General features: G+C 59.0%; 53 protein-coding genes (1 of these 53 only partly in view). 26 read left to right on the top strand and 27 right to left on the bottom strand.

The window, feature by feature from the left end; genetic code table 11:
- Positions 1 to 364, bottom strand: the 5' portion of a protein-coding gene (gene hemE / locus V6R85_RS13085) for a uroporphyrinogen decarboxylase (protein ID WP_031233715.1). The gene continues 671 nt to the left of window position 1, outside the view; 364 of the gene's 1,035 nt are visible here — the first part of the coding sequence; its start codon is at positions 362 to 364; the stop codon falls past the left edge of the window.
- 409 nt (positions 365 to 773) lie between these two features.
- On the opposite strand from hemE, the gene V6R85_RS13080 reads away from it, so the two are divergent.
- From V6R85_RS13080 to dnaQ, 5 genes are read left to right on the top strand one after another with little or no spacing between them, the layout of a single operon-like run.
- Positions 774 to 1,595 carry a pyruvate, water dikinase regulatory protein gene (locus tag V6R85_RS13080; RefSeq protein ID WP_111784284.1) on the top strand — a complete coding sequence of 274 codons (822 nt, stop codon included), beginning with the start codon at positions 774 to 776 and terminating at the stop codon, positions 1,593 to 1,595.
- 31 nt (positions 1,596 to 1,626) lie between these two features.
- On the top strand, positions 1,627 to 2,226 hold the full coding sequence (locus tag V6R85_RS13075; protein ID WP_003505332.1) for a Maf-like protein: 600 nt from the start codon (positions 1,627 to 1,629) through the stop codon (positions 2,224 to 2,226).
- Positions 2,219 to 3,079: a shikimate dehydrogenase gene (locus tag V6R85_RS13070; protein WP_111834598.1), complete on the top strand. Its 861-nt coding sequence runs from the start codon at positions 2,219 to 2,221 to the stop codon at positions 3,077 to 3,079. Before V6R85_RS13075 ends, V6R85_RS13070 begins: the two co-directional genes overlap by 8 nt.
- Positions 3,079 to 3,687 (top strand): dephospho-CoA kinase, encoded by a 609-nt coding sequence (gene coaE, locus V6R85_RS13065; RefSeq protein ID WP_060725295.1) that lies wholly within the window; start codon positions 3,079 to 3,081, stop codon positions 3,685 to 3,687. Before V6R85_RS13070 ends, coaE begins: the two co-directional genes overlap by 1 nt.
- On the top strand, positions 3,680 to 4,378 hold the full coding sequence (gene dnaQ, locus V6R85_RS13060; protein ID WP_099085783.1) for a DNA polymerase III subunit epsilon: 699 nt from the start codon (positions 3,680 to 3,682) through the stop codon (positions 4,376 to 4,378). The genes coaE and dnaQ overlap by 8 nt, the downstream gene beginning before the upstream one ends.
- Positions 4,379 to 4,476: 98 nt before the next feature.
- Here the strand turns inward: dnaQ and secB are convergent, their stop codons facing one another.
- Positions 4,477 to 4,959, bottom strand: coding sequence for a protein-export chaperone SecB (secB, locus tag V6R85_RS13055; RefSeq protein WP_004444254.1), 483 nt, complete (start codon positions 4,957 to 4,959; stop codon positions 4,477 to 4,479).
- 102 nt (positions 4,960 to 5,061) lie between these two features.
- On the bottom strand, positions 5,062 to 5,610 hold the full coding sequence (locus V6R85_RS13050; RefSeq protein ID WP_003505340.1) for an FxsA family protein: 549 nt from the start codon (positions 5,608 to 5,610) through the stop codon (positions 5,062 to 5,064).
- Between the two features lie 140 nt (positions 5,611 to 5,750).
- Here V6R85_RS13050 and V6R85_RS13045 point away from each other — a divergent pair, with 140 nt between their 5' ends.
- From V6R85_RS13045 to gyrB, 5 genes are all read left to right on the top strand, one after another.
- Positions 5,751 to 6,449 carry a Tim44/TimA family putative adaptor protein gene (locus V6R85_RS13045; protein ID WP_003505341.1) on the top strand — a complete coding sequence of 233 codons (699 nt, stop codon included), beginning with the start codon at positions 5,751 to 5,753 and terminating at the stop codon, positions 6,447 to 6,449.
- Positions 6,446 to 7,555 carry a murein transglycosylase A gene (mltA, locus tag V6R85_RS13040; protein ID WP_111792795.1) on the top strand — a complete coding sequence of 370 codons (1,110 nt, stop codon included), beginning with the start codon at positions 6,446 to 6,448 and terminating at the stop codon, positions 7,553 to 7,555. The genes V6R85_RS13045 and mltA overlap by 4 nt, the downstream gene beginning before the upstream one ends.
- Positions 7,555 to 8,124 (top strand): Smr/MutS family protein, encoded by a 570-nt coding sequence (locus tag V6R85_RS13035; RefSeq protein WP_003505344.1) that lies wholly within the window; start codon positions 7,555 to 7,557, stop codon positions 8,122 to 8,124. The genes mltA and V6R85_RS13035 overlap by 1 nt, the downstream gene beginning before the upstream one ends.
- Complete coding sequence (locus V6R85_RS13030; protein ID WP_060725292.1) at positions 8,121 to 8,486, top strand: helix-turn-helix domain-containing protein; 366 nt, start codon at positions 8,121 to 8,123, stop codon at positions 8,484 to 8,486. Before V6R85_RS13035 ends, V6R85_RS13030 begins: the two co-directional genes overlap by 4 nt.
- A 156-nt stretch (positions 8,487 to 8,642) precedes the next feature.
- Complete coding sequence (gene gyrB / locus V6R85_RS13025) at positions 8,643 to 11,078, top strand: DNA topoisomerase (ATP-hydrolyzing) subunit B (RefSeq protein WP_003505346.1); 2,436 nt, start codon at positions 8,643 to 8,645, stop codon at positions 11,076 to 11,078.
- A 105-nt stretch (positions 11,079 to 11,183) separates the two neighbouring features.
- Here the strand turns inward: gyrB and V6R85_RS13020 are convergent, their stop codons facing one another.
- The gene (locus V6R85_RS13020; RefSeq protein WP_060725291.1) at positions 11,184 to 11,786 is read right to left on the bottom strand and encodes a nitroreductase family protein; all 603 of its coding nucleotides are present in this window, start codon (positions 11,784 to 11,786) and stop codon (positions 11,184 to 11,186) included.
- A 128-nt stretch (positions 11,787 to 11,914) separates the two neighbouring features.
- On the opposite strand from V6R85_RS13020, the gene V6R85_RS13015 reads away from it, so the two are divergent.
- The 8 genes from V6R85_RS13015 (at position 11,915) to V6R85_RS12980 (ending at position 20,171) form a co-directional block, all read left to right on the top strand.
- A complete protein-coding gene (locus V6R85_RS13015; RefSeq protein ID WP_060725290.1) occupies positions 11,915 to 12,757 on the top strand; it encodes a fumarylacetoacetate hydrolase family protein in 843 nt (280 codons plus the stop codon).
- A gap of 124 nt (positions 12,758 to 12,881) precedes the next feature.
- Complete coding sequence (locus V6R85_RS13010; RefSeq protein WP_336377070.1) at positions 12,882 to 14,114, top strand: polyhydroxyalkanoate depolymerase; 1,233 nt, start codon at positions 12,882 to 12,884, stop codon at positions 14,112 to 14,114.
- A gap of 68 nt (positions 14,115 to 14,182) precedes the next feature.
- Positions 14,183 to 14,950, top strand: coding sequence for a M48 family metallopeptidase (locus V6R85_RS13005; protein ID WP_111834596.1), 768 nt, complete (start codon positions 14,183 to 14,185; stop codon positions 14,948 to 14,950).
- A gap of 102 nt (positions 14,951 to 15,052) precedes the next feature.
- Positions 15,053 to 15,715: a phosphoribosylanthranilate isomerase gene (locus tag V6R85_RS13000; protein ID WP_003505352.1), complete on the top strand. Its 663-nt coding sequence runs from the start codon at positions 15,053 to 15,055 to the stop codon at positions 15,713 to 15,715.
- 1 nt (position 15,716) lies between these two features.
- Entirely contained in the window at positions 15,717 to 16,937 is a 1,221-nt protein-coding gene (gene trpB, locus V6R85_RS12995) for a tryptophan synthase subunit beta (protein WP_003521170.1), read from the top strand.
- Between the two features lie 4 nt (positions 16,938 to 16,941).
- A complete protein-coding gene (gene trpA, locus V6R85_RS12990) occupies positions 16,942 to 17,781 on the top strand; it encodes a tryptophan synthase subunit alpha (RefSeq protein ID WP_003505355.1) in 840 nt (279 codons plus the stop codon).
- A gap of 27 nt (positions 17,782 to 17,808) precedes the next feature.
- Positions 17,809 to 18,705 carry an acetyl-CoA carboxylase, carboxyltransferase subunit beta gene (gene accD / locus V6R85_RS12985; RefSeq protein ID WP_003505356.1) on the top strand — a complete coding sequence of 299 codons (897 nt, stop codon included), beginning with the start codon at positions 17,809 to 17,811 and terminating at the stop codon, positions 18,703 to 18,705.
- A gap of 86 nt (positions 18,706 to 18,791) precedes the next feature.
- Complete coding sequence (locus V6R85_RS12980; RefSeq protein ID WP_423753516.1) at positions 18,792 to 20,171, top strand: bifunctional folylpolyglutamate synthase/dihydrofolate synthase; 1,380 nt, start codon at positions 18,792 to 18,794, stop codon at positions 20,169 to 20,171.
- A gap of 47 nt (positions 20,172 to 20,218) precedes the next feature.
- Here the strand turns inward: V6R85_RS12980 and trxA are convergent, their stop codons facing one another.
- The 12 genes from trxA to chvI all read right to left on the bottom strand — a co-directional run bounded on the left by trxA (position 20,219) and on the right by chvI (position 37,766).
- Positions 20,219 to 20,539, bottom strand: coding sequence for a thioredoxin (gene trxA, locus V6R85_RS12975; RefSeq protein WP_003505361.1), 321 nt, complete (start codon positions 20,537 to 20,539; stop codon positions 20,219 to 20,221).
- Between the two features lie 77 nt (positions 20,540 to 20,616).
- A complete protein-coding gene (addA, locus tag V6R85_RS12970) occupies positions 20,617 to 24,174 on the bottom strand; it encodes a double-strand break repair helicase AddA (protein ID WP_111834595.1) in 3,558 nt (1,185 codons plus the stop codon).
- On the bottom strand, positions 24,164 to 27,349 hold the full coding sequence (gene addB / locus V6R85_RS12965; protein WP_111834594.1) for a double-strand break repair protein AddB: 3,186 nt from the start codon (positions 27,347 to 27,349) through the stop codon (positions 24,164 to 24,166). Before addB ends, addA begins: the two co-directional genes overlap by 11 nt.
- Positions 27,346 to 28,083: a nucleotidyltransferase family protein gene (locus tag V6R85_RS12960; RefSeq protein ID WP_060725460.1), complete on the bottom strand. Its 738-nt coding sequence runs from the start codon at positions 28,081 to 28,083 to the stop codon at positions 27,346 to 27,348. Before V6R85_RS12960 ends, addB begins: the two co-directional genes overlap by 4 nt.
- Before the next feature lie 16 nt (positions 28,084 to 28,099).
- Entirely contained in the window at positions 28,100 to 29,608 is a 1,509-nt protein-coding gene (gene tsaE / locus V6R85_RS12955) for a tRNA (adenosine(37)-N6)-threonylcarbamoyltransferase complex ATPase subunit type 1 TsaE (protein ID WP_111834593.1), read from the bottom strand.
- Positions 29,605 to 32,187, bottom strand: a complete 2,583-nt coding sequence (locus tag V6R85_RS12950) for a sensor histidine kinase (protein WP_003505368.1) — start codon at positions 32,185 to 32,187, stop codon at positions 29,605 to 29,607. The genes tsaE and V6R85_RS12950 overlap by 4 nt, the downstream gene beginning before the upstream one ends.
- Positions 32,188 to 32,395: 208 nt before the next feature.
- Positions 32,396 to 33,796 (bottom strand): adenosylhomocysteinase, encoded by a 1,401-nt coding sequence (ahcY, locus tag V6R85_RS12945; RefSeq protein WP_020010684.1) that lies wholly within the window; start codon positions 33,794 to 33,796, stop codon positions 32,396 to 32,398.
- Positions 33,797 to 33,924: 128 nt separating this feature from the next.
- Complete coding sequence (locus V6R85_RS12940; RefSeq protein ID WP_003505372.1) at positions 33,925 to 34,200, bottom strand: HPr family phosphocarrier protein; 276 nt, start codon at positions 34,198 to 34,200, stop codon at positions 33,925 to 33,927.
- Positions 34,201 to 34,211: 11 nt separating this feature from the next.
- Positions 34,212 to 34,613: a PTS sugar transporter subunit IIA gene (locus V6R85_RS12935; protein ID WP_003505374.1), complete on the bottom strand. Its 402-nt coding sequence runs from the start codon at positions 34,611 to 34,613 to the stop codon at positions 34,212 to 34,214.
- 125 nt (positions 34,614 to 34,738) lie between these two features.
- A complete protein-coding gene (locus V6R85_RS12930; protein ID WP_003505375.1) occupies positions 34,739 to 35,203 on the bottom strand; it encodes an HPr kinase/phosphorylase in 465 nt (154 codons plus the stop codon).
- Positions 35,193 to 36,983 (bottom strand): two-component system sensor histidine kinase ChvG, encoded by a 1,791-nt coding sequence (chvG, locus tag V6R85_RS12925; protein WP_060725280.1) that lies wholly within the window; start codon positions 36,981 to 36,983, stop codon positions 35,193 to 35,195. The genes V6R85_RS12930 and chvG overlap by 11 nt, the downstream gene beginning before the upstream one ends.
- 57 nt (positions 36,984 to 37,040) lie before the next feature.
- The gene (chvI, locus tag V6R85_RS12920; RefSeq protein WP_003505377.1) at positions 37,041 to 37,766 is read right to left on the bottom strand and encodes a two-component system response regulator ChvI; all 726 of its coding nucleotides are present in this window, start codon (positions 37,764 to 37,766) and stop codon (positions 37,041 to 37,043) included.
- A 338-nt stretch (positions 37,767 to 38,104) separates the two neighbouring features.
- On the opposite strand from chvI, the gene V6R85_RS12915 reads away from it, so the two are divergent.
- The 3 genes from V6R85_RS12915 (at position 38,105) to lysM (ending at position 40,787) form a co-directional block, all read left to right on the top strand.
- Positions 38,105 to 39,715 carry a phosphoenolpyruvate carboxykinase gene (locus V6R85_RS12915; RefSeq protein WP_107677715.1) on the top strand — a complete coding sequence of 537 codons (1,611 nt, stop codon included), beginning with the start codon at positions 38,105 to 38,107 and terminating at the stop codon, positions 39,713 to 39,715.
- A 112-nt stretch (positions 39,716 to 39,827) separates the two neighbouring features.
- Positions 39,828 to 40,262, top strand: a complete 435-nt coding sequence (gene arfB, locus V6R85_RS12910; protein ID WP_003505379.1) for an alternative ribosome rescue aminoacyl-tRNA hydrolase ArfB — start codon at positions 39,828 to 39,830, stop codon at positions 40,260 to 40,262.
- Between the two features lie 75 nt (positions 40,263 to 40,337).
- Positions 40,338 to 40,787 (top strand): peptidoglycan-binding protein LysM, encoded by a 450-nt coding sequence (gene lysM / locus V6R85_RS12905; protein WP_020010677.1) that lies wholly within the window; start codon positions 40,338 to 40,340, stop codon positions 40,785 to 40,787.
- A 49-nt stretch (positions 40,788 to 40,836) separates the two neighbouring features.
- Here the strand turns inward: lysM and coaA are convergent, their stop codons facing one another.
- The 7 genes from coaA to hisB are packed head-to-tail and all read right to left on the bottom strand — an operon-like array spanning position 40,837 to position 45,457.
- On the bottom strand, positions 40,837 to 41,838 hold the full coding sequence (gene coaA / locus V6R85_RS12900; protein ID WP_020010676.1) for a type I pantothenate kinase: 1,002 nt from the start codon (positions 41,836 to 41,838) through the stop codon (positions 40,837 to 40,839).
- The gene (locus V6R85_RS12895) at positions 41,835 to 42,158 is read right to left on the bottom strand and encodes a phosphoribosyl-ATP diphosphatase (protein WP_003505383.1); all 324 of its coding nucleotides are present in this window, start codon (positions 42,156 to 42,158) and stop codon (positions 41,835 to 41,837) included. The genes coaA and V6R85_RS12895 overlap by 4 nt, the downstream gene beginning before the upstream one ends.
- 15 nt (positions 42,159 to 42,173) lie before the next feature.
- Positions 42,174 to 42,950 carry an imidazole glycerol phosphate synthase subunit HisF gene (gene hisF / locus V6R85_RS12890; RefSeq protein ID WP_003505384.1) on the bottom strand — a complete coding sequence of 259 codons (777 nt, stop codon included), beginning with the start codon at positions 42,948 to 42,950 and terminating at the stop codon, positions 42,174 to 42,176.
- A complete protein-coding gene (gene hisA / locus V6R85_RS12885; protein ID WP_111792803.1) occupies positions 42,947 to 43,690 on the bottom strand; it encodes a 1-(5-phosphoribosyl)-5-[(5-phosphoribosylamino)methylideneamino]imidazole-4-carboxamide isomerase in 744 nt (247 codons plus the stop codon). The genes hisF and hisA overlap by 4 nt, the downstream gene beginning before the upstream one ends.
- A 1-nt stretch (position 43,691) precedes the next feature.
- The gene (gene hisH / locus V6R85_RS12880; RefSeq protein WP_003505386.1) at positions 43,692 to 44,342 is read right to left on the bottom strand and encodes an imidazole glycerol phosphate synthase subunit HisH; all 651 of its coding nucleotides are present in this window, start codon (positions 44,340 to 44,342) and stop codon (positions 43,692 to 43,694) included.
- Between the two features lies 1 nt (position 44,343).
- On the bottom strand, positions 44,344 to 44,838 hold the full coding sequence (locus V6R85_RS12875; protein WP_020808748.1) for a DUF2628 domain-containing protein: 495 nt from the start codon (positions 44,836 to 44,838) through the stop codon (positions 44,344 to 44,346).
- Positions 44,839 to 44,860: 22 nt separating this feature from the next.
- Positions 44,861 to 45,457 (bottom strand): imidazoleglycerol-phosphate dehydratase HisB, encoded by a 597-nt coding sequence (gene hisB / locus V6R85_RS12870; RefSeq protein WP_020010670.1) that lies wholly within the window; start codon positions 45,455 to 45,457, stop codon positions 44,861 to 44,863.
- 200 nt (positions 45,458 to 45,657) lie between these two features.
- Here hisB and hslV point away from each other — a divergent pair, with 200 nt between their 5' ends.
- The 4 genes from hslV to V6R85_RS12850 all read left to right on the top strand — a co-directional run bounded on the left by hslV (position 45,658) and on the right by V6R85_RS12850 (position 51,018).
- A complete protein-coding gene (gene hslV, locus V6R85_RS12865; protein WP_003505389.1) occupies positions 45,658 to 46,182 on the top strand; it encodes an ATP-dependent protease subunit HslV in 525 nt (174 codons plus the stop codon).
- A 75-nt stretch (positions 46,183 to 46,257) separates the two neighbouring features.
- Positions 46,258 to 47,565 carry an ATP-dependent protease ATPase subunit HslU gene (hslU, locus tag V6R85_RS12860; protein ID WP_020010668.1) on the top strand — a complete coding sequence of 436 codons (1,308 nt, stop codon included), beginning with the start codon at positions 46,258 to 46,260 and terminating at the stop codon, positions 47,563 to 47,565.
- A gap of 199 nt (positions 47,566 to 47,764) precedes the next feature.
- Complete coding sequence (locus V6R85_RS12855) at positions 47,765 to 48,730, top strand: DUF1402 family protein (RefSeq protein ID WP_003505391.1); 966 nt, start codon at positions 47,765 to 47,767, stop codon at positions 48,728 to 48,730.
- Positions 48,731 to 48,849: 119 nt separating this feature from the next.
- Entirely contained in the window at positions 48,850 to 51,018 is a 2,169-nt protein-coding gene (locus tag V6R85_RS12850; RefSeq protein ID WP_162695545.1) for a malate synthase G, read from the top strand.
- A 78-nt stretch (positions 51,019 to 51,096) separates the two neighbouring features.
- Here V6R85_RS12850 and V6R85_RS12845 read toward each other — a convergent pair whose 3' ends face one another.
- Positions 51,097 to 51,810 (bottom strand): L,D-transpeptidase, encoded by a 714-nt coding sequence (locus V6R85_RS12845; RefSeq protein WP_003505393.1) that lies wholly within the window; start codon positions 51,808 to 51,810, stop codon positions 51,097 to 51,099.
- A 183-nt stretch (positions 51,811 to 51,993) separates the two neighbouring features.
- Between V6R85_RS12845 and V6R85_RS12840 the strand changes: the two genes are divergently transcribed.
- On the top strand, positions 51,994 to 52,479 hold the full coding sequence (locus V6R85_RS12840; RefSeq protein ID WP_004444350.1) for an MmcB family DNA repair protein: 486 nt from the start codon (positions 51,994 to 51,996) through the stop codon (positions 52,477 to 52,479).
- A gap of 6 nt (positions 52,480 to 52,485) precedes the next feature.
- Here the strand turns inward: V6R85_RS12840 and V6R85_RS12835 are convergent, their stop codons facing one another.
- The 3 genes from V6R85_RS12835 to hrpB form a co-directional block, all read right to left on the bottom strand.
- A complete protein-coding gene (locus tag V6R85_RS12835; RefSeq protein WP_111792806.1) occupies positions 52,486 to 53,073 on the bottom strand; it encodes an ActR/PrrA/RegA family redox response regulator transcription factor in 588 nt (195 codons plus the stop codon).
- 73 nt (positions 53,074 to 53,146) lie between these two features.
- Positions 53,147 to 54,454, bottom strand: a complete 1,308-nt coding sequence (gene actS / locus V6R85_RS12830; RefSeq protein ID WP_112958694.1) for a two-component system sensor histidine kinase ActS — start codon at positions 54,452 to 54,454, stop codon at positions 53,147 to 53,149.
- 29 nt (positions 54,455 to 54,483) lie between these two features.
- The gene (hrpB, locus tag V6R85_RS12825) at positions 54,484 to 56,949 is read right to left on the bottom strand and encodes an ATP-dependent helicase HrpB (RefSeq protein WP_162695611.1); all 2,466 of its coding nucleotides are present in this window, start codon (positions 56,947 to 56,949) and stop codon (positions 54,484 to 54,486) included.
- Positions 56,950 to 57,174: the final 225 nt, after the last annotated feature.

The raw sequence follows: 57,174 nt of genomic DNA, 5'->3' as shown, positions 1-57,174 counted from the left end.
TTTCGAAAACGGGCGAAAGATGCGCCATGACATTTGCGGCATCCAGCTTCTCGATACCACTGACATCGATCGGGTCCATGGCAGGACCCTTGCCTTCGCTGAAGGAGACGTTGCGGTGAAGCGCGTCGGGTATCACCAGAATATCGGAAAAGAGAATTGCGGCATCCAGCCCGAACCGGCGAATGGGCTGGAGAGTGACCTCCGTTGCCAGCTCGGGGTTATAACAGAGATCGAGGAAACTTCCGGCACTCTTCCGCGTTTCCCGATACTCGGGAAGATAGCGCCCAGCCTGTCGCATCAGCCAAATGGGCGGCGGCGCGACCGTCTGCCCGTTCAACACCGTCATAACCTTGCGTTCGCTCATGGCACCTAGCTTCTAAAAAATAAAATCAAAGAGATTTAAAAGATTTTCTATTTCTTAGAGTCTGTGAGTAGCAAGGATTAAAATCATTCCAGTCGAAATGCCGCAGTTGCAAGGCCCATCAGGTACCTGAGGATATTGTCGATGTGCTTACTCGTAGATAATTCGGAAAACGACAATTTACTAAATTATTTCATTTAGTTACCGCCGAACCAGAAAACCGCATATCTGTGGATAATCTGGGGAGAATTTTTGAACAACTCCACATTCTTCAAATAATTCACAGGCGCGCCGGCGATGATTGAAGCCACTTGCGGATTGTGGAAAAACACCACTTTATTCACGGCGCGGTTCGACCCGCAGGGCAATTCGGGGATTTGTCCCGGTTTATCAACAGCGGGAGAAAAACAGCGTGGAGAACAAAAAAAGCTTCTTCCATCTGCACCTGATTTCGGACTCAACCGGCGAGACTCTGATGTCGGCCGGTCGTGCCGTCTCGGCCCAGTTCCACGCCTCAATGCCGGTGGAACATGTCTATCCGATGATCCGAAACCAGAAACAGCTCGCGCAGGTGGTCGACCTCATCGACAAGGAGCCGGGTATCGTCCTCTATACCATCGTCGATCAGCAGCTGGCCGAGTTCCTGGATCTGCGGTGCCATGCGATCGGGGTGCCCTGCGTCAATGTCCTCGAACCGATCATTGGTATTTTCCAGACTTATCTCGGTGCGCCGTCCCGACGGCGGGTGGGCGCGCAGCACGCGTTGAATGCGGATTATTTTGCCCGGATCGAGGCGCTCAATTTCGCCATGGATCATGATGATGGGCAAATGCCGGAAACCTATGACGAGGCTGATATTGTTATCATCGGCATCAGCCGCACATCAAAAACACCAACCAGCATCTATCTCGCCAACAGGGGAATAAAGACTGCCAATATTCCGGTTGTTCCCAATGTGCCTTTGCCCGAAAGCCTCTATGCCGCCACCCGGCCGCTGATTGTGGGTCTGGTCGCGACATCGGATCGCATATCGCAGGTGCGTGAAAACCGGGAGCTGGGCACGACGGGCGGATTTGACAGCGGGCGTTACACGGATCGCGCCACCATCATGGAAGAGCTGAAATATGCGCGCTCGCTCTGCGCCCGCAATAATTGGCCACTGATTGATGTCACACGCCGCTCCATCGAGGAAACGGCCGCAGCCATCCTTGCCCTCCGCTCGAGGACGCGATAATCCGGATCGCACCATTCGGAGCAGACAGTCGATGAAACAAGAGTTGATCCTCGCCTCGTCCAGCGCATCCCGCCAGATGCTGATGCGCAATGCGGGGCTGACATTTTCGGCAATCCCGGCGGATATTGATGAGCGTGCGCTCGATGAGCAGCTGGAACGAGACGGCGCCAGCCCGGAAGAGGTCGCACTGGAACTTGCCAGGGCCAAGGCTCTTGCGGTCGGCGCGCTCCATCCGGAAGCACTGGTTCTTGGCTGCGACCAGACCATGGCGCTTGGTGCCCGTGTCTATCACAAGCCAAAAACGATAGTGGAGGCCGAAGCGCATCTGCTCTCATTGTCCGGCAAGGTCCATCGTCTGAACAGCGCTGCCGTTCTCGTCCGGCATGGAGAGGTGGTGTGGCAGACCGTTTCCAGCGCCGAGCTAGGCGTTCGAACATTAAGTGCAGAATTTGTCTCCCGTCACCTGAAACGGGTGGGCGAAAAGGCCTTGAGCAGTGTCGGCGCTTACCAGCTTGAGGGAGAGGGAATCCAGCTATTCACCTCAATCGAGGGCGATTATTTCACCATTCTAGGTCTGCCGCTTCTGCCGCTTTTATCGAAACTGCGCGACATGGATGTCATCGATGGCTGATTCACGTGAAACATTAACCATAAATGCCTTCGTTGTCGGTTACCCGATCAAGCATTCGCGGTCGCCTATTATCCATTCTTACTGGTTGAAGAAATTCGGGATTGCCGGTTCGTATAAGGCCGTTGAAGTCTCTCCTGATGATTTCACGAATTTCATTGCAGTGCTGAAGGAAGGCAAGCCGGGCACACCCGTCGGCGGCAATGTCACTATTCCCCATAAGGAAGCGGCCTATCGGCTGGCAGATAAACCCGATGCTCTGGCGGAAGAACTCGGTGCCGCCAACACTGTCTGGATGGAGGAGGGCAGTCTTCGCGCCACCAATACGGATGGTTACGGTTTCGTCGCCAATCTCGATGAACGTCATCCGGGCTGGGACAAGGCCGAGCGGGCCGTGGTTTTGGGTGCCGGCGGCGCAAGCCGGGCAGTCATTCAGTCCCTGCGTGATCGCGGTATTGCCGAAATCCACGTCCTCAATCGTACCGTCGAACGTGCGCGTGAACTGGCCGACCGTTTTGGACCGCGGGTCTTTTCCCATCCCCAGGCAGCGCTTCATGAGGTTATGCAGGGCGCTGGGCTTTTCGTGAACACGACATCGCTCGGCATGGATGGAACGGAAGCGCCGCATCTTGATTTTTCGCCGCTGGCCGCCCAGGCCGTCGTGACCGATATCGTCTATGTGCCTTTGAAGACCCCGATCCTGAAGATGGCGGAAGAGCAAGGCATTGCGACGGTCGACGGATTGGGCATGCTGCTTCATCAGGCAAAACCCGGTTTCATGCGATGGTTCGGCAAAATGCCTGAGGTGGATGAAACCCTGCGTTCTCTCATCATCGAGGACATGGAGAAACATTGATGATCGTCATCGGTCTCACCGGCTCGATTGGAATGGGAAAAACGACGACCGCCAAGCTGTTTGCGGGGGAAGGGGTTCCGGTTCTCGATTCGGATGAGGTCGTGCATGGGCTATACCGGAGCGAAGCCGTTCCGCTGATTGAGGCAGCATTTCCGGGTACCACCGTTTCCGGTGTGGTGGACAGGCAGAAACTCGGCGATGTCTTGCGGGAGAATCCGGCTAATTTTGGCAGACTGGAGGAGATCGTGCATCCGCTGGTACGCAAGAGGCAGGAAGCCTTTCTGGCGGCGGCAAGGAAAGACGATCGGCAATTCGCCCTCCTCGATATCCCCCTGCTGTTCGAAACCGGGGCGGAAAGTCGCGTCGATAAAGTCGTGGTGGTAAGTTGTGCGCCGGAGATTCAGCGAGAGCGGGTTTTGTCCCGACCCGGCATGACGGAAGAGAAATTCGAAATGATCCTCGCCCGACAGACGCCCGATGCGGAAAAGCGCCGGCGTGCCGATTTTATCGTCGATTCCGGAAGTGGTGTCGAAGCAGCACGGGATCAGGTAAGAGAGATATTGCAGAAACTGGCCGCTGAGTCGCGCCGCGGAGAGATGAATGCGTGAGATCATTTTCGATACGGAAACCACAGGCCTTGAATCGAAGCTGGACCGCGTGATTGAAATCGGCGGTATCGAGCTGATCAACCACTTTCCCACCGGCCGCACGCTGCATCTCTATATCAGCCCTGAAGATCGCAAGGTTCATCCCGACGCGCTTGCCGTTCACGGCATTACCGACGAGTTTCTGAAAGACAAACCGAAATTCGCCGAGGTCGTCGACCAGATTCGTGACTTCTTCGATGGTGCGCGCTGGGTGGCGCATAATGCCACATTCGACATGGGCTTCATCAATGCCGAATTCGCTCGCCTCGGCATCGAACCGGTGTCCGCCGATCTGGTGACGGACACGCTTTCGCTTGCCCGCCGCAAGCACCCCATGGGGCCGAATTCGCTGGATGCGCTTTGCCGGCGTTACGGCATCGATAATTCCCACCGTACCAAGCACGGCGCACTTCTCGACTCCGAACTGCTGGCCGAAGTCTATATTGAAATGATCGGCGGGCGGCAGACGGCGCTCGGCTTCGGTTCCGCCGCCAAGCAGGAAACCATTGTCATCGAGGATGATGTGCCGCTTGCGCCGCTGCAACGGCCGAGCCCTTTGCCCTCAAGACTGGATGCGGAGACGGTGGCGACCCATGGCAAGCTCGTTCTTGGCATGGGCGACAAGGCAATTTGGAACCGCTACCAGAATTGACGCCTGCTGAGGCGTTGAAATGGAACTCTGGCCAAAGAAAAACCCGGGCGAAGAACCCGGGTTTTGTTTTATCTGCAATGTAGGGCCTTGGGCGCCGCTTAGTTCGGTACAGCCTGAACCTGGGCCTTGGCCTGTTCTTCGGCAACGCGCTGCGCAAACATCTGCGCGAAATCGATCGGGTCGATCATCAGCGGCGGGAAGCCGCCATTGCGGGTGACGTCGGCGATGATCTGGCGGGCGAAGGGGAAGAGCAGGCGCGGGCACTCGATGAACAGCACCGGCAGCATATGCTCCTGCGGGAAACCGGCAATGCGGAACACGCCGCCATAAACTAGCTCGGCCGCAAACAGGACCTTGTCGCCATCCTTGGCTTCCGCATTCAGCGTCAGGACAACGTCGAAATCCGAGCCGGAGATCGGGTTTGCATTGACGTTGACATTGATGTTGATCGAAGGCGCATTCTCACGGGCCTGAAGCGAACGAGGAGCACCCGGATTTTCGAAGGAAAGATCCTTGATGTACTGGGCAAGAATGTTGAGGGAAGGACTTACTGCGCCCTGTGCACCATTTTCAGCGGTCATTACGTTTCCTCACGGCGTGAATTCGTGGAAGGCGGTCTATCATTTCGACCCGGGGCTTACAACCCTTCGTGATCGGGTCATCGCGATCCATTCCGCCCGAGATCAGGGTTTGGGCAGGTCGCGATCATCAGGTTTGCGCGACCATGGGGAACCCTTTGGCTCCTCGCGGTGAAACTCCTCCTCGTCGAGATCCACCACCTTCGAATTGCCGGCATGTCCCGGACCGTTGCGAAAGCCGGAAAAATCACCGGGCTGAGGACCGGATTGCTGGCCGGATTGCCGAAACGAACCCGCAACGACGACCCGCGGTCCGAAGGCTTTCCAGAAAAACCGCCGTACGATCGGAGACAGAAGCAGAAGGCCGAGAATGTCGGTAATGAAGCCGGGAATGATAAGCAGGATCCCGGCAACGACGCGCATAGCGCCATTCACCAGTTCATCCGCCGGCTGCGCGCCGGTGCGGCCCGCATCCTGAAGGTTTCTCACCATGCCGATGCCGCCGAGACGTAGGATCAGGAGCCCCAGAAACGACGTGAACAGGACAAGCGCCAATGTCAGCCACAAGCCGATCGCTTTGCCGACGATAATGAAGCCGGCAATTTCGAGAATGGGCATCATCAGGATGACGATGGGGAGAAAGGAAAAACGCATCTTCTAGCCTTGCGTGTGCATCTCTGGCAGATTGCCGGTTCCCGGGACACCGATGATTGAATCTGCACATTTGAATGATGATAAGATGCAGACTATATGATGGTGAGGTTTTCGAATTTAAATGGCGGTTTTGGTAAAACATGGGCTTTAGCGACTTTATCACATTGTTTTTTCTCGTTGCAGCGGTGCTGATCTTCTTTCAGCTGCGCAGCGTCCTTGGCCGCCGTACGGGCAATGAGAAGCCGCCATTCGACCCCTATAGCCCGCGAGATGTGGCAAAGGGCCCCGTTGCAGATGATAACAAGGTCGTGACCTTGCCGAAACGCAGCGAAGCAGAGGATGAGAACCGCTTTGCTGAGGCGGATGCGCTAGCGCCCGTCGATAGTCCACTCAATGCATCGCTGCGTGAGGTGATGACCAGGGACCCGTCCTTCGGTCCCAAGGAATTCCTGAACGGCGCTCGCATGGCTTATGAAATGATCGTCATGGGTTTTGCCGATGGGGATCGCAAGACGCTCAAGAACCTTCTGTCGAAGGAGGTTTTCGATGGTTTCGAAGCGGCGATTTCGGAGCGTGAAGGTCGTGGCGAGGTGGTGAAGTCCACCTTCGTGGGCATTGAGAAAGCAGATATTACCCAGGCCGGTGTGCGCGATTCCGAAGTGCAGATCACCTTGAGGATCATCAGCCAGCTGATTTCGGCGACCTATGACAAGGACGGCAAGCTGGTGGATGGCGATCCGGATACGGTTGCGGAGGTGGATGATATCTGGACCTTCTCGCGCGATATCCGCTCGCGTGATCCGAACTGGAAGCTGATCGCTACCGAATCCGAGCAATGACCGCGCCCTTTTCGATCGAGGAAGTTTCTTTCAGCGACCTGCCCGGATGGCGGCAAGACGATCCGGGCAAGCTTTTTCCCGCGATGGCGACAATCCTGTCGCATCTTCGGAACGCAAAACCCTACAGGACCGGCGCGCTCGGGGTCACGGCGGCGGAACTTGTTTCGCTTCTGGAAAGTGCTGAGAAAAACCTAGCAAACAGTCCGGAACAGGCGCGCCGGTTTTTCGAAACCAATTGCGTGCCTTTCAGGATTTCTTCGGCTCCGGGAAAAAGCGGTTTCGTAACCGCTTTTTACGAACCCGAACTGGAAGTGTCATCTGAACCCGACGACATCTGGCGTTATCCGATTTACCGCCGGCCGCCCGAACTGGTGGATATCGACGATACCAATCGGCCCGCTGGCTTCGATCCGTCCTATGCTTTCGGCGGGGCGGACGAGGACGGTATTTCCTATTTTCCCGACCGCCAGGCGATCGATGAAGGGCATCTGAAGGGCAGGGGCCTTGAGATCGCTTGGGCGAGATCGAAGGTGGACCTGTTTTTTGTCCATGTGCAGGGTGCGGCGCGTCTGGTTTTTCCTGATGGCGCGGTAAAGCGCATCACCTATGCGGCCAAGGCCGGGCATCCTTTTTCGCCGATTGGCCGCCTGCTTCTTGATCGCGGGGAACTTGATCCGAAAACCGTATCGATGCAGACGATCCGCAAATGGCTCGCTGACCATCCCGACGAGGTGGATGGGGTGTTATGGCATAACCGCTCCTACATTTTTTTCCGGGAGGCGGATGTCGCAGATCTGGATATGGGGCCGATTGCCGCCGCAAAAGTGCCGCTCGTTGCGGGGCGGGCGCTTGCGGTGGACAGGCTCATCCACACGTTCGGGCTTCCCTTCTTCATCCATTCACCGTCGCTTACCCATCTCGATGGTGGAAAACCTTTCGCGCGGCTGATGCTGGCGCTCGATACGGGTTCAGCCATTGTCGGCCCGGCCCGTGGCGATATCTTCACGGGCTCCGGTTTCGAAGCAGGAGAGCTTGCCGGTACGGTGCGCAATGAGGCCGAGTTTTATATACTGATACCGCGGGTTGCTGCGGAGAGGTATCGGTGATGAAGAGCAGTCGCAAGCTCGGCAAGGAAGAGCGCATTCTGTGGGGAAAGGTCGCAAAAACCACGCGGCCGATCTCCGGCAGACTGGAAGACTTGCTGGCTTTCGAGGACATGGAGGAGCCTTTGGTTGAACCCGAGGTTTCCCAGACCGGCAAGAGCAGCTTCCCCCGCATGCTTGCCGAGCCGGCCGAGCCGCCGTCAGCGGCTCCGGACAAAAAGCCGAAAATTCATCAGCCGATGGAAAAACCGGTCAAGCGCAAGCTCACGCGTGGCCGACTGCCGCTGGAAGGGCGGATCGATCTGCACGGCATGTTCCAGAGCGAAGCCCATGCGGTGCTGCTTGATTTTCTGTTGCGCGCGCATGAACGGGGTCTCAGGCATGTGCTCGTCATAACGGGCAAGGGGCGTTCCATTGGCAGCGATGGCGCGTTGAAAAGGGCGGTGCCCATGTGGTTTTCCAAACCGGAATATCGCCACCTGATTTCATCCTATGAGGATGCATCCGCCAATCACGGCGGCGACGGCGCGCTTTATGTGCGGCTGGCGCGTCGGCGGGGTGAAAAGTCATGACGCCCTTTGCGGAGGCCGTGCGGCAGCTTCGTGAACGCAAGGGCGTGACGCAGAAACAGATGGCCGCCGCCATCGGCGTGTCGCCGGCTTATCTTTCGGCGCTCGAGCATGGCAAGCGTGGAAAGCCGAGCTTCGATCTGCTGCAGCGCATCGCCGGATATTTCAACATCATCTGGGATGAGGCGGAGGAATTGTTCTTTCTGGCCGGCTCGTCCGACCCGAAAGTGGTGATCGACACCATCGGCCTGCCGCCGCAATATACGGCTTTCGCCAACCGTCTCGCACGGGATATTCGCAAGCTGCCGCCGAGTGTGGTAGAGGAACTGTCAGCCTTGCTGCAAAAAAGCCGTTCTTGCGATTGAAACCCCTCTATCCCCTGCTTTATTCAGCATCCTGAAGCATGCGGCCTTTGGGATTGGGTATAGAATTTCTATAGTCGCATGTCGGATTTGAGTGATTCGCTGGCTTCAGGCCTTCTCACTGGAAACCTGGCCAGGAAAACTTTGGAAAGAGTACTTATGACCGAAACATCGTCAAGCGAAGTCGGCGCGAATGCGGAATATGGAGCCGATTCGATCAAGGTTCTCAAGGGCCTTGATGCCGTGCGCAAACGGCCCGGCATGTATATCGGTGACACCGATGACGGTTCCGGCCTGCATCACATGGTCTATGAAGTCGTCGACAACGCCATCGACGAGGCTCTCGCCGGTCATGCCGATCTGGTGACGGTGACGCTGAACGCCGATGGCTCCGTAACGGTGACGGATAACGGACGCGGCATTCCGACCGACATCCATTCTTCCGAAGGCGTTTCCGCCGCCGAAGTCATCATGACCCAGCTGCATGCTGGCGGTAAATTCGACCAGAATTCCTACAAGGTGTCCGGCGGCCTGCATGGCGTGGGCGTGTCGGTGGTCAATGCGCTCTCGGTCTGGCTGAAGCTCAGAATCCGCCGCAATGGCAAGCTGCATGAAATCGGCTTCACCCATGGCGTTGCCGATGCGCCGCTTTCCGTCATCGGCGAATATGAAGGCCGTTCGGGCACGGAAGTCACCTTCCTCGCAAGCCCGCAAACCTTCACCATGACGGACTATGATTATGGAACGCTGGAGCATCGCCTGCGCGAGCTCGCATTCCTGAATTCCGGCGTGCGCATCCTGCTCACCGACAAGCGCCATTCTGATATCAAGCAGGAAGAGCTGCTGTATGATGGCGGCCTCGAAGCCTTCGTCCGTTATCTCGACCGTGCCAAGAAGCCGCTGGTGGACAAGCCTGTCGCCATCAAGGGCGAAAAGGACGGCATTACGGTTGAGGTCGCGCTCTGGTGGAACGACAGCTACCACGAGAACGTGCTCTGCTTTACCAACAACATTCCCCAACGCGACGGCGGCACCCATATGGCCGGTTTCCGCGCGGCGCTGACCCGTCAGGTAACCTCCTATGCCGAAACTTCCGGCATCCTGAAAAAGGAAAAGGTAAGCCTGCAGGGTGAGGACTGCCGCGAAGGTCTGACGGCCATTCTTTCCGTCAAGGTTCCCGACCCCAAGTTTTCCTCGCAGACGAAGGACAAGCTCGTTTCGTCCGAAGTGCGTCCGGTCGTGGAAAGCCTCGTCAACGAAGCGCTCTCCACCTGGCTGGAAGAACATCCGTCCGACGCGAGAATCCTCGTCGGCAAGGTGGTGGAAGCGGCGGTTGCCCGCGAAGCTGCCCGCAAGGCGCGCGAACTGACGCGCCGCAAGGGTGCGCTCGATATCGCCTCTCTGCCCGGCAAGCTTGCCGACTGCTCCGAGCGCGATCCGGCGAAATCCGAACTTTTCCTCGTTGAGGGTGACTCCGCTGGCGGTTCGGCCAAGCAGGGCCGCTCGCGCGAAACGCAGGCGATCCTGCCGCTGCGCGGCAAGATCCTCAATGTCGAACGCGCCCGTTTCGACAAGATGCTGTCCAGCCAGGAAATCGGTACGCTGATCACGGCACTTGGCACGTCCATCGGCAAGGACGAGTTCAACGCCGACAAGCTGCGTTACCACAAGATCATCATCATGACGGATGCTGACGTCGACGGCGCTCACATCCGTACCCTGCTGTTGACCTTCTTCTTCCGCCAGATGCCGGAACTGATCGAGCGCGGCCATCTCTATATCGCCCAGCCGCCGCTTTATAAGGTCACGCGTGGCAAATCCGTGCAGTACCTCAAGGATGAAAAGGCGCTGGAAGAGTACCTGATCTCCATGGGTATCGAGGAAGCATCGCTGACGCTCGGCTCTGGCGAAGTGCGCGTCGGCGCCGATCTTCGTGAAGTCATTCTGGATGCGTTGCGCATGCGCTCGCTGATCGACGGGCTGCATTCCCGTTACAGCCGCTCGATCGTGGAACAGGCTGCCATTGCCGGCGCGCTGAACCCCGAGCTTTCGGCCGATGCCGCCCGCGCCGAAGAAACCGTTGCCGAAGTGGCGCGGCGTCTCGACATGATTGCGGAAGAAACCGAACGCGGCTGGTCCGGCACCGTGCTGCAGGATGGCGGTTTGCGCTTCGAGCGCATGGTGCGCGGCGTCAAGGAAGTCTCGACGCTGGATATGGGCCTGCTCGGTTCGGCCGATGCCCGCCATATCGATCAGCTCGCGGCCCGCACACGCGATATCTACGTCACGCCGCCGGTCCTGCAACGCAAGGATGGCACGATGGAACTGGCCGGTCCGCGCGCGCTGCTGGACGCGATTTTCGCGGCCGGGCGCAAGGGTCTTTCCATGCAGCGCTACAAGGGTCTTGGCGAAATGAATGCCGAGCAGCTGTGGGAAACGACGCTTGACGCCAATGTTCGCTCGCTTCTGCAGGTCAAGGTCAACGACGCCACCGATGCCGACGGCCTGTTTGCCCGCCTGATGGGTGACGAAGTGGAGCCGCGCCGCGACTTTATCCAGGAAAATGCGCTGAGCGTTGCAAACCTCGACATTTAATCTTGTGGAGCGTTTCGCGTAACGATTCACGTGAAACGAAACTTTAACAAAGGGCCCGGCGGAAATTGACCGCCGGGCCTTTTGTTCTGTGCGGACAAGCTGAAATCAGTCGGTCTTGCCCGTGAAGCGTCCTTCAAAAGCCACGTCTGAAAGCGGCAGACGCTTGCTCGGTACTTCCCGTTCCGCCAGATCGTCAGGAAGAACGGACTTGTCGGTCAACGTGCCGATGGCAACCCCGGCCTCCACATTGTAGCCTTCTGGAATATTCAGCCTCTCAACGATCTGGTCTTTCAAGATGCCAGCCATGCCGTGGGCGTGGTAACCGAGCAGATGCGCCTGCATGGCAAGCGAAAACCAGGCCGCACCGGCATCGAAGGAATGGGTCGCGGATGGTTTTTTCTCACCGTCGCGCGAGATGTTATGGTCGCGGGAAATGACGAAGAGCAGCACAGAGGCGTTTTTAGCCCAGCGCTGGTTTCCCTCCACAAGCAGTTCCACGAAAAGCGGCCAGTCTTCGCTGTCCTTGTGCGCATAGACAAAGCGCCATGGCTGATAGTTGGAGGCGGAAGGCGCCCAGTGCGCCGCATCCAGAATGGTCATCAGATGTTGTGGCGGCATGGCGTTGCCGTCGAAGGCGCGCGGAGACCAGCGATCAAGGAAGAGGGGATCAACGGGATATTCGGATTGCCTGTTATTGCTGTTCGTCACGGGCCATGTCCTTTTGATTGACGGGAAGGAAAAGGTATTTTTCGAAACTTGGCGCAGTCAAGGGGTGACAAGTATGAATGCATCGTTCATATATGCATCACCTTGTCTGACAACCGGGAGAGAGTTCCATGAAATTGATGCGTGTTGGCCAGCCCGGCCAGGAAAAACCTGCAATCCTCGATGCGGAAGGAAAAATCCGCGACCTGTCCGCCCATGTGAAAGATATCGGCGGCGACGCCATTTCTCCCGAGGGCCTCAAAAAGATCGCCGCGATCGATCTGAGCACGCTTCCGGTCCTGAACGAAGACCGCATCGGCGCCTGCGTTGCGGGAACCGGAAAATTCATCTGCATCGGCCTCAATTTCTCCGACCATGCCGCCGAAACAGGTGCCACCGTACCGCCGGAACCGGTCATTTTCATGAAGGCGACCTCGGCCATCGTCGGTCCGAATGACAACGTCACTATTCCGCGCGGTTCTGAAAAGACCGACTGGGAAGTCGAGCTCGGCGTTGTTATCGGCAAGACCGCCAAATATGTCTCGGAAGCCGATGCTCTCGACTACGTTGCCGGCTATTGCGTTTCGCACGATGTTTCCGAACGCGCCTTCCAGACGGAGCGTGCCGGCCAGTGGACCAAGGGCAAGTCCTGCGACACCTTTGGCCCCATCGGCCCCTGGCTGGTGACGAAAGAGGAAATTACTGACCCGCAGAACCTCGGCATGTGGCTGAAGGTGAACGGCCAGACCATGCAGAACGGCTCCAGCAAGACCATGGTGTACGGCGTTGCCCACGTTGTCTCCTATCTCAGCCAGTTCATGTCGCTGCATCCCGGCGATGTCATTTCCACCGGCACCCCTCCCGGCGTCGGCATGGGCCTGAAGCCGCCGCGTTACCTGAAGGCTGGTGATGTCGTGGAACTCGGTATCGAGGGTCTCGGTTCCCAGAAGCAGACCTTCGTCGCCGACATCTGATCGCCACAGCGTTCAACGGAAAGTGAGGCGCTGGCGGGAAACCGCCGGCGCCTTCGATTTTGTGCACCTGCGAAAAGCTGCTATGGTTGAAAAAAAGAGCGTGATCGCGAGGGAGGCGTCATCAGTGTTCTACCACCTCTATGAAATGAACCATGCGGCCATGGCGCCGCTGCGCGCCGGTGCCGATATGATGCGCCAGGCCTGCAACAATCCTATGAACCCGCTTTCCAGCACGGCCTTCGGAAGAAGCCTCGATGCCGGCTTCGAGGTTTTCGAACGCCTGACGCGCCGTTATGTCAAACCGGAATTCGGCCTTGCCACGACTATTGTCGATGGAGAGACCGTTACCGTTGCTGAAGAGACCGTCTGGTCGCGTCCGTTCTGCAATCTCGTCCATTTCAAAAAAGAGATCGATCCTGCCCGCCAACCTGAGCCGAAGGTGCTGCTGGTGGCGCCGATGTCCGGCCATTATGCGACCCTGCTGCGCGGCACCGTGGAGGCGCTGCTGCCTTCGGCCGATATTTACATTACCGATTGGGTCGATGCCCGCATGGTGCCGGTGAGTGATGGGACCTTCGATCTCGACGATTACATCAGTTATGTCATCGAGATGCTGCGCGAGATAGGTCCGGGGGCGCATGTGGTCGCCGTCTGTCAACCGTCCGTGCCTGTTCTGGCCGCCGTTTCGCTTATGGAGGCCGATGGCGATAAATTTGCACCGGCATCCATGACGCTGATGGGCGGTCCGATCGATACGCGCATCAATCCCACAGCCGTCAATGGTCTCGCCACGGCGAAGCCAATCGAATGGTTCCGCGATAATGTCGTCATGCAGGTGCCGTGGCCGCAGCCCGCCTTCGGCCGCAATGTCTATCCCGGCTTTCTGCAACTCTCCGGTTTCATGTCGATGAACCTCGACAAGCACATGACAGCGCATAAGGATTTTTACCTCAACCTCGTCAAGAATGACGGCGATTCTGCCGAAAAGCACCGCGAATTTTACGATGAATATCTTGCTGTCATGGATCTGACGGCGGAGTTCTATCTGCAGACGGTGGAAACGGTCTTCATCGACCATGCGCTCCCGAAAGGAAAGATGCAGCATCGGGGCAGGGCGGTCGATCCCGCCGCCATTCGCAATGTTGCATTGTTCACTGTGGAAGGGGAGAATGACGATATTTCGGGCGTCGGCCAGACAAAGGCCGCCCATGATCTCTGCAGTCACCTCCCCGAAAACAAACGCGCCCACTACATGCAGCCGGATGTCGGCCACTATGGCGTCTTCAACGGTTCGCGTTTCCGCAAGGAAATCGTGCCGCGCATGCTGGATTTCATCCGCAAGCATCAGACTGCCTAGGGTAAGATGGCGGGTGGTGCCGCGCATTTGCGTGGCCAAGGGACGGACGAATCGGCTATGAAGGGTTCATGTTTTCGCTCCTCAGAAAATCCCTGAAGTCACCGGCGCCAAAGAAGGTTGCGCCGAGCCAGCGCACCGTCGCGGTGGCGGGCCGGCAGGTGCCGATCACGGTCAGGGAAAATCCGCGGGCCACGCGCATCACCTTGCGCATCGAACCGGGCGGCCGGGCGCTGAAACTGACGATCCCTATGGGCCTGCATCACCGCCAGGTGGATGATTTTCTCGAGAGGCATCAGGGCTGGCTGGAAGGCAAGCTTCTGAAATTCAGCCTCGATGACGGTTTGCGGCCGGGCGCAGCCATCGATATCAGAGGCATATCCCACCGCATTGACCATACCGGCAGCCTGCGAGGGCTGACACATATCGCGAAAGACGCTGATGGCGTCGACGTTCTGAGAGTCAGCGGCGCGCCGGAGCATCTGAGACGACGGATCGCGACATTCCTGAAAAAGGAAGCGAAGGCTGATCTGGAACGGCTCGTTGCCGTTCATGCCAGCGCTGCCGGCCGGCCGGTGCGGTCCATCAGCATGAAGGATACACGCAGCCGCTGGGGCTCCTGTTCCCATGATGGAAACTTGAGCTTTTCCTGGCGTATCGTCATGGCCCCGGAAAAGGTCATCGATTATCTTGCCGCCCACGAGGTCGCGCATCTGAGCGAAATGAACCACGGTCCGAAATTCTGGGCCTTGTGCGAAAAGCTGTGCCCGCACACCAATGAGGCCAAGGACTGGCTGAAACGCCACGGCTCCAAACTTCACGCCATCGATTTCGATTGAAACCTGCGGCACGGATCGCCATCTGGATTCACGTGAAACATTCCATCGGGAATGGGTGCGATTTGGCTCGACTCTTGTCGCATTTCATGTCAGGTCGCGGGTATGAAACCGGATATCAAGATTTGCGGATTGAAGACACCGGAAGCGCTGGAGCGCGCCGTCAGGCGCGGTGCGTCCCATGTCGGTTTTATTTTCTTTGAAAAAAGCCCGCGCAACATCGAGCCCGATATTGCCGGCAGGCTGGCGGAAGCCGCCCGTGGCGCCGCCAAGGTGGTCGCGGTCACCGTCGATGCCGATAATGATTATCTCGATGAAATCGTTGATCTCGTAAAACCGGATATCCTGCAGCTGCATGGCAATGAAAGCCCGGAACGGTTGCTGAACATCAAGGCGCTTTATGGCCTGCCCGTCATGAAGGCGATTTCCATTCGCGACGCCGCTGATCTTGCCAAAATCGACCCTTATATTGGAATAGCCGATCGTTTTCTGCTGGATGCCAAGGCGCCGGCGGGCTCCGACCTGCCGGGTGGTAATGGCGTCTCGTTCGACTGGACCATCCTGCGATCACTTGACGGAAGCATCGATTACATGCTTTCCGGAGGGTTGAACAAGGACAATGTCGCTGAGGCTCTGGCGGAAACCAAGGCAAGCGGACTAGATTTGTCGTCCGGTGTCGAAAGCGCGCCGGGCATCAAGGATCTGTCCATGATCGATGCATTTTTTGATGTGGTGAATGATTGGTCGAAAGGCCCAAAGGGAGCTTGAAGTGAACGACGCGCCAACACCCAATTCTTTTCGTGCTGGTCCCGATGAGGACGGCCGTTTCGGTATTTACGGAGGTCGCTTCGTTGCCGAAACGCTGATGCCGCTCATTCTGGATTTGCAGGCGGAATGGGACAAGGCCAAGACCGATCCCGCGTTTCAGGCGGAACTCAAGCATCTCGGCGCGCACTATACCGGTCGCCCGAGCCCGCTTTATTTCGCGGAACGCCTGACGGCGGAACTTGGTGGCGCGAAGATCTATTTCAAGCGCGAGGAGCTGAACCACACCGGCTCGCACAAGATCAACAATTGCCTCGGCCAGATCCTGCTTGCCAAGCGCATGGGCAAGACCCGCATCATCGCGGAAACCGGCGCCGGCCAGCACGGCGTTGCCTCCGCAACGGTGGCAGCACGTTTCGGTCTTCCCTGTGTCGTTTATATGGGCGCGACCGACGTAGCCCGTCAGGCCCCGAACGTCTTCCGCATGAAGCTTCTGGGCGCCGAGGTGAAGCCGGTGACAGCAGGTCATGGCACGCTCAAGGACGCCATGAACGAGGCTCTGCGTGACTGGGTCACCAATGTCGAGGATACCTATTATCTGATCGGCACCGCGGCTGGCCCGCATCCCTATCCGGAAATGGTTCGCGATTTCCAGGCGGTCATCGGTGAAGAAGCCAAGGCGCAGATGCTGGAGGCGGAAGGCCGTCTGCCGGATCTGGTCGTCGCGGCTGTCGGCGGCGGATCGAATGCCATCGGCATTTTCCATCCTTTCCTCGATGACAAGAATGTCCGCATCGTCGGCGTCGAGGCGGGCGGCAAGGGCCTTTCCGGTGACGAGCATTGCGCTTCGATCACGGCCGGTTCGCCGGGCGTGCTGCATGGCAACCGCACCTATCTGCTTCAGGACGAGGATGGCCAGATCAAGGAAGGTCATTCCATTTCCGCCGGTCTCGATTATCCCGGCATCGGCCCGGAACATTCCTGGCTGAACGATATCGGCCGCGTGGAATATGTGCCGATCATGGACCATGAGGCGCTGGACGCCTTCCAGATGCTGACCCGCCTCGAAGGCATCATTCCGGCTCTCGAGCCGAGCCACGCTTTGGCAGAGGTCATCAAGCGCGCGCCAAAGATGGGCAAGGATGAAATCATCCTGATGAACCTCTCCGGCCGTGGTGACAAGGATGTCCACACCGTCAGCAAGTTCCTTGGAATGGATGTATAAGATCATGACTGCACGTATGGACAAGCGCTTTGCCGATCTGCGCGCTGAAAATCGCCCGGCCCTGATTACCTATTTCATGGGCGGCGACCCGGATTTCCAGACCTCGCTCGGCATCATGAAAGCGCTGCCGGAAGCCGGTGCTGACGTCATCGAACTCGGCATGCCCTTTTCCGACCCGATGGCGGATGGTCCGGCCATTCAGCTGGCCGGCCAGCGCGCGCTGAAGGGCGGACAGACGCTGAAGACCACGCTCGATCTCGCCCGCGAGTTCCGCAGGCAAGACGATGCAACACCCATCGTGCTGATGGGCTATTATAATCCGATCTATATCTATGGCGTCGAAAAGTTTTTGGACGACGCGCTGGCGGCTGGCATCGATGGCCTGATCGTAGTCGATCTTCCGCCGGAAATGGACGATGAACTCTGCATACCGGCGCTTGCGCGCGGCATCAACTTCATCCGTCTCGCTACCCCGACTACGGATGGCAAGCGCCTGCCGACCGTCCTTAAAAATACCTCAGGTTTCGTTTATTACGTTTCGATGAACGGTATCACCGGTTCGGCGCTTCCCGATCCCTCGTTGATCTCGGGCGCTGTCGGTCGTATCAAGGCGCATACGGAACTGCCGGTCTGTGTCGGTTTTGGTGTCAAGACGGCCGATCATGCAAAAGCGATCGGCGCGGTGGCAGATGGCGTTGTGGTCGGTTCGGCCATCGTCAACCAGATTGCTGGCAGCCTGACCAAGGACGGGCAGGCGACCGCCGATACCGTGCCGGCCGTTACGACGCTGGTAAAAGGACTTTCAACGGGCGTGCGTGCGTCGCGCCTTGCCGCTGCGGAATAAGCGCGCGGCCCAGTCAGGAGTAGACAGTTGAACTGGATCACTAATTACGTTCGGCCGCGGATCAATTCCATGCTTGGCCGCCGCCCGGAGGTTCCGGAGAACCTGTGGATCAAGTGCCCGGAAACGGGCGAAATGGTCTTCCACAAGGACCTGGAAGACAACAAGTGGGTCATCCCGGCTTCTGGTTACCATATGAAGATGCCGGCCAAGGCGCGCCTTGCCGATCTTTTTGATGGTGGCGTCTATGAGGCCCTGGTCCAGCCGAAGGTAGCGCAGGACCCTCTGAAGTTCCGCGATTCCAAGAAATACACCGACCGTCTGCGTGACAGCCGCACGAAAACCGAGCAGGAAGACACGATCCTTGCCGGTGTCGGCCACTTGAAAGGCCTGAAGATCGTTGCCGTCGTGCATGAATTCCAGTTCATGGGCGGTTCGCTCGGCATCGCCGCCGGCGAAGCCATCGTCAAGGCCTTTGAGCGTGCGATTTCCGAGCGTTGCCCGCTCGTCATGTTCCCGGCCTCCGGCGGGGCGCGCATGCAGGAAGGCATTCTTTCGCTGATGCAGCTGCCGCGCACCACGGTTGCGGTAAACATGCTGAAAGAGGCAGGCATGCCCTATATCGTGGTTCTGACGAACCCAACGACGGGTGGTGTTACGGCCTCCTATGCCATGCTGGGTGACGTGCATATCGCCGAGCCGGGCGCTGAAATCTGCTTTGCGGGCAAGCGTGTGATCGAGCAGACCATTCGTGAAAAGCTGCCGGAAGGCTTCCAGACCTCGGAATACCTGCTGGAACACGGCATGGTAGATATGGTCGTCGACCGCCGCGAAATCCCGGACACGCTGGCCAATCTGCTCAAGATCATGACCAAAGCGCCTGCTGACAACGCAAACGCCGTCGTACCGCTGGCGGCTTCGGCCTGAGGAAAAAAATATGTCGCCCGGAGGCATAAACTGCCTTCGGGATGATGCTATACGTTGCATGATTTCATTTTTGGTGCGGCGGACAAATGGCAAGCAAAACGCCTGAAAGGCGAACGGAAGACATGACGAAGCCCGCGATCGGTGAGGCCGAAAAGATCATTGAGGAGCTGATGCAGCTCCACCCCAAGGGGTTCGATCTTTCACTCGACAGAATTTCCCGTCTTCTCGAAAAACTCGGCAGTCCCCAGAACAGAATGCCGCCGGTGATCCATGTGGCCGGCACAAATGGCAAGGGTTCGGTCACGGCCTTCTGCCGTGCCCTGCTGGAGGCGGCAGGGCTTTCCGTCCACGTGCATACATCGCCGCATCTTGTGAACTGGCATGAGCGGTACCGTATCGGCGTGGCCGGCGATAAAGGTCGTTATGTTGAAGACGAGATCTTTGCGGACGCGCTGCGCCGCATTGAAACTGCCAATGCCGGTCAGATGATAACGGTTTTCGAAATTCTGACTGCGGCGATGTTCGTGCTTTTTGCGGAACAACCCGCCGATGCCGCCGTCGTAGAGGTTGGCCTAGGCGGTCGATTCGATGCAACCAATGTAATCAACCACCCAGCCGTCTCCGTCATCATGCCGATCTCGCTCGATCATCAGGCCTATCTCGGTGACCGCGTGGAGCTGATAGCCGCCGAAAAGGCCGGCATCATGAAAAAGGGTTCGCCCGTCGTCATCGGTCATCAGGAATATGATGCGGCGCTCGAAACGCTGATTGCCACGGCGGAGCGGCTCGGTTGCCCGGTATCCGTCTACGGGCAGGATTTTTCCGCCCATGAAGAATTCGGCCGCATGGTTTATCAGGACGAGTTCGGCCTGGCCGATGCGCCGTTGCCACGACTTCCCGGCCGTCACCAGCTTGCCAATGCCGCTGCCGCGATCCGCGCCGTCAAGGCCGCCGGTTTCGAGGTGACGGAACGGATGATCGAAAAGGCCATGACCACGGTGGAATGGCCCGGCCGTCTGCAGCGTATCCTGTCCGGCAAAATCGCTGAAATGGCCCCTAAGGATGCGGAAATCTGGGTCGATGGCGGTCATAACCCCGGCGCGGGCGAGGTTATCGCCGAGGCGATGGCTGGCTTTGAGGAAAAGATGGCACGCCCGCTCTTCATCATTGCGGGCATGATCAACACCAAGGATCCGGTGGGTTATTTCAAGGCCTTCGCCGATATCGCCGAATATGTCTTCACGGTGCCGATCGGCGGCACGGATGCGGCGATCGACCCCGTGGTACTTGCCCATGCCGCCTTCGATGCCGGTCTTGTTGCGGCACCCACCTCGTCTCTCACGCATGCCTTGGAAGAGCTGACGCGCCGCTTTGATCCCGAAGGACCAGCGCCGCGCATCCTGATCGGCGGCTCGCTTTACCTTGCGGGCAATGCGCTTGCCCTGAACGGCACGGTTCCCCAATAAAAAAGCCCGGCATCACTGCCGGGCTTTTTTCATTCCATCGATATTGCTTATGCGGCGCCGGAAATCCAGGCGGAAAGCGCTGTCTTGGGAGCAGCGCCAACCTTGATATCAGCCACTTCGCCGCCCTTGAACATGGCAAGGGTCGGGATCGAGCGCACGCCGAACTGCGCTGCCAGTTCCGGGTTTTCGTCGATGTTGAGCTTTGCGACCTTGACCTTGCCGGCCAGCTCGGACGAAATTTCCTCAAGGCTTGGCGCGATCATCTTGCACGGGCCGCACCATTCGGCCCAGAAATCCACCACGACGGGTTCGGCGGATTCGAGGACTTCGGACTGGAAGTTGGCGGCATCGACTTTTACGGTAGCCATATCTGGCTCTCCTTTCAGCTAATCTTTTCCGCTATCGATGTGATGCGGGCGCGTCGGAATTTCAATGCCCCGGTATCTCACTTTGTCTTTATTGCGGCAAGGGCCTCTCTCATCGCATCGTCTTCGACTGCCACAAAAGTGGCATTTTCCGTATAGATCAGCGCACAGACAAATTTCTTGCCGGGATAGAGCGATGCTAGAATTTCGCGATAGATGGCAAGCTGCGCCGTGTGGGAGAAAGGTATTTCACGCGCTTCGCGCGGCGGCACGCGGTTGGTCTTGTAATCGACCAGAATGACGCGATCACCATCCACGGCCAGCCGGTCGACGCGGCCGGAGACGGCATATTGCTGCCTGCCGATCGTCATCGTGCCCATGATCGACACTTCCGCGCGGCTGTTGGCGGAGAAGGCCGGTTGTACCGCCGGTTCGGACATGACGCGCAGAACCGCTCGTATCAAATGTTCGCGCTCGGCAGCAGGCCAGAAACGAGCCGCACGCTCCGCATAGCGGCGCGCAGCCGCTTCCCGCTCCTCCTCGGTAAAATCCGGCAGGGCTTGCAGCATGCGATGCACTAGCCTACCGCGCTGCAGCGCCAGCGACGAGACATCGGTTTTCTCGCCGAAAAGCGGCGAACGCACGGCGAGATCGTCCGCGCCGTCATCAATGATGGTGCCGGCACCGGACGGGCTGAGCGGTCTCGGCAGGGAGGGCAGTGCCGGCAAGGGAGCGAGAAGTCCCGCCGGAAGGGCGTATTCTTCCTGCTGCTGCGTTTCTGGTAGCTTTTGCGGGACAGATGTCGTGCGAGCCTCGGATTTACGCCAGACAAGCCCCTGCCATTCCTCGCCATCCGCCATGAAAAGCTGCGGCTTGCAATGGTCTTCATTGTTGGCAAGCGCCGCCTTGACGATGGCATGCCAGCATTCGGGATTTTCCTTCTGGCCGCGATAACCGCAGACGACGAGATGATCAGCAGCGCGCGTCATCGCCACATAAAGCAGCCGTCGATATTCGTCTTCGGCGGCCGTCTTCAGTCGTTCTTCATCCGAGCGGATGAGATGGTTGGAAAAACCGCTGCCGGGTAGCCACACCGGGAAAGCGTCCTCACCCGCTTCGACGAAGCGCAGTTTCGGCACATGGCTGTGGTTGAAGGCTTTCGAACCGCCATCAACGACAAAAACAACCGGCGCTTCCAGGCCCTTGGAGGCGTGCACGGTCATGATGCGCACTTCGCCGCGATCCTTGTCCTGCTCGCGCTTCACTTCAGGAGAATCGGTTTCCAGAACGGACAAAAAGGCCTGCAGGCCGGGCAGGCCGGTTCTTTCGTGATCCAGCGCAAAGGACAGGAACTCATCCAGAACGTCGCTCGCCTCGTTGCCAAGCCGGCCGAGAAATTTTTTGCGCCCGTCATGCAGGGTCAGGACCGCTGCAAAGAAATCATGCACCGTGGCCGTTTTCGAAAGCGCGATGAAGCCTTCCAGCTTGGCGGCAACGGTGGAAAGGTGACTATTCTCTTCCTGCGAAAGGATTTGCAGCCGTTTCCAGACGCTTTCCGTTTCCGATCGCGTGGCGGCAATGTCGAAAACGTCATCTTCTGTCAGGTTGAAGAGCGGGCTTTTCAAAAGTGCGGCGAGTGAAAGGTCATCTTCGGGCAGGACAACGAAATGGCCGAGCCCCAGAAGGTCCTGCACGGCAATGTGGTCGGTCAGGCGAAGACGGTCGGCACCGGCAACGGGAATGTTCTTGCGCCCTTTCAACTCCCGGGTCAGCGCATTAACGAAGGCATGGCGTTTTCTGACGAGCACCAGAATATCGCCGGGCTCGACGGTACGCTCGACACCTTTCTCGATAATGGTTTCGTTTCCGATCATATCGGCGATGCGCGCGGCGATACGGCGGGCAACGATGGTGGCCGGCGCACTTTCCCGCAGCGCATCGAAGGGGGCAGTCCAATCCTCTTCGTCTTCAGTGGTTTCCGACGCCACCATGTCCCACACTTCCACAGTGCCCGGATGACCGGCCCGGTTGGATCGGTGTTCCACCGGTTCGTTATCGGCGCTGAGACCGCTGGCGTTATTCGGGTCTGAAAACACCTGGTCGACAGCGGCCAGCACATCCTGCGTGGACCGGAAGGATAGCGGCAGGCGGATGCGGTGAAAGGCCTGCTCCACAGAATCGACGCGCCTTTTGGTCTCTTCGCGCTCCTGCGAAAACCGTTCCGGCCGCGCACCCTGGAATGAATAGATCGACTGTTTTTCATCGCCCACGGCAAACAGCGTGCGCCGTCCCAAGCGGGCGCTCTCGCCCGTGAAGAAATCCGCCGCCAGCGACTGGATGATCGACCATTGCACCGGGCTCGTATCTTGCGCCTCGTCGACCAGAATATGGTCGATGCCCTGATCCAGCTTGTAATGCACCCAGGCACCCGCCGTATCGCGGTTGAGGAGGTTGGCGGCGCGCTCGATCAGGTCTTCGAAATCGAGCTGGCTTCGCTGTTTCTTCAGGTCTTCGAAATCGCCGATCAGCCTTTCGGCTAGAACAAGGGCGCATTTTGTCGCCGCCAGCATCCGCACCAGACGATAACGGTTGCGGCAGGAAACAGCATGGTCACGCGCCAGCGTCAGCGCATCGAGAAGTTCGGGGGCGGATTTCTGCATGCCCTTGTTGATGACATAGGCATCCGATTTCTTTTCCCCCTTGGCTGTCAACAGCGCCGCTTCGATGAATTGCATCCGCTGGACGGGGTCCGGGTGGCGTTTTGCCTCCCTGAGCGCATAAGCGACATCGATGACGCGTGATCCGCCTACCTCGTCGGCAAGGGCCAGATAGGTATCGAGCGCGAGGCCGGAGAGGCCGGGCAGAGGCCAGAAGGCGGCCGCCGCGGTTTCTTCGGTTTCCCCATCTGCGATCTGCATCGCCTGCCGCAACCGGGCATCGATGCCGCCAAATTGTTTGGCGTCTAGCAGAAAACCACGAAGGGCGCTGCGATTGGCGATGATGGCGGAGAGCAGTGCTTCCAGCCCGCTTTCATCGGCGAGATCGAGCACATAGGCTAGCGCCTGCGCCAGTTCCGCGTCGCGCTCCGTTGAAACCGCCGTCAGAAGTGAGCGGCGCGCCTCGGCCAGCAGCGTGGTCGCTGCGCGGTCATCGAGAACGGAGAAATGGCCGGCGACATTGGCTTCCAGCGGAAACTGGTGCAGCAACGCCTCGCAGAAGGCGTGGATGGTCTGGATTTTCAGCCCGCCCGGTGTTTCCAGCGCCTTGGCAAACAGCCTGCGCGCTTCGGCAAGCTTGATCCGATCCGGCGCCTTGCCCTCGATGGCGGCGATGCGGTCCTTGAGATCGGAGTCCGGCAAAGTAGCCCATTCCGCCAGACGGTCGAAAACACGGCTCGACATTTCCGACGCCGCGGCCTTGGTATAAGTGAGGCACAAAATCGCCGAGGGCCGGCAGCCGGCCAGAAGCAGGCGAATGACGCGCTGGGTCAGGACATGGGTCTTGCCTGAGCCGGCATTGGCCGACACCCATGCGGAACTGGCGGGATCGGAGGCAAGCCGCTGCCGGGCGCTGGTCCAGTCGATCCAGCTTTCAGGCGTGTCGGTGGCGGGGCCGGCGTCGAAGGGATCAATCGTCATCGCCGTCTCCCGGTTCTGCCGTCGACCATTCCGAAACGCGGGCGAGGTGGTCATATTCCCCGCCATAGGATTGCTGCTCCTCGGGCACCAGCCGCGAGGCAAAACCATTCTCGCCTTCACGCAGAGAATGAACGAATTTGGTGAGCTGTTCGATCGATTCCGTGGCGAGCTCAATCGCCGATTTCGGCGGTCTTTTGCTGCTTCGGCTGGAATGTTCGTTATTGACCTGATCGGCAAAGAAGCGCTCGCCCGGCCGCAGGCGAACATAGATGAGATTGTCAGGCGCGGGCGAACCGGCTTCGCGGAAGGCGCCACGCATCAGCGCTGCGGCTTCCAGCGCAAGCTGTGGATCAAGCAGCGCGCGCGCCTGATTGACGGAAGGCGCAAGCCCCGTCTTGTAATCGATAATATCCGCGTGGCCGTTCGTCTTGATGTCGATGCGGTCGGCGATCCCGGTCAGCCTTATGCCCGCCTCGGCGATTTCCTGCCCGGCGCGTGCCTCGAAAAAGCTGTGGCGGATGGACGGATGCCTTTCCTTCTCCCAGTCGATGAAGGCGCGGGCCACCGCCGCAAAACGCGGCCGCCAGATGACATCCACATGGGGAGGCAGGTTTTCCGCGTCGAAACACTCATCGAGAATGCGTTGCATGGCCGCGAGCGAGGCTGGCGTGCCGGGAATATGCGCCTCGCGGGAATAACGCTCGATGATCGCGTGATAGAGCGTGCCGCGATCGGCGGCGTTCGGATCGCGGTTGAAGGGGGCAAGCGGGTCCAGTTTCAGGATGCGTCGCGCATAGATCGAATAGGGGTCGCGGCGCAGGCGGCCCACTTCGCTGAAGGAATAGCGCGTTGGCTGCAACTCGGCCGGCGGCTTCGGGGCAGGGCGCTTTGCCGCTTCCTGATCGATACTTTCATCCATCAATCCTGCCCAATGGCGATAGGTCTCGCCGCGCTTCTTCAGGCTTTCGGCAAATTTCTCGCCGCCCAGCGCCAGAAGACGCTGCAGCCAGCGTGAGGCGACGGCGGGTGTCGAGCCCTGCCTCAGCGCGCGGGTGTAAAAAATCTGCCGGGTGCCATTTGCCATCTCGAAATCATGCGCCAGCTGGCCGATACGCCGTTCCGGCGGCTCCAGCCCAATCGCGGTCTTCATGGTGCGGGACAGAAACGGATTATTCGCTGTCTGGCCGGGCCAGAGCCCTTCATTGAGGCCGCCGATCACGACGGTGTCGACACTTTGCAGCCGTGCCTCAAGGGCGCCGAAGATGAAAATGCGCGGGTGGCGCATCGATCGTGGCTTGATCGATTCACCGGCCACCAGTGCCGCAAAAATATCGATCCATTGCGGTCCGTCCGCGTCGAGGATCTCGCCGCTTTCCATCAATTCGCCGAACAGCTCGGAAAGCTTGTCTCCCGCTTCACCGGACCAGAGTGCGGCAAGATCGTTGTTTTCATCCGCACAGATGGCTTCGATCACGCGGCCCGTCCGCTCCGCCCAGACGGACAGTGGCAATTTATCGGTGAAGGCGCGGCCGGATCGATCTCTGCGGATAAAGGCGGAGCCGAGCGGCTCGGTCGCAACGGCGATCCGCCGCGCCAGATCGCGCCCGGCCTCCGCGCTTGCCTGCGGTAGGGCCAGCCGCCAGGCGGGCGGGTACCGGTCATCGCGCTGCACCACAAGCTGTGCATCCAGAACCGCTTCCAGATTGCCGATTTCGGTTTCCACACGGCCGCCGCGCAGCGCAATCAGCTCCAGCGCTTTCGAGGCTTTCGCGAAAGCTTCATCGGAAAGCCCGAAACGGCTGAGCGGATGTTTCAGGAGGGAAATAATTGGCACGGGGTCTCCGGGCCTGAGGATGGCCTCCAGCGCCAGTTGCGTCAGCCCGGCTTGCGGGGTGGCGGAAAGCGGCGTACCGGCCGAGTCGTCGGCTTCGATGCCGAAGCGCTGTAACTCCGTCGCCACGCGTCGCGCCAGTCCGCGGTCCGGTGTAATCAATGCTGCCTGCGATGGACGGCCAGCACCCGGTGCTTCAAGGGCCAGCCGCAAAGCCACTGCGATGGCCGTTGCCTCCTCGCGCTCATTGGCGGCTTCAATAAGCGTGGCGGTTGCGAAAGCATCGTCGAAAAAGCCGGGTTGCCTGTCTTCGCGCCAGCGATTCCAGTCGCTGGTGGATTTGGCCGGTGCGAGTGCGGCCGAAAATACCGCTGCTCGCTTTTCCAGATCGCCGTCAATGGCGCCAATCTGATCCACGTCATCGCGCAGGATGCCGAGCTTCTGCAACAGCATATAAAGCCCGTATTGCGAATGGGTGCGGCTCGAAGGATCGGTGGGGTCCTCGGCAATCGCCTGCCATTGTTCCTCCGGCATGGCGAGATCGAGGCCAGGAAGCACAACGGTGCCTTGCGGCAGGGCGGCAACGGCGGCGATCAGATCGGCTGCCGCAGGAATGGAGCCCGTCGACCCTGCGGCGATGATGGGTCCCGTATCCGGCAAATTGGCAAGCCGGTTAGCTTCCGCCCGCAGGATGGCGTTGCGATGCCGGCCGGCGGAGGAACGGTTGAGTTCGGCAAGCCGCGCCGGCCAGAAGACGCTGGCGATCCGCAGGAAGTCCGCAGTCAGCTGCCACCATTGAGCGTGATCGCCAGTATCGAGATGCTGAAGCGCTTCCCAGTCCTTTTCTTCGGTATCCATCGCATCGATCACCTCGCCAAGCGCACGCGCCAGCCATATAGCATCGGCGGGGCTGGCGGGGGCGACAAGCGGCGAATCGGAATGGATGGCCCGGATGGCGTCCGGCAGGCTGTTGCGCCAGGCGAGAATGAGACGCCCCAGTTCGATGAGCCGGCCGGTGCCGGAAATCGGTGGCGCCAGATCCATGATCTCAGGGTTTTCGATCTCGAAGAAGCCGCTATCGTCATCCGTCTCACCCAGAGGCCGGATCAGCGGCAGAATGGCGGATCGGCCGCCTAGAAGATCGACGAATTCGGAGCGCAGCACGCGGGCGGAGCGCCGCGTCGGCACATAGATCGTCACCTTGGCAAGCGATAGCGGATCGGCCGGGTCGTATTTATAGCCTGATGTCAGCGTCCCATCACACAGCGTTTCCGCGAGCGTCCTGAGGAACGGTGTTCCCGCGGCGATCGTCAGGACGCGCTTTGCGTGGTGAGTAAGGGTCATGCAGAGCGTTTTTCCCTGAATTGCCGGATAATGCTTTCGGCGTCTTCTATTGCGTCGGGCGTGCCGACCGTAATCCAGTGGCCATCCAGAGAAAGCCCGAAAAGCCGGTCTTTTCCGATGGCGCGATCGAAATAGATATTGAGGTTGAAGGCATCCACCGGCGCATCGTCCAGCAGTCGCGAATCCATGGCGATGGCGCCCGCATAAACTACCGGGGTTGGGTCGCCATCGCGATACCGCGCCAGTTTTCCGTCATCCGCCAGGTTGAAATCCCTCTTCCCATTGTGTCCGGTGGTGCGATCCATGTCGACGCAGAGCAGCGCCATATCCATGCGGGCGGGATCGAAGAATTGCGCAAGCTTGCGCAGGTTGCTGACCGCATTCAATTGCTCGCCGATCCAGAAAAGATCGGCATTCATGACGAAGACCGGGCCGGGTTCCAGAAGCTTCAGGCCCTTGGCAAGTCCGCCACCGGAATTCATCAGCTGCGACTGCTCGTCGGAAATCAGGATTTCGGCGTCGGTGCGGTTTTCGAGATGAGCAATCATCTGTTCGGCGTGGTGATGCACATTGACGACGATTGTCTCGGCACCGGCTTCGACAAGGGAATCGAGCGCGTAGTCGATCATCGGCTTGCCGGCGATTTTCACGAGCGGCTTCGGGATCGTATCCGTGATCGGGCGCATCCGCGTGCCAAGCCCGGCGGCCAGCACCATCGCGTTTTTGATCGTCATCGTGGTCAACCGTCTTTCAGTCGTTAAATTCGATGCCCATGCGCAGGCACCAGTCTCTGAGCGGTGCGAGTTCCGGATGCGAAAGCGCTGCACTGAGATAGCGGAACGTCCTCGGCATATGTTTCATATAACCGGGTTTTCGATCCCGTTCCAACAGCCTCACCCAGATACCGGCAAGCTTGCAGTTGCGTTGCGCCGACATGATGGCGAAAGCCTTGAGGAAAGCGGCCTCATCGAAAGGCGTGCTTCTTCTGTTCTCGAGATAGTGCGAAAGCAGGCGCGCTTGCAGTTCGGGGGAGATGGTAACGCGGGCATCCTGCACGATGGAAGCGACATCATAGGCGGTCGGGCCGATCATCGCATCTTGAAAATCGATCAGGCCGACTTGCCGTATGCCGCTGTTTTGCGGCTGCCATATAAGGTTGGGTGAATGGAAATCGCGCAGCACAAGTCCCGTCTCACAGTCGGCGAGCTGGTCGATCAGCCTGTCCCATAGAGCGTAATAGTCGCTCTTTTCGCTATCGGTGAGGGGCTTGCCGCGTTTATGCGGCAGATACCATTCCGCCAGCAGCGAAACCTCGATCTTCATCGCCTGCCGGTCGAAGGGGGGAACCTCATAGGCGCTGCCGTCACCCACTGGCAGCAGGTCGGGCCGCGAGGCCTCGTGAAGGGCCGCGAGACAGGCGACGCTTTGCAGATAGCGGTCCTCTATCGGCGTCCCGTCAGGCGCCAGCACGCCCTCCCGCCCGAGGTTTTCCAGCAGGAGAATGCCCTGATCGGTATCCGCCGCCAGAATCTCCGGCGCGCAAAAGCCGCTATTTCTCAGATAATTGCCAATAGCCACGAAGGAACGCGCATCCTGGGCAAGATGGGCGATTTCCGCATAGGTCTTGCCTTCAGCGACGATCGCCCCTCGCATGGGGCGCCGCCAGTCCATCAGGATAAGATCCGGCCCACCAGTTGAAACGGTCTCATAGGCGCGTGTGGAAGCATCGCCGCTTAGAAAGCGCCGGGCCACATCGCCCCTGCCATTTTTCGCGAGAAATGCGCGGATGGCGAAAACCCGCTCAAGCCGTGCTTTCAGTTTTGCCGGAGCCTCGATGGCGGCGAGCCGCCCTTCGCCGGAATGTGTCAACGTTAGGGTTACGGTCTGTTCCGGCGGCAGAATATCAGTGGCGATATCCGGCCACTCGATCAGGCAGATGCCGTCCTCCAGCATCTCATCGATGCCGAGTTCGTCCAGCTCGGAAACATCCGAAAGCCGGTAAAGATCAAGATGGGCGACCGGAATGCGGGCGTCATAAGTCTGGATGATCGTGAAGGTGGGGCTCGGCACTTCGAGATCGGGCTCATCCGCCATCCCGCGGATGAAGGCTCGGGCGAGCGTCGATTTGCCGGTGCCGAGATCGCCGATGAGTGCGAGACAATCGCCGGGTTTTAAGGCCAGTGCGAGGTCTTCACCGAGCCTGATGGTGTCCTTTTCTCCCTCAAGGGGAATGGTGATCGGCAAGATGTCTTCGCTCATTCTGCGGCGATGGAATGCGGCCGTGTGCCGGAAGGAATGCGGCACGTGACGATGGTGCCGTTGCCGGGTCGGCTGTCGATGCTGACAGTGCCATGGTGCAGGCTGACGAAGCTTTCCACGATGGAAAGGCCAAGCCCTGCACCGGTTCGCCGCCCGCCATTGCCGCGCGTCGCGAAGCGGTCGAACACGCTCTTCAGCATGTCTTCAGGAATACCCGGACCCTTGTCCGCCACCGAGAACACGAAGTCACCTTCGCTGCGCTGGCAGGAGAGCTGAACCGAAGACCCTTCCGGGGCGAAATTGATCGCGTTGGTCAGCAGCTTGATGAGAATCTGCTTCAGCCGCTGGTGATCGGCCACGAGACTGCCGAGATGGGCCGGTGCAACGATCTCGAGCGAAATGCCGCTTTCCTGCAGCCGGTCGGCGATCTGCACCGAAACGTCTTCAAGCAACTCATTCAGATCATTATCCGAATAATTGAGCTGCATGATGCCGGCATCCACGGTCGCGAGATCGAGAATATCGTTGACGATGGTCAGGAGAACCGAGGAGGAGGTGGAAATATGGTCGAGATATTCCGCCTGCCGGTCCGTCAACTGGCCGATGCCGGGTGTCTTCAGGAGGTCGGTGAAACCGATGATATTCGTCAGCGGCGAGCGCAGCTCGTAGGAAACATGCTGCACGAAATCGTTCTTCAGCTCGTCGGCCTTCAAAAGCGCGTCGTTCTTTTCCTTGAGCGCCCGCTCGGCCCGCACGCTGTCGGTCATGTTGACGAAGGTCAGCATGGTCTGTGAATCGGGCAGCGGAATGATGGCATAGTCGAGCACAAGGCCGGAAAGCAGTTCCAGCGTTCCCTGTCGCGAGGGCCGCTCATCATCGAAGCTGGTAATGAACTGGCTGAAGGCGCGCCAGCCGTCCGGCCTGTCATAAGATTGTGTGCAGGCGGTTTCGATGGCGCGGATATGGGTGCCAGTCTCAGCCTGTTCCGCGGTCACGCCCCAGAGCGCCCGGAATGCCGGGTTGGAGAGGCGAATGCGCCCATCCGCACCGAACACGGCGACACCTTCGGCCAGATGGTCGATGGTTTCGCCCTGCACCTTCACCAGCGTGTTGTAGCGCATCTGCAGGTCGACCTGCTCGGTCAGGTTCTCGAAAACCCAGGTCGCGCCGCCCTGTGGATGGGCGGTTGCAATAACCCGCAGGGTCTGGCCGTTCGGCAGGTGCCAGAGATCGGTCTTGGTATCCAGCGAACGGTAGACGGAAAGCGCCGCCTCTTTCCAGTTCTTCCAGTTCAGCTGCTCCGGCAATTTGCCGGCGGTGCGCAGCCTGTCCAGAAGCTCGGAATTATCAGGGCTGGATTCGAGGAAAACGAGGTCGAAACCCCAGAGAGCCGCGAAAGCCTGATTGTAGAATTGCAGCCGCTGCCGGCCGTCGAAAATGGCGACGGGCGTTGCCAGATGATCGAGCGTTTCAGCGTGACTTTTCAGAACCCGCTTGAGTTCCTCGCTGATGGTTTCGGCTTCCGTTGCGTCGATAGCGATGCCAGCCGAACCGCCGGCTGTCTTGATATCCACGACGTCAAAGAAGGTGCGGTTTCCGGAAACAACCGTCGAAATACGGTCGTGATAGGGTGATTCCGGTGTCGCGGCCGCGCGTATCTTCTGCCGGGTAACCGTGTTCAGCAGCTCGCGTTTTTCATGAACGGCCTGGTCGGCGTCGCGTGCATCCACAGCATGCGCATAAGCGTGGTTGACCCAGGTGAGTTCGCCTTCGCCATTGCGCCGCCAGACGGGTTGTTCGATGGAATCCAGAAGCTCCTGAAATGTGGAGACCGAAGCGATCAGGCGCTCGCGCTCCACCTGCAATTCAGCGAGTTCCGCGCGCAGATTGTTGAGCGCGATGAAACGGGCAAAGGCATTGCCGCCGGAAACCCGGCCTTGAACTTCAATGACTTCGCCGCGCTGTGTTTCAATGGTTAGATCGAAACTCTGCGCATGGCTGCGGAGTTTTTCGATGGATTTTTCAAGCTGGCTTGCGGATGCCGGTTTCAGCCAGCGGCCAAAGGCCAGAAAATCGTGATCCGCCTGCGGCACACCGGTTTCTGCCGGCAGCTGTCCCAGAAATTCGGGGCGCTTATCCGCGCCGTCCCAGATGACGATGCGGCGGCTCTTGTCGGAAATCAGCGCCTCGTATTTCGCGATCTTGTGGTGGGACTGGGCAAGCGCCTGACGGTATTCGCTGCTCTCCGCCTCGATATTGCCGCGCTGCCGCACCAGCCAGACAACGGAAAACAGCGTTGCCGAAAGCATGCCGACGAAAAGCGAATAGGTGATTGTTTCTCCGGATGAAAATAGTCGCGCGCCGGTCTTTGCCACAAGCCCGTCCTGCGCCAGCGCCATGCTTGCCGAGCCGGCCAGAACCGTGCCCGACATCAGGACAGGAAGCCTCGCAACGCCTGTTCGAACCGCACTGAATACCAGCCGGCAACGCGTAAGAGCCGCGCTCAATGCCACGCCAGCATGCGTGTTTTCAACGCGTTGAACTGTCTGCTCGCGCAGATCCGAATTGTGAACCGTCATCCCCGGTCTGTCTCCGTCCTATGTGCCGCATCTTCGACAAGACATCCCATTTCGTCCCCGCCGCCCTTTGGCGTGTCCGAATCAAGTCTGATGACAATACCGCCTTCATAAATCTGCGGAAAGGGAGCGCGCAAAAAAGATGCCGCGCACTTTGTCAAGTGCGCGGCATCTAGATGTTGTGTAATTTTAGTGGATATTAACTATGATATTAATATCTGTAGTGTTCAGCCTTGAACGGACCTTCCTTCGAGATGCCGATATAATCAGCCTGAAGGTCGGAAAGTTCGGTCAGGCGCACGCCAAGCTTCTCGAGATGAAGGCGTGCGACCTTCTCGTCGAGGTGCTTCGGCAGCACGTAAACCTCGTTCTTGTATTCGCCCTGCTTGGTGAAGAGCTCGATCTGGCCCAGCACCTGGTTGGTGAAGGACGCCGACATCACGAAGGACGGGTGACCGGTGGCGTTGCCGAGGTTCAGCAGGCGGCCTTCCGAGAGCAGGATGATGCGGTTACCCTTCGGGAACTCGATCATGTCGACCTGCGGCTTGATGTTCGTCCACTTGAGGTTACGCAGCGATGCGACCTGAATTTCATTATCGAAATGGCCGATATTGCCGACGATGGCCATGTCCTTCATCTCGCGCATATGCTCGATGCGGATCACGTCCTTGTTGCCTGTCGTGGTGATGAAGATATCTGCAGACGAGATGACGTCTTCCAGGCGAACGACTTCGAAACCGTCCATGGCAGCCTGAAGCGCGCAGATCGGGTCGATTTCGGTGACCTTCACGCGGGCGCCGGCGCCCTGCAGCGAAGCGGCAGAACCCTTGCCCACATCGCCGTAACCGCAGACCACGGCAACCTTGCCGGCCATCATCACGTCGGTTGCGCGGCGAATGCCGTCGACGAGCGATTCCTTGCAGCCATACTTGTTGTCGAACTTCGACTTGGTGACGCTGTCGTTGACGTTGATGGCCGGGAAGGGCAGCAGGCCCTTCTTGCTGAGATCGTAAAGACGGTGAACGCCGGTCGTCGTTTCTTCTGTGACACCCTTCAGCGCGTCGCGCTGTTTGGTGAACCAGCCGGGGGAAGCCTTGAGGCGCTTGTTGATCTGCGCGAAGAGGATTTCCTCTTCTTCCGAACCGGGATTGGACAGAACGTCCTCGCCGGCTTCAGCACGTGCGCCGAGCAGGATATACATGGTGGCGTCGCCGCCATCGTCAAGGATCATGTTGGAGAGGCCGCCATCGGCCCACTGGAAGATCCTGTCGGTATATTCCCAATATTCTGTCAGGCTTTCACCCTTGACCGCGAAGACCGGAATGCCGGCCGCCGCAATTGCCGCCGCCGCATGATCCTGCGTCGAGAAAATGTTGCAGGAGGCCCAGCGAACATCCGCGCCCAGTTCCTTCAGCGTCTCGATGAGAACGCCGGTCTGGATCGTCATGTGAAGAGAACCGGTGATACGTGCGCCCTTCAGGGGCTTGCTTTCGCCGAATTCCTTGCGGCAGGACATCAGGCCCGGCATTTCGGTTTCGGCAATGTCCAGCTCCTTGCGGCCGAACGCGGCAAGGTTGATATCGGCGACGATGTAGTCCTTCTCAAGGCTCATGAAGTTCTCCAGATCAGAAACGCCGCGCCTTGCGGCCCGGCTTTTAAACGTAGCAGCGGTTTAGCAGGCCACGAACGATCTGGCAATGATGATATAAAGAAGTCTTTATGTCTTTATATGGTGCCGGCTCAGGCTTCTTCGCCGAAGCGGTCGGCGACCAGCGCCTCGAGCGCTTCGATCGCTTCTTTCGCCTGATTGCCGCTCGCCTCGACATAGACGCTGCATCCGGGGCTTGCGGCCAGCATCATAAGACCCATGATGGAGGTGCCGCCAACGGTCATGCCGTCTTTGGAAACCGTGATCGTCGCGTCGAAACCTTCGACCATCTGCACGAATTTGGCGGATGCCCGGGCGTGGAGACCGCGTTTATTGATGATCGGTAGTTCCCGGGTAAATGGCGACATGGGCTGACTTCTTATTTGCCGCTCAAAACGCGGCTGGCGACGTTGATATATTTGCGGCCGGCATCGGATGCATCCTGAAGGGCCTTGTCCATGTTATCTTCGCTGCGAACGCCGGCAAGCTTGATCAGCATGGGAAGATTGACCCCGGCGATGACTTCGACATTGCCGTTGTTCATGACGGAAATCGCGAGATTGGAGGGCGTGCCGCCGAACATGTCCGTCAGGATGATGACGCCATTGCCATCATTGGCACGCGCAACGGCGTCGATGATGTCCTGCCGGCGCTGATCCATGTCGTCTTCGGGACCGATACAGACCGTCTCGATCAATTTCTGGGGACCGACGACATGCTCCAACGCATGGCGAAACTCCTCAGCCAGCTTGCCATGGGTGACAAGCACTAGTCCGATCATGAAATGCTCCCTTGCACACGCACTCTCATTGCCGACTATCGCAACGCGGCAATCCTGTCCATCGGTGGGATTTCATCTTGATGAGGAAAATGCGAATCGCAAGCCTAAAATCGCCTGAATCACGGTCACTTCACATTCGTTTTAAAAAGATTCTGAGCAAGTGCAGCAAATTTTCCATAGGGCGTAAGACTGGAAAGCGGAATACGTAAGAGCGGAAGATGCCCGCCGCAGGGTAGCAACAACACTTCGTCATCTTCTGGAAGTCTTGGATTTTCAGGTGAAAGAACTGTCGTGACGGCGAAATGTAGTGGCGCGCGCGCAATGCTTTTCAACGAAACAATGCCGCTGCCGCGCAATTCCAGCAGGCCGGCGATTGTTTCCGGCCGCTCGGCGATGATGGTTTCGCCGTCGCGATACACGAAAATCTGATCGTCCGCGATCAGTGCGGCCGGCAATCCGCAGCGTTCAGCCTCCGTCAGGAAGCTGAAGGCAAGCTCGCTTTTACCGCTGCCCGATGGTCCGGCAAAGAGGATGCCGGTGTTTTGAACGACGATGGCAGTGGCGTGAAGGTTGAAGCGTTCAGCGTTCATGGGTTTCGGCCGCCGGCAGCGACAGGGTGAAGCGCGCGCCGGAAATCACGCCATATTTGTCAACGACATTTTCCGCCCGGAGACTGCCGCCATGGGCTTCGGCGATCTGCCGGCTGATGGAAAGGCCAAGGCCCGAATTCTGGCCGAACCCTTCGCTCGCCGGCCGGTCGGTGTAAAAGCGCTCGAAGATCCGGTCGATATCTTCCGCCTGAATGCCGGGGCCGTTGTCCTCCACTTGCACGATGCAGCGATCCTTGTGACGGGAAAGGCGCACGGTGATGCGGCCACTGTCCTCGGCAACGAAAGAGCGTGCATTCTCGATGAGGTTGGTAACGATCTGGCCAATGCGGAGATCGTGGCCGTTCACCACGAACGAGGTCTTTGCGCCCGCTTTCCGGTCGACAGAATAGTCGATCGTCACGCTTTTCTTTTTGGTGCTTATCTGACGGGATATGTCCACCAGACCCTTCATCAGAACATCGAGATCGAGCGGCGAGGCGTCGGCGCGCGCCAACTCGGCATCGAGCCGCGACGCATCCGAAATGTCGCTGATCAGGCGGTCTAGACGGCGGACGTCGTGGAAGATGATCTCGGTCAGGCGCTGCTTGGACTCTTCGGTCTTGGCGCGCGGCAGGGTTTCCACGGCGCTGCGCAGCGAGGTCAGCGGGTTTTTGAGTTCATGGCTGACATCGGCGGCGAAACTTTCGATGGCATCGATACGGTCGTAGAGCGCCGTCGTCATTTCACGCAGCGCAATCGAAAGATTGCCGATCTCATCCTGGCGCGCCGAGAAATCCGGTATTTCCTCACGCGTCCTTGCGCCGCGGCGCACTCGGATCGCGGCGGCCGAAAGGCGCCGCAGCGGCGTGGCGATGGTGGAGGACAGGAGCAGTGACAGCACGATATTGACCAGGGTGGCGATGCCGAAGACGCGCATGATCGCAAGGCGCTCCGCATGCACGATCTTGTCGATATCGCCCGCCTGCGTCGACAGAAGCAGAACGCCGAGCACGGCCCGGAAGCGCTGTACCGGCACAGCCACAGAAACGATCAGTTCGCCCTTTTCGGTGACGCGCACGACAGCGCCGCGAACACCCGTCAGCGCATTCATCACTTCCGGATAGATCGAGCCGTCGCCACCCGGCGCTTCCTTGTATTGCGGCAGGCTGCTGGGCTGCAGCATGCGGTTGAACATGCTGGTGAACCAGTCGCCCCAGGTCTGCGTCTCCGGCGTCACTGGCGGCAGATCGAAGCGCAGAACCTGACCGCGCGAATAAAGATGGCGGGAATCGAGCAGCAGGTTGGCGTCGGCATCGAACAGCCGTGCGCGGGTACGCGTCGGCGAGATCAGCCGCCGCAGCACCGGCGCCACCCGCTCCGGATTGATCGGGAAACTCAGGTCCTCGTCATTGGGGGCGGGGGTAATGCTCTGCCCCGCCTGCAATTCGAGCAGCTTTTCCGGATTGATGGTGATCGAATTGGTATCGACGGAGGCGGAAGCCGAGACCGCACCGGCAATGATTTCGCCCTGCGTCAACAGGCTTTCCACCCGTGCGTCGATCAGCCCTTCGCGGAACTGGTTGAGATAGAGAATGCCGCCGACCAGAACCACCGTCGCCGCAACGTTGAAGAAAAGAATGCGGCGCGTGAGGCTGGAAAACACCGCATTGCCGAAAATGCGCCGGATGATCGTCAGCGGATGGATACGATGGCGGCGTTCGCTGCCGCGTTCTTCGGCATCGTCACTATCCGAGACGGTTTCCGGCGTTTTCTTCAACACGTATTAAAGTCCTCACCACCCCAGATCGGGCGGTCCCTTCTGCTCGAGTCGGCTTCTTCAAGCCGCTTCGCGGAAGCGATATCCTACGCCATAAAGCGTTTCAATCATATCGAAGTCGCCATCGACGAGTTTGAACTTCTTGCGAAGACGCTTGATGTGGCTGTCGATGGTGCGATCATCCACATAGACCTGTTCGTCATAGGCCGCATCCATCAGCGCGTCGCGGCTTTTCACCACGCCGGGCCGCTGCGCCAGCGAATGCAGGATGAGGAATTCGGTGACCGTCAGCGTCACCGGCTCACCCTTCCAGGTGCAGGTGTGGCGTTCCTGGTCCATGGCGAGCTGCCCGCGCTCGAGCGTGCGCGCCTGCTGATCGGCGGTCGGCTTCAGCACGCTGCCGGTTGCGGCGGAAGCCTCGCGGCTGCTGGCGCGGCGCAGGATGGCTTTCACGCGTTCCACCAGAAGGCGTTGCGAAAAGGGCTTGGTGATGAAGTCGTCGGCGCCCATCTTCAGGCCGAACAATTCGTCGATCTCTTCATCCTTGGAGGTGAGGAAGATAACCGGCAGATCCGACTTCTGGCGAAGACGCCGCAAAAGCTCCATGCCGTCCATGCGTGGCATCTTTATATCGAAAATGGCGAGCTGCGGCGGACGGGCGATCAACCCGTCAAGCGCGGAAGCGCCGTCCGTATACGTTTCGACCCGGTAGCCTTCGGCTTCGAGCGCGATCGATACCGAAGTCAGAATATTCCGGTCGTCGTCGACAAGCGCGATCGTCTGCATATAGTTGGTCTCCATCGTCATTTTCTCGTAACTCCCGACATTCACCCAGCCAAGGTTGTGCGCCGCGAGCCACTCTCTTGAGTATAAAGGTGGAACAAATTGTGGCAAAGGAAAACTCGCTGCCAAATCGCCGGGCTGGAGCGAGGGATTTTGCGGAAAGGCCGCAGTTGGATTTTAATGCGTCTTCAACCGATTTAAAAAGAAATAAAATCTTTTAAATCGATTAATATATTGAAATCACTAAGTTTTTTAAAGTTTGGCTCTTGCGTTTCCAAAAGCCGCCACGTATTTTCCGTGGAAATTTCAACGGCCTTATCGTCATTAACAAGGAACGCGTCATGAACGAGCTTGGGGTTCATAATCCTGCCAATGGAGTTGCGGAACTCGGACTGGGCGAGGCCTCCCGCGTCTTTTATAACCTCAATGAGAGCGAATTATACGAAGAAGCGATCCGCAACGGCGAGGCCGAACTGACCATCGATGGTGCGCTTCGCGCCGTCACCGGCCAGCATACGGGCCGTTCGCCGAAGGACAAATTCGTCGTCCGCGATGCCTCCACCGAGAACACCATCTGGTGGGACAACAACAAGCCGCTGTCGCCGGAAAATTTCGAGTTGCTGCGCCAGGACATGCTGGCCCATGCCGCCGGAAAGACCCTCTATGTTCAGGACCTGATCGGCGGCGCCGATGAGGAAAATGCTCTGCCGACCCGCGTCGTCACCGAGCTTGCCTGGCATTCGCTGTTCATTCGCAACCTTCTTATCCGACCGAAGCAGGAAGAACTGGCGGGCTTCAAACAGAAGCTCACCATCATCAACCTGCCGAGCTTCAAGGCCGATCCGGACCGTCACGGCGTTCGTTCGGAAACCGTCATCGCCTGCGATCTCACCAATGGTCTTGTCCTCATCGGCGGCACCTCCTATGCCGGTGAAAACAAGAAGTCGGTCTTCACAGTCCTCAATTATCTCCTGCCGGCCAAGGGCGTCATGCCCATGCATTGCTCGGCCAATGTCGGTCCAGAAGGTGATTCCGCCGTGTTCTTCGGCCTGTCCGGCACCGGCAAGACCACGCTGTCGGCCGATCCGTCGCGCACGCTGATCGGCGATGACGAGCATGGCTGGGGCGAGCACGGCATCTTCAACTTCGAAGGTGGCTGCTATGCCAAGGCGATCAAGCTTTCGGCTGAAGCCGAACCGGAAATCTACGCCGCGACCCGCCGTTTCGGCACGGTTCTCGAAAACGTGGTGTTGGACGAAAACCGCGTTCCCGACTTCAACGACAACTCGCTGACGGAAAACACCCGCAGCGCCTATCCGCTGCACTTCATTCCGAATGCATCGGAAACGGGCATTGCCGACCATCCTAAGACGATCATCATGCTGACGGCGGATGCCTTCGGCGTGTTGCCGCCGATCGCCCGTCTGACGCCGGAACAGGCCATGTACCACTTCCTCTCCGGTTACACTGCGAAGGTTGCAGGCACGGAAAAGGGCGTGACGGAGCCGGAAGCGACGTTCTCAACCTGCTTCGGCGCACCCTTCATGCCACGCCACCCGGCGGAATATGGCAACCTGCTGCGCGAGCTCATCGGCAAGCACGGCGTGGATTGCTGGCTGGTCAATACCGGCTGGACCGGCGGTGCCTACGGCATCGGCAAGCGCATGCCCATCAAGGCGACCCGCGCGCTTCTGACGGCAGCGCTGACCGGCGACCTGAAGAATGCGGAATTCCGCACCGACGCGAATTTCGGTTTCGCAGTGCCGCTGTCGCTGGATGGCGTCGATAGCGCGATCCTCGATCCGCGTTCGACCTGGGCCGATGGCGCAGCCTATGACGCGCAGGCGAAGAAACTGGTGTCGATGTTCGTCACGAACTTCACCAAGTTCGAAGATCACGTCGATAGCAAGGTTCGCGATGCTGCACCGGGCCTGCTGCTTGCGGCTGAATAAATAGAGCCTCATTCGTGAGGAGGAGGGGACCCGGCCTTGTGCCGGGTTCTTTCGTTTTCTCCGCTGTTTTCATTTTTTGCGATCTGTGGCATCACCGGCGCGGAGAAAGATCATGGCCAGCGACCCGCTTTACATCAGCAACCGTATCACCATCGCCGGCTGGGAGCTGACGGAGCAATTCGTGCTGGCCGGCGGGCCGGGCGGCCAGAACGTCAACAAGGTCTCGACGGCGGTTCAGCTGTTTTTCGACATTGCCAATTCACCGTCTCTTTCGGACCGGGTGAAGACCAATGCCCTGCGCCTCGGTGGCAGGCGTGTGTCGAAAGAAGGCGTGCTGATGATCGAGGCGAGCCGGTTTCGCAGCCAGGAGCGCAATCGCGAAGATGCGCGCGAACGGCTGAAGGAGCTGATCCTCGAAGCCGCCGCCCCGCCGCCGCCGGTGCGTAAGGCCACCAAGCCGACCAAGGGCTCGGTCGAGCGCCGCCTGAAGGCGAAGTCCGGCCGCTCCGATATCAAGAAAATGCGCGGCAAGCCCTCGGGCGAATAGGGGCCAAATGTTTCGCGCTTGTCATAGAGCTTCAAATATCGTCTGGTAAGCCTCCCTACAACCAAGGAGGGTGCTATGGGTCTGTTCAATTTCATCAAGGAAGCGGGAAAGAAGCTCGGTATCGGCGGCGATGATGCGCCCGATGTCGAAGCGGTCAAGAAGGAACTCGCTTCCCACGATCTCGGCACGGACAAGGTTCAGGTCGAGGTGGTAGACGACAAGGTCGTTCTGAAGGGCGAAGTGGCCGATCAGTCGGTCTTCGAAAAGGCGGTTATCGCGGTCGGCAATACGCTCGGCATTTCCAAGGTCGAGGCGGGTGAGTTGAAAGTGGCCGAAGCGCCCGCGAAGGAGCCGGTGTTCTATACGGTCAAGAAGGGCGACAATCTCTGGAAGATCGCTGAAGCGCAATATGGCAAGGCCAATGGCGCGAAGAACAACATCATCTTCGAAGCGAACAAGCCGATGCTGACCCATCCCGACAAGATTTATCCCGGCCAGGTTCTGCGTATTCCCGACCTTGCGTAGTAGCGGCTCTTAACCGCTGCAATGGAGATGCCGCCTTGTGCGGCATCTTTCACAATTTGCGAAGCGCCACCGTATCGATCAGGTGGTTCTTGCCTTTGCGCAAGATAAGATCGGCGCGCGGGCGCGTCGGCACGATGTTCTGGCGCAGGTTCTTCAGGTTGATGTTCTGCCAGAGGCCTTCGGCAATGCTGAGCGCGGCTTCTTCACTGATCGAGGCATAACGGTTGAAGAACGAATTGGGATCGCGGAAGGCGGTTTTTCTGAGATTCATGAACCGGTTCACATACCAGTTGTGAATGAGGTCCTCGTCCGCGTCGATATAGATCGAGAAATCGAAAAAGTCGGAAACGATCGGCACAATCCGCCCCCCCGCCGGCAGGTCGCGCGATTGCAGTACATTAATGCCTTCGAAGATCAGAATATCCGGCTGGTCGATGACAGTGAACTCATTCGGCAGAACGTCATAGGTCAGGTGCGAATAGCGCGGTGCTTTCACATTGGGCTGGCCCGCCTTGATCGCCGACAGGAAACGCAGGAGCGCGCCGATATCGTAGCTTTCGGGAAAGCCCTTGCGCTCCATCAGGTTTTCGCGCCGCAGAACCTCATTCGGATAAAGAAATCCGTCTGTCGTGATGAGATCGACCTTCGGGCTGGAGGGCCAGCGCGCCAGAAGCTCCTTCAGGATACGCGCCGTCGTCGATTTGCCAACCGCCACAGAGCCGGCAATGCCGATGACAAAGGGCGTCTTGTTGACGTCAGCCATATTGAGAAAGCGGTTGCGCTGCTCGAAAAGCAGCTGTGACGCCTCGACATGCGAGGATAAAAGGCGCGACAGCGACAGGTAAATGCGCCGCACTTCGTCCAGATCGATCGGGTCGTCCAGCGAGCGCAAGCGTTTGACCTCATCGGCGGAAAGCGTCAGTGGCGTGTCAGCGCGAAACTTCGCCCATTCTTCCGAACTGTAGAAGTGGTATGGCGAATATTCATCCGGCCGGAAATGATCGAGTGTGCTCGGCATGCCTCTCTCCCCGCTGCCTGCCTCGACATTCATGATGTCGGCCTCGCCGCCTTTTCCGCAAGGCCGGTTTGACCGGTCCGGCGCTCCAGCTCGGCAAAAACCTCGTCCAACGGAATGTCGGCAATCTTCAGCACCACCAGCAGATGGTAAAGCAGATCGGCGGCTTCGTTCTTCAGCCCGTCGCGATCTTTCGCGATGGCTGCGATGACGGCTTCCACCGCCTCTTCGCCAAGTTTTTTCGCTGCGCGTTCCTGGCCGGCAGCAACCAGCTTGGCCGTCCAGGATTCGTCAGGAGAGGCAGCGGCACGGGTCGCGACGATGCGTTCCAGATCGGAAAGGGAAAATGCGCTCATGAGAAGTTCCTGCAATCAGTCGAGACGCATGGCGATGCCATGCTCGGCCATGTAGCTCTTGGCTTCACCGATCGAATAGGTGCCGAAATGGAAGATGGAGGCGGCAAGTACCGCAGTTGCATGGCCATCGCGAACGCCAGCCACCAGATCATCCAGTGTTCCGACGCCGCCCGAGGCGATGACGGGCACGCGAACCTGATCGGCAATGCTGCGCGTCAGGCCGATATCATATCCGCTTTTGGTGCCGTCGCGGTCCATCGAGGTGACAAGCAATTCACCCGCGCCGCGTTCGACCATTTTGATGGCGAATTCCACGGCGTCGATACCGGTCGGCTGGCGTCCGCCATGGGTGAAGATTTCCCAGCGGCCGGCTTCCCCATCCTTCGAAACGCGCTTGGCGTCGATGGAAACGACGATGCACTGGTTGCCGAACTTGTCGGCCGCCTGCGCCACGAAGTCAGGATCCTTCACCGCCGCAGAATTGATGGAAACCTTGTCCGCGCCGCAAAGGAGCAGCTTGCGGATGTCAGCAACGGCGCGGACCCCGCCGCCGACGGTCAGCGGCATGAAGCAATGATCAGCGGTGCGCGAGACGACATCGAAGATCGTATCGCGATTGTCCGAGGAGGCGGTGATGTCGAGAAAGCAGAGCTCGTCCGCTCCTGCCGCGTCATAGGCTTTCGCCGCTTCGACGGGGTCACCGGCATCGATCAGGTCGACGAAGTTCACGCCCTTGACGACGCGGCCGTCTTTGACATCAAGGCAGGGAATAACACGGGCTTTGAGGGTCATGCGCGTACCTCCTTCGCGGCCTTGATGAGGGCAAGTGCCTCGGCAGGGTCGATGCGCCCATCATAAAGCGCGCGGCCTGAAATCGCACCCTCGAGCTTTGCGGCATCCGGCTGCAACATGCGTTTGATGTCTTCGATGGAGGCAAGGCCGCCGGAGGCGATGACCGGGATGGAGACGGAATCCGCCAGTTCCAGCGTCGAGGCCCAGTTGATGCCGGCCAGAATGCCGTCACGATCGATATCGGTGTAGATGATGGCCGCGACGCCGGCACCTTCAAAGCGTTTGGCCAGTTCGATGACGCCGAGTTCGGACGCTTCCGCCCAGCCTTCCACGGCAACCTTGCCACCCTTGGCATCGATGCCGACGGCGACCTGGCCGGGGAAACGCTTGCAGGCTTCCAGAACGAGAACCGGATCGCGCACCGCCACGGTGCCGAGAATGACGCGCGCAAGCCCACGGCTCAGCCACGCTTCAATATGATCGAGCGTGCGGATGCCACCGCCGAGCTGCACCGGATTTTTCGTCGCTTTCAGAATGGCGTCGACCGCCTCGCCATTGACTGTCTGGCCGGCGAACGCGCCATTGAGATCAACCACATGCAGCCATTCGAAGCCTTGGTCCTCGAAGGCCTTCGCCTGTGCGCCGGGGTCCTCGTTGTAGACGGTGGCCTGGTCCATATCGCCGAGTTTCAGGCGAACGCACTGGCCGTCTTTAAGGTCGATTGCGGGAAAAAGAATCATGTCAGGGCTTCCAGCGCAGGAAATTGGAAATCAGGGCAAGGCCGAGCGTCTGGCTTTTTTCCGGGTGGAACTGCGCGCCCGCCATATTGTCGCGACCGACGAAAGCCGTCATCGCGCCACCGTAGTTGGTGGTGGCGATGACATCCGTCGAGTGCTTTGCCGACAGATGATAGGAATGCACGAAATAGGCGTGCAACCCATCCGCTCCGGTCTTGATGCCGTCGAAAAGCGGGTGAGCGTGGCGGATTTCCAGCGTGTTCCAGCCGATCTGCGGGATTTTGAGGCTGGGGTCGGACGGCGTCATTTCCACGACGTCACCCTCAATCCAGCCGAGTCCGGTACTGACAGTCTTTTCGAGCCCGCGCGAGGACATCAGCTGCATGCCGACGCAGATGCCGAGGAAGGGGTGCGCTTTTTTCTCGACGGCTTCGATGAGCGCCTCATGCATGCCGGGAACGGCTTCGAGACCCGCCCGGCAATCCGCATAGGCGCCGACGCCCGGCAGGACGATGCGGTCTGCCGAGGCGACGTGATCCGGCTTGTCGGTCAGGTCGATGGTTGCATTGATGCCGGCTTCGCGGGCGGCACGCTCGAAAGCTTTGGTGGCCGAACGCAGATTGCCCGAACCGTAGTCGATGATCGCGACACGCATGTCAGCGCCTTCCATTCAAGTCGAAAAGAAACGATCCGGCGGGATCGTTGACGAAATTTCTGCCGCCTCTGTTTTGCGGCGAAGGAGACCAGACCGGCTGGGACAGCTGCTCCGCCGTTTCGGCGTCTTCGGAGAGACCGGAGAAATATATGTCTTCGGCGCTCGAAAGATCAGGGGCGGAAACGACTGACGTCAGCTTCCAGCCTTTGCGGATCAGGTGCCGGACGAGAAAATTGCGTCCCTCCAGCGCCGTGATGATCCCGATTGCGAAACCGCAGAGAAGGCCAACTGGTTCGAAGCCGGCTAATATTGAGATCTGGCCGGCCAGGATGAGCGCGATGATGATGACGGCCGTCGCCAGCCAGAGCCGGTTGATGGCGAGCCAAAGCCAGGGCGCAATCAGGGCCAGCCACACAAAACGGTCTGCAATGAAGCGGGTCGTCTTGTGGTCCCTGTCCGGCCCGTTGGGGGCTTCCAGAACGAGATAGCTTGTCATGGGCTTCCTGACAGCTTTGGCGTCAGGCCAGCATGCCCTTTGTCGAGGGAACGCGGCCTGCCTGCCGGGGGTCGATTTCGGTTGCCGTGCGAAGAACGCGGGCAACGGCCTTAAAGCATGTTTCGGCGATATGATGGTTGTTGGCGCCGTAATGGTTCAGGATATGCAGCGTGATGCCGGCATTCTGGGCGAGCGCCTGAAAGAATTCGCGCACCAGCTCGGTATCGAAGGTGCCGATCTTCGGTGCGGAAAAATTGACGTTCCAGACGAGAAAGGGCCGGCCGGAAATATCGACGGCGGCCTTGGTCATCGTCTCGTCCATGGCAAGATCGAGCGAGGCATAACGGGTAATGCCGCGCCGGTCGCCCAGCGCCTTGGCAATCGCCTGGCCGATGGCAATACCGGTATCTTCCACGGTGTGATGGTCATCGATATGCAGGTCGCCCTTGACCTCGATCTCCATGTCTATCAGCGAATGGCGGCTCAGCTGGTCCAGCATATGGTCGAAAAATCCCACGCCGGTGGAAATTGTCGACTTGCCGGTGCCGTCGATATCCACGCGCACCGAAACCGCGGTTTCGTTGGTCTTGCGGATAATCTCGCCTTTACGTTCTGCCATTTTGGCCGCTCCGTGAAAATGTTGCCGTTCCTTATCAGCACGGGACACAAATATCCAGTTGTTCCATCGTCTTGCATGACACGCCGAAAACGGTGCGTCGCCGCGAAGATTGCAATCGTGAAAAGCAAACTTACATAGAAACCGAGAAGGGCCGCATCCGGCCCGTTAACCCCAGGCCCGGCAGGGCAGACAGGTGTTTGATGACAACAATTATTACAGTCAGAAAGGGCGGCAAGGTCGTCATGGCTGGCGATGGCCAGGTGAGCCTTGGCCAGACGGTCATGAAGGGCAATGCCCGTAAGGTTCGCCGTATCGGCAAGGGTGAAGTGATTGCCGGTTTTGCCGGTGCGACGGCGGATGCCTTCACGCTGCTCGACCGTCTTGAGAAGAAACTCGAGCAATATCCGGGGCAGCTCATGCGCGCAGCCGTCGAGCTTGCGAAGGACTGGCGGACGGATAAATATCTGCGCAACCTCGAAGCAATGATGCTGGTGGCCGATAAAACCACCACGCTTGCCATCACCGGTAATGGCGATGTGCTGGAACCGGAACACGGCGCGATCGCCATCGGTTCCGGCGGCAATTACGCCTTTGCGGCGGCCCGCGCCATGATGGACACAGACAAGTCCGCCGAAGAGGTGGCGCGCCAGTCGCTCGATATTGCAGCCGATATCTGCGTTTATACCAACCACAATCTCGTCGTCGAAACCCTCGACGCTGAGTAAGCTCAATTTCTCACCAATGGGTCCTGTGGGCCGGGCCTGGATGGCCGGCCGGAGCAGGAAAGCCGAGAGGATAGAATGACAACTTTTTCTCCCCGGGAAATCGTCTCGGAACTCGACCGCTTCATCATCGGCCAGCATGAAGCCAAGCGTGCGGTCGCGATTGCGCTGCGTAATCGCTGGCGCCGCCAGCAGCTCGATGAGAGCCTGCGCGACGAAGTCATGCCCAAGAATATTCTGATGATCGGACCGACAGGTGTCGGCAAGACGGAGATTTCGCGCCGTCTCGCCAAGCTTGCCGGCGCCCCCTTTATCAAGGTCGAAGCCACGAAGTTCACCGAAGTCGGCTATGTTGGCCGCGATGTCGAACAGATCATCCGCGATCTGGTCGAGATCGGCATTGGCCTCGTGCGTGAAAAGAAACGCGCAGAAGTGCAGGCCAAGGCGCATCAGAGCGCCGAGGAACGGGTGCTCGATGCGCTGGTGGGATCCACGGCATCGCCCGGCACGCGTGAAAGCTTCCGCAAGAAGTTGCGTGATGGCGAGCTGGACGACAAGGAAATCGACATCGAGGTGGCGGATAGCGGCTCGGGCATGCCCGGTTTCGAAATTCCTGGCATGCCGGGCGCCAATATCGGCGTTCTCAACCTGTCGGAAATGTTCGGCAAGGCCATGGGCGGACGCACCAAGAAGGTGCGCACGACGGTATCAAAATCCTATGCCGATCTCATCCGCGATGAATCCGACAAGCTGCTCGACAATGAAATGATCCAGCGCGAAGCGGTGAAATCGGTCGAAAATGACGGCATCGTTTTCCTCGACGAGATCGACAAGATCGCCGCCCGCGATGGCGGCATGGGCGCGGGCGTCTCGCGTGAAGGCGTGCAGCGCGACCTGCTGCCGCTGGTCGAAGGCACCACAGTCTCGACGAAATATGGCCCTGTCAAAACCGACCACGTCCTGTTCATCGCATCGGGCGCGTTCCATGTGGCGAAGCCTTCGGATCTTCTGCCGGAACTTCAGGGTCGCCTGCCGATCCGCGTCGAGCTGAAGCCGCTGACGAAGGAGGATTTCCGCCGTATCCTGACGGAAACGGAAGCAAGCCTTATCCGCCAGTACAAGGCGCTGATGGCGACGGAAGAACTGGATCTCGATTTCACCGATGACGCAATCGATGCTCTGGCCGATGTGGCCGTTCATCTCAATTCGTCGGTCGAGAACATCGGTGCGCGTCGCCTGCAGACGGTGATGGAGCGTGTTCTGGACGAGATTTCCTTCAACGCGCCGGATCGCGGAGGCTCCGCCATCAAGATCGACCAGGAATATGTCAAAAAACATGTGGGCGATCTCGCCGCCGACACGGATTTGTCGCGCTATATTCTCTGAAGACTTCGGGGATCCGAGAAAGAAGAGTGCGGCCATATTTGCCGCACTCTTTTATTTTATCCGCCTTGTCTCGCATTCAGCCCGCATTTTGTTTATGGGAAGGGCTGCATTCCGGTTGGAACCGCTTTAGTGGAATGATCCGGTTTTCCCAGCGTATTTCGCTGGCGGAAACCGCAGGCTTGAGAAAAGGCATTCGCTCGTGCGCAAAACTCTTCTGGCATTTGCCGCTGCTTTGGCGGTCACCGTCACCGCGTCTTCTTACGTCGAAGCCGCGACGGTCGTTCCGCCGGGCAATCGCAATGCCGAACAGCCGGGTGTTCCCGGCGCTTCCGCAAAAAGAACCAAGGCGTCCAACACGTCTTTCGAGCGCAAATACCAGAAGGTCATCGAGCTTTTGTCTTCCGACAAGGCCCTGATCGCCAAGATCAAGTCGACGGCCGGGCGCTACGGCATCGATCCGATCCATATGATCGGCGCGATCGTCGGCGAACATACCTATAATGTCGACGCTTATGACCGGCTGCAGTCCTATTACGTCAAGGCCGCCTCCTATGCCGGCGGCAGCTTCCGTTTCGGCTACAAGGACGAAACCATCGCGCAGTTTCTGACGCATTCGCAATTTGCCAAATGCCAGTCGAAAAAGGATTCCTACAGCCTCTGGAATTGCCGTGAAGATGTCTGGGACGACAGTTTCCGTGGTAAGACCGTCGATGGCGTGGCCTATCCGAACAACCGTTTCAGCGCCGTATTCTTCCAGCCCTTTTATGCCGGCCAGACTTTTGGCCTCGGCCAGATCAACCCGCTGACGGCGCTGATGTTGTCCGACATGGTGTCGAGAACCTCCGGTTACGAGAGGCTGGATGAAAACGATGCCACAGCGGTCTATACGGCGATCATGGACCCGGACCGGTCACTCGCCTTCATGGCCGCCTCCATCCGCAAGTCTATCGATGATTACCGGTCGATTGCCGACATGGATATTTCGAAAAATCCGGGTGTGACCTCCACGCTTTATAATGTCGGCGGATCGCAGCAGCGTGCCGCCGCCCTTGCCCAGAAGAACCGGCAGCGCGCCTCGGGCGGGGAACAGCCGCTGTTACCGGAAGAAAACTACTACGGCTGGCTGGTGAACGACCGCCTCAAGGATCTGCAGGCGCTTTTGTAGAAAAAGACGACTATCGGCCCCATTGTTTCCAAAACGGAAATAATATTTGGCTGACTGCCGCAATTGACGAGCGCCCGTCTCCGCGTCCAATCTGTATCTCCAGAATAGAGGAGGCGCATGTGAGCCGCACGAATAAATTCGGTCTTTCCATCGATGACAGGCTTTATGCCTTTCTGACTGACGACGTCCTGCCAGGCACAGGTCTGGACAGTGAGGCGTTCTTCGAAGGTTTTTCGACCATTGTTCACGAGCTTTCTCCGAAGAACCGTGAATTGCTGGCAAAGCGCGACGCCCTGCAGGAAAAACTGGATGGCTGGTATCGGCAGAATGGCGCTCCGGTAGATTTTGATACCTATGAGGGATTTCTGAAGGAAATCGGCTATCTGCTGCCGGAAGGTCCTGGCTTCAAGGTGGAAACCAGCAACGTCGACCCTGAAATTGCTGCCGTTGCCGGCCCGCAGCTCGTCGTTCCGGTTATGAATGCACGTTATGCACTGAATGCCGCGAATGCCCGCTGGGGTTCGCTTTACGACGCACTTTACGGCACGGATGCCATTTCCGATGCTGACGGTGCGGAAAAGGGCAGGGGCTATAACCCCGGGCGCGGCGAGAAGGTCATCGCCTGGGCGCGAAACTTCCTCAATGAATCCGCGCCGCTGGAAACGGGAAGCTGGTCCGATGTGACCGGTTTCGAGATCGAAAATGGCCTGTTGCAGCTTGCCATCGGCGACGCCAAGACTGGCCTCAAGGATGCAGCCCAGTTCAAGGGTTTCAGCGGCGAAGCAGCAAGGCCTGCAACGATCCTTCTTGGCAAGAACGGTCTGCACACCGAGATTGTCATCGATCCCACGACCGAAATCGGCAAGAGCGACAAGGCGGGCATCTCCGATGTCATTCTTGAATCGGCGCTGACGACCATCATGGATTGTGAGGATTCGGTTGCCGCCGTCGACGCCGAGGATAAGGTGCTGGTTTACGGCAACTGGCTTGGCCTGATGCGCGGCGACCTGACGGAGGAGGTTTCGAAGGGCGGCAAGACCTTCACCCGCAGCCTCAATCCGGATCGCTATTACACGGCTCCCGATGGCGCGGCGCTGACGCTGCCGGGCCGTTCCCTGATGCTGGTGCGCAATGTCGGTCATCTCATGACCAATCCGGCGATCCTCGACAGGGACGGCCGCGAGGTGCCTGAGGGCATCATGGATGCCGTCGTCACGGCGCTGATCGCTCTTTATGATGTCGGTCCGTCCGGGCGTCGTCAGAATTCCCGCGCCGGCTCGATGTATGTGGTCAAGCCGAAGATGCACGGGCCGGAGGAAGTGGCCTTCGCCAACGAAATCTTCAGCCGGGTCGAAAAGCTTGTCGGCATGGCGCCGAACACCATGAAAATGGGCATCATGGATGAGGAGCGTCGTACCACGATCAACCTCAAGGAAAGCATTCGCGCCGCGAAGGATCGTGTCGTTTTCATCAATACGGGCTTCCTCGACCGCACCGGTGACGAAATCCACACCTCGATGGAAGCGGGTCCGATGATCCGCAAGGGCGACATGAAGCAGGCGGCATGGATCGCCGCTTACGAGAACTGGAACGTTGATATCGGCCTCGAATGCGGCCTTTCCGGCCATGCGCAGATCGGCAAGGGCATGTGGGCCATGCCGGATCTGATGGCGGCGATGTTGGAGCAGAAGATCGCGCATCCGAAGGCCGGCGCCAACACGGCCTGGGTGCCGTCACCGACCGCAGCGACGCTGCATGCCACGCATTATCACAAGGTCGATGTCGCCGCCGTCCAGGAAGGACTGAAAAGCCGCGGCCGCGCGAAGCTTTCCGATATCCTGTCCGTGCCGGTCGCGCCGCGTCCCAACTGGGCGCCGGAAGAAATCCAGCGTGAACTCGACAACAATGCGCAGGGTATTCTCGGCTATGTCGTGCGCTGGGTCGATCAGGGCGTCGGCTGCTCCAAGGTGCCTGATATCAACAATATCGGGCTGATGGAGGACCGCGCCACGCTGCGCATCTCCGCGCAGCATATGGCGAACTGGCTGCGCCATGGCGTGGTGACAGAGGAACAGATCGTCGAGACCATGAAGCGCATGGCCGCCGTGGTCGATACGCAGAATGCCGACGATCCGGCCTATCTGCCGATGGCATCCGATTTCGACGGATCGGTGGCATTTCAGGCGGCTGTCGAACTGGTGCTGAAGGGCCGCGAACAGCCGAATGGTTACACCGAACCGGTTCTGCACCGTCGTCGTCTGGAACTGAAGGCCAAACAGGCGGCCTGACACCGTCAGCAGTCCTGAGAAACAAAAAAGCCGCCGGGGGAAATCCACGGCGGCTTTTTCTTGTCCGGTATCTGATCTTTATTGGATCACGACGACTTTCGTGCTGCGGCCGGGGCGGACGCGGCTGTATAGGTCGATGACGTCCTGGTTGATCATGCGGATGCAGCCGGAAGAGGCGGCGGTGCCGATCGAGGCCCATTCGGGCGAACCATGGATGCGGAACAGCGTGTCCTGTCCCTTTTCGTTGAAGAGATACATGGCGCGCGCGCCGAGCGGGTTGGAAAGGCCCGGTCCCATGCCGGCCTCGACATATTTGGCCACTTCCGGCTTACGGTCCGCCATTTCCTTCGGCGGATGCCACATCGGCCATTCCTGCTTCCAGGCGACATAGGCTTCACCGGCCCAGGCGAAACCCGCCTTGCCGACGCCGATGCCGTAACGAACCGCACGGTTGCCGGAGAGGATGTAATAGAGGTAACGCTCGCGCGTGTTGACGATGATGGTGCCGGCGCGTTCGGATGTCTGGAATTCGACAATCTGACGGCGATACTTCTCGTTGACACGGTTGATCGGAATGGCCGGCAGCGCATAGCCCGCATCGGTCACGGCACCGTAAACATCGTTGAAGATCTGGACCGTTTCGACCTTCGCCGGAACGGGGTCAGCAACCGGAACAGACGCTGCGATCTTGCCGGAGGTCGGAGCGGAGGATTGGGAGGTAGTTTCGGCGCAGCCGGCCAGAGCCAGTGCTGCCGTCAGACCGAGTAAGGTCAATGGGGTGCGGATGCGCATGTCGTTCTCGCGGAAAATTCGCCAAATTGTGCGAAGGAGTAGGCTTAATTGGATAAATCGGTTATTTTCCATTCAGCCGCTCTTGGCAAGCCGTTGCGCCGCCGCGAGACGGTTGTGCCTTTAAAATTGCCGGTTGATTGCCTTTTTGCAACAATAGGCCAAACGCTTCAGCAGCCTTTATCCATGACTATTCTTTCCGTTACCAACAATAATCCGTTAATCGACGGCCGCCAGTCGGACAAGGCGATGCTGGTGCGTCGCGGCGTTCAGGTGCTTCTGCACGAAATGCGCCATTCGGTGCTGCCGGAGCTGCCGCTTGCAAGCGGGCGACGGGCCGATCTCATCAGTCTGTCGGTCAAGGGTGAAATCTGGATCATCGAAATCAAATCCTCCATCGAGGATTTCCGTGTCGATCGCAAATGGCCGGAATATCGCCTGCATTGCGATCGGCTGTTCTTCGCCACCCACCCGGAGGTTCCGACCGACATATTCCCGGAGGAATGCGGGCTGATCCTCTCGGATGGATATGGTGCCCATATGCTGCGCGATGCGCCGGAACATAAATTGCCGCCGGCGACCCGCAAATCGGTGATGCTGGATTTCTCGAGAACCGCCGCGACCCGGTTGATGCTGGCAGAATGGACAACCGGGCGCAGCTTTGGCGAATAAGTATCGTTACTTTGGGGCGCGTTTCGCGAGAATGCGCTGCAAGGTGCGCCGATGCATATTGAGCCGGCGTGCCGTTTCCGAAACGTTGCGCTCGCACATTTCATAGACACGCTGAATATGCTCCCACCGAACCCGGTCTGCCGACATGGGGTTTTCGGGAACTTCGGTCTTTTCACCCTTGCGCTGCGTCAGCGCATTGAAGACATCGTCCGCATCGGCGGGCTTGGCCAGATAGTCCAGCGCCCCGAGTTTTACGGCGGTAACGGCGGTTGCAATATTGCCGTAGCCGGTCAGAACGACGATCTGCGTATCGTCCCGGTTCTGCCTGATCGCCTCGATGACTTCCAGACCATTGCCATCCGCAAGCCTCAGATCGACCACCGCATACTTCGGCGGCGCAGCCCTGGAACGGGCTATACCGTCACTCACCGTCTCGGCCGTATCGACGGCAAAGCCGCGTGTTTCCATTGCCCGGGCAAGCCGGCGCAAAAACGGGCCGTCATCATCGACGATCAGCAGCGATCTGTCGGGCCCGATCGGATCGCCGTCGTCCGTTGGCGCGCTGGTGGAGTTGTTCTGGTCTTCTGTCTTCATGTTTGCGGCCTTCCGGCAACTTCGTCGGCTTTGTTTTCTTCTTCTTATCGCCGCTTCAACGTGGATGGTAAAGTCAACGGTTTCTTTTATCGTCCATAAGTGCTCGAGGCCAGACGATTGTGACCCTTGCTCCCTTTTCGCTTGTGCCGCGATTTTCAAAAGTGACACTGGCGCCGGAGCGCTCCAGCAGGGTCTTGGCGATGAAAAGCCCGAGCCCGAGCCCGCCCGCCCGTGTGTCGTTGTGACGTTCGGTCACATAGGGCTCGCCGATGCGGGCAAGCACATCATGGGCATAACCCGGCCCGTCGTCTTCAATGATGACGGCGACGTTCTGCTGATCGTAATCCACCGTTACGGTGACCTTTTCCCGCGCATAATCCACGCCGTTTTCAATGAGGTTGCCAAGACCGTAGATGATACCGGCATTGCGGATACCGACCGGCTCGTCGGCGCGATTGTTCTTTTCAACGAGTTCGAGGCGGATGCCGAATTCCCGGTGCGGCGCCATCACCTCCTCGATCAGCGAGGAGAGCGGCAGGCGGCGCATATGTTCTTCGTTGTCGGTGGAAAGAGAGGTGAGCCGGCGCAGAATATCGCGGCATCTTTCGCTCTGGCTGCGCAGCAGCGCTATGTCTTCGCCAAATTTTTCGTCGTTTCCTAATTCCCGCTCCATCTCTTTCGCAACGACGCTGATGGTTGCGAGCGGCGTGCCAAGCTCATGTGCCGCGGCCGCCGCCAACCCATCCAGCTGTGAGAGATGTTTTTCCCGCTCCAGCACCAGTTCGGTTGCAGCCAGCGCATCCGCCAGCTGGTTTGCCTCATGCGAAACGCGATAGGCATAAAAGGCCGCAAACGAGGTCGTGGCGATGATGGCGACCCAGGTGCCGACATGCAGCAGAAGCTGGATCGGCAAAACCTCGCCGGGATACCACGGAACCGGAAAGGGAGAAAAAGCGATCGCTGTCGAGCAGATGACGGCAAAGGCAAGAAGAATAAGCGAGTGCCGAAGCGGCTGTGAGGCAAACGCAATGATGACCTGCACGCAGATCAGCGGCGCGAACGGATTGGAGAGACCACCCGTGATGTAGATAAGCGCCGTCAATTGCAGCAGGTCGAAGGCCAGCAGCAATGTCGCTTCCCAGGGCTCCAGCCGATAGGTTGAGGGAAAACGGGCGGTGAGAAACAGGTTGGCGAGCGCCAGTGCCGCAATCAATAGGCCGCAGGCCAGAAGCGGCAGGGGGAAATTGAGCCCGAAGGCGACAAACAGGATTGTCGCCGTCTGTCCGGCGACCGCCAGCCAGCGCAGCCAGACAATGGTCTGCAGCCTTATCCTGCGGCTGGCGCGGCCAAGCCTCGTGGTTTCGATCGAATGGCCAGCCACTTTCGTCTCCTTTACCCTCTTTATCGTCATCACGTTCCGCGCGATTTTGCACGGCTGGTCGGCAGGGCCGATGCCGGGTCCTCCGGCCATGGATGGCGTGGATAACGTCCGCGCATATCCGCCCGCACGTCCTTCCAGGATCCCGCCCAGAAACCGGGAAGATCGCGTGTCGTCTGTATCGGCCTGTGTGCCGGCGAGGTCAATTCCAGGAGCAGCGGCAACCGCCCCTGCGCAATCGATGGGTGAGCCCTCAGTCCGAAAAGCTCCTGCACACGAATGGAAAGCGTCGGTTCGCTGGCATCGTAACGGATGGGGTGCCGCTGGCCCGTCGGTGCTTCGAAATGCGTGGGCGCCAGCCTGCCGAGGTCGCGCCCTACCTCATGCGGCACCAGGGACAGAATCCCGTCGGAAAGGCTGCCGGGCCGGATGTCCTGCAGGCTGCGCGCGCCGTTCTGAAAAGGGACGAACCATTCGTCCAGCCGCGAAAGCAAGGCCTCGTCGCTGACATCAGGCCAGGGGTCGCCGATACTGGCGTTCAGAAAGCCGATTCTGTCGCGCAGCTGCAGCGTCTCTTTCGAAAACGGAAGAATGTCGATGCCGAATTCCCTGATACCATTGGCGAGCGCCTGGGCCGCCTGTTCACCCTCGGGGCGGGGCAGGGGTGTTTCGTCGAGGATGATGGCGCCAAGCCGCGTCACCCTTCGCGCACGCGCCTGGCCGCTCGCCTTGTCGAAAAGCAGCTGGTCCTGCTGAACGATGAGGTGCGGCATCCGCTCTTCTATATCGGTCCTTTCTATGCCCGCTGCCGCAAGGATGCGCGGTTGCGCCGCCCGTCCGGTAATATCGGCCACGACAAGCATTTTGCTCGCCGCCAGACGCTCGGTCTCGGCAAGCTCCGCACCCCGCCCATTAGCCATTACATAACGTCCGCGCGCGCCACGCTGGAGTGCGATCCTGTCCGGATAGGCGTGCAGCAGCAGTGGACCGGCCTCACTCGGCAATTCGGCTGTCGCCGTTTTGTCGCCGATCGCATCGAACAGCCTCGATGCCAGCTTCCGCGCCGCCAGCGCCCTTTCGCTCTTGTCGGAAAGAAAGCGTCGCAGCCGTTCATCGAGATCGATGTCGTTTCCGCCGAGCCCCTGTTCCGTCAGCATGACGGCGAGCATCGCCGCCTTTTTCCCCGCACCCTCGCTTGCCGCCGCAATCACCATGGCTGCCAGCCGCGGCGGCAGCGAGAGGCCGCGCATCAGACGACCGCGCTGCGTCAGTGCGCCGCCTTTGTCGAGCGCGCCCAGATTTTTGAGAAGCGCCACCGATTCTTTAAGTGCGGCTTCGGGGGGCATATCCAGAAAAGCAAGAGAAGACGGGTCCTGAACCCCCCAATGGGCGAGATCGAGCGCAAGGCCGGCGAGATCGCTCGCCAGAATTTGCGGTGGCGTAAAGGCGTTGAGCGCCGCCGTTTGTCCCTGATGCCACAGGCGGATCGCAACACCGGGTTCCGTTCGCCCGGCGCGCCCCGCCCGCTGGTCGGCGGAAGCGCGCGACACCCGCACCGTCTCGAGCCTCGTGATTCCCGTTGCCGGTTCGAAGACGGGCAGTCGCTGTAATCCGCTGTCGATCACCACACGCACGCCATCGATCGTAATGGATGTTTCGGCAATCGAGGTGGCCAGCACGATCTTGCGCCGTCCGGCCGGTGCCGGCTTTATCGCTGCATCCTGCTCCTTCTGCGAAAGGTTTCCGTAAAGGGGGATGATATCCGTATCATCGGGAAAACGCCCCTCCAGCCGCGCGGCCGTTCGGGTAATTTCCGCCTGTCCCGGCAGAAAAGCGAGGATGGAGCCGGTTTCCGACCCATGGGCTTCGGTAATCGCCTTGGTGACTTTTTCTTCAACCGGTACGCCCTGCCAACGATCATCATAGCGGACGTCGATGGGAAACGTCCGCCCAAGGCTCTGAATGACCGGGGCATCTGCCATGAGCGCGCTGATGCGTTCGACATCGAGAGTGGCGGACATGACGAGGATTCGCAGATCGTCTCGCAACCCACCCTGCACGTCCAGTGCAAGCGCCAGTCCGAAATCGCCGTCGAGCGAACGTTCATGGAACTCGTCGAAAATCACAGTCGAAACGCCGGCAAGTTCCGGATCGTCCAGAACCATGCGGGCAAACACGCCTTCGGTCACCACCTCTATCCGGGTTTTCGAGGTAATGCGATTGTCGAGCCGCATGCGGTAGCCGACGGTTTGCCCGACTTCCTCGCGAAGCAGCTCAGCCATGCGCCCGGCCGCGGCCCGGGCGGCAAGCCGGCGCGGTTCGAGAAGAATGATCTTGCCGTCACCCCGCCAGTCCTGCTGCAAAAGATGAAGCGGCACCAGCGTCGTTTTACCCGCGCCCGGAGGGGCTGAAAGAACTGCGCGCTTCGCCCCGGCCAGGGCCTCGGCGATATCGCCCAGAACGGCACTGACGGGAAGTTCGGGCAATTCAGTCTTCATAGGGACGGACGTTCTGGTCATGCAAACAGGCCTGCGGCGATTGGGGTGCGTTTAAGCGTCTTATATGCCGTTTCTAATGCACGACCCTGCGCTTTGACAGCCGTATGTAAGGATAAGGCAAATGCTCCGCCGGCAAAATTGCGGTTCCCGGCGCGCTATTTGCAATGAGGCATGGAGGGGAGACATCCGGCCTGTGGTGAAACGTCTGAAGATTCCGTCCCCCTA

It is taken from the genome of Agrobacterium sp. CCNWLW32 (genome assembly GCF_037083425.1).
Lineage (GTDB): Bacteria > Pseudomonadota > Alphaproteobacteria > Rhizobiales > Rhizobiaceae > Agrobacterium > Agrobacterium radiobacter.
This window is presented reverse-complemented; position numbering and strand designations above follow the sequence as displayed.

Excerpts from the sequence above, each read along its gene's own strand:
- V6R85_RS12940 (WP_003505372.1), bottom strand. The coding sequence starts at position 34,200 with ATGTCGCCATTTACCCGGGAACTACCGATCATCAATAAACGCGGTCTC.
- trxA (WP_003505361.1), bottom strand. The coding sequence starts at position 20,539 with ATGGCTACCGTAAAAGTCGATGCCGCCAACTTCCAGTCCGAAGTCCTC.
- coaA (WP_020010676.1), bottom strand. The coding sequence starts at position 41,838 with ATGAATGTCGAGGCAGGCAGCGGGGAGAGAGGCATGCCGAGCACACTC.
- V6R85_RS12915 (WP_107677715.1), top strand. The coding sequence starts at position 38,105 with ATGAACGAGCTTGGGGTTCATAATCCTGCCAATGGAGTTGCGGAACTC.
- V6R85_RS12835 (WP_111792806.1), bottom strand. The coding sequence starts at position 53,073 with ATGAAGACAGAAGACCAGAACAACTCCACCAGCGCGCCAACGGACGAC.
- V6R85_RS13075 (WP_003505332.1), top strand. The coding sequence starts at position 1,627 with ATGAAACAAGAGTTGATCCTCGCCTCGTCCAGCGCATCCCGCCAGATG.
- hisF (WP_003505384.1), bottom strand. The coding sequence starts at position 42,950 with ATGACCCTCAAAGCCCGTGTTATTCCCTGCCTTGATGTCAAAGACGGC.
- hisA (WP_111792803.1), bottom strand. The coding sequence starts at position 43,690 with ATGATTCTTTTTCCCGCAATCGACCTTAAAGACGGCCAGTGCGTTCGC.
- V6R85_RS13045 (WP_003505341.1), top strand. The coding sequence starts at position 5,751 with ATGGGCTTTAGCGACTTTATCACATTGTTTTTTCTCGTTGCAGCGGTG.
- V6R85_RS12840 (WP_004444350.1), top strand. The coding sequence starts at position 51,994 with ATGACTATTCTTTCCGTTACCAACAATAATCCGTTAATCGACGGCCGC.
- coaE (WP_060725295.1), top strand. The coding sequence starts at position 3,079 with ATGATCGTCATCGGTCTCACCGGCTCGATTGGAATGGGAAAAACGACG.
- V6R85_RS13070 (WP_111834598.1), top strand. The coding sequence starts at position 2,219 with ATGGCTGATTCACGTGAAACATTAACCATAAATGCCTTCGTTGTCGGT.
- mltA (WP_111792795.1), top strand. The coding sequence starts at position 6,446 with ATGACCGCGCCCTTTTCGATCGAGGAAGTTTCTTTCAGCGACCTGCCC.
- V6R85_RS12875 (WP_020808748.1), bottom strand. The coding sequence starts at position 44,838 with ATGACAAGCTATCTCGTTCTGGAAGCCCCCAACGGGCCGGACAGGGAC.
- V6R85_RS13050 (WP_003505340.1), bottom strand. The coding sequence starts at position 5,610 with ATGCGTTTTTCCTTTCTCCCCATCGTCATCCTGATGATGCCCATTCTC.
- hrpB (WP_162695611.1), bottom strand. The coding sequence starts at position 56,949 with ATGAAGACTGAATTGCCCGAACTTCCCGTCAGTGCCGTTCTGGGCGAT.
- hisB (WP_020010670.1), bottom strand. The coding sequence starts at position 45,457 with ATGGCAGAACGTAAAGGCGAGATTATCCGCAAGACCAACGAAACCGCG.
- V6R85_RS13035 (WP_003505344.1), top strand. The coding sequence starts at position 7,555 with ATGAAGAGCAGTCGCAAGCTCGGCAAGGAAGAGCGCATTCTGTGGGGA.
- V6R85_RS13000 (WP_003505352.1), top strand. The coding sequence starts at position 15,053 with ATGAAACCGGATATCAAGATTTGCGGATTGAAGACACCGGAAGCGCTG.
- hslV (WP_003505389.1), top strand. The coding sequence starts at position 45,658 with ATGACAACAATTATTACAGTCAGAAAGGGCGGCAAGGTCGTCATGGCT.
- dnaQ (WP_099085783.1), top strand. The coding sequence starts at position 3,680 with ATGCGTGAGATCATTTTCGATACGGAAACCACAGGCCTTGAATCGAAG.
- V6R85_RS12960 (WP_060725460.1), bottom strand. The coding sequence starts at position 28,083 with ATGACGATCAAAAACGCGATGGTGCTGGCCGCCGGGCTTGGCACGCGG.
- gyrB (WP_003505346.1), top strand. The coding sequence starts at position 8,643 with ATGACCGAAACATCGTCAAGCGAAGTCGGCGCGAATGCGGAATATGGA.
- V6R85_RS12950 (WP_003505368.1), bottom strand. The coding sequence starts at position 32,187 with ATGACGGTTCACAATTCGGATCTGCGCGAGCAGACAGTTCAACGCGTT.
- V6R85_RS13005 (WP_111834596.1), top strand. The coding sequence starts at position 14,183 with ATGTTTTCGCTCCTCAGAAAATCCCTGAAGTCACCGGCGCCAAAGAAG.
- secB (WP_004444254.1), bottom strand. The coding sequence starts at position 4,959 with ATGACCGCTGAAAATGGTGCACAGGGCGCAGTAAGTCCTTCCCTCAAC.
- V6R85_RS12935 (WP_003505374.1), bottom strand. The coding sequence starts at position 34,613 with ATGATCGGACTAGTGCTTGTCACCCATGGCAAGCTGGCTGAGGAGTTT.
- lysM (WP_020010677.1), top strand. The coding sequence starts at position 40,338 with ATGGGTCTGTTCAATTTCATCAAGGAAGCGGGAAAGAAGCTCGGTATC.
- trpA (WP_003505355.1), top strand. The coding sequence starts at position 16,942 with ATGACTGCACGTATGGACAAGCGCTTTGCCGATCTGCGCGCTGAAAAT.
- V6R85_RS13030 (WP_060725292.1), top strand. The coding sequence starts at position 8,121 with ATGACGCCCTTTGCGGAGGCCGTGCGGCAGCTTCGTGAACGCAAGGGC.
- V6R85_RS12895 (WP_003505383.1), bottom strand. The coding sequence starts at position 42,158 with ATGAGCGCATTTTCCCTTTCCGATCTGGAACGCATCGTCGCGACCCGT.
- V6R85_RS13015 (WP_060725290.1), top strand. The coding sequence starts at position 11,915 with ATGAAATTGATGCGTGTTGGCCAGCCCGGCCAGGAAAAACCTGCAATC.
- addB (WP_111834594.1), bottom strand. The coding sequence starts at position 27,349 with ATGACCCTTACTCACCACGCAAAGCGCGTCCTGACGATCGCCGCGGGA.
- hisH (WP_003505386.1), bottom strand. The coding sequence starts at position 44,342 with ATGCGTGTCGCGATCATCGACTACGGTTCGGGCAATCTGCGTTCGGCC.
- V6R85_RS12845 (WP_003505393.1), bottom strand. The coding sequence starts at position 51,810 with ATGCGCATCCGCACCCCATTGACCTTACTCGGTCTGACGGCAGCACTG.
- hslU (WP_020010668.1), top strand. The coding sequence starts at position 46,258 with ATGACAACTTTTTCTCCCCGGGAAATCGTCTCGGAACTCGACCGCTTC.
- V6R85_RS12980 (WP_423753516.1), top strand. The coding sequence starts at position 18,792 with ATGGCAAGCAAAACGCCTGAAAGGCGAACGGAAGACATGACGAAGCCC.
- V6R85_RS12930 (WP_003505375.1), bottom strand. The coding sequence starts at position 35,203 with ATGAACGCTGAACGCTTCAACCTTCACGCCACTGCCATCGTCGTTCAA.
- addA (WP_111834595.1), bottom strand. The coding sequence starts at position 24,174 with ATGACGATTGATCCCTTCGACGCCGGCCCCGCCACCGACACGCCTGAA.
- chvI (WP_003505377.1), bottom strand. The coding sequence starts at position 37,766 with ATGCAGACGATCGCGCTTGTCGACGACGACCGGAATATTCTGACTTCG.
- ahcY (WP_020010684.1), bottom strand. The coding sequence starts at position 33,796 with ATGAGCCTTGAGAAGGACTACATCGTCGCCGATATCAACCTTGCCGCG.
- arfB (WP_003505379.1), top strand. The coding sequence starts at position 39,828 with ATGGCCAGCGACCCGCTTTACATCAGCAACCGTATCACCATCGCCGGC.
- tsaE (WP_111834593.1), bottom strand. The coding sequence starts at position 29,608 with ATGAGCGAAGACATCTTGCCGATCACCATTCCCCTTGAGGGAGAAAAG.